The following is a 57,671-nucleotide window of genomic DNA, read 5'->3' on the forward strand; positions in this document are numbered from 1 at the left end:
CCGCGAAACAGCGGATGGTGGTCCTGGCCGGCGAACTCCGCGCGGCCGGCGTCGGCGTGGATCTGGCCTACGGCGACCGCGGGGTCAAGGGGGCCATGAAGGCCGCCGACCGGTCGGGTGCCCGGTACACCCTCATCCTCGGTGACCGCGACCTGGCGGAACAGACGATCGGGCTGAAGGATATGCGCACCGGCGACCAGCGGCAGATCCCCCTGGCCGAGATCGTCGCGACGCTGTCCGACCGGCCGTAGTACTCTCCGGGGCGACCCTGCCCCGGAGCCGAAAGCGCCGCCGTGACCGATTCACCCCCGCCCGACGCCGAACAGCCGATCGGGCTGGACCTGGTCGCGCCGGAGGCCCTCGAGCCCCTGATGCGGCGGGCCGCCGTGATCGCGAGCGCCGTCGCGGTCGGAGTCGGAGCGCTGGTCGGACTCTTCCTCGGACCGGTCTTCGGGATCGTGGTCGCACTCGCTGTTGCCGTACCTGCCGTAGGCGTATTCCTGGCAGCGCGGCGCCGGCGTCTGTGGCTGGCAGGGAACACGCTGCACGCCCGCACGCCGTGGCGGACACGGCGGCTGGAGGTGCCCGCGGTGACCGGGGTCGAACTGCTGATCTACCCCGGCCGGATCAGCCGCGTGGTACTGCGGCTCACCGCCGGACCGGATCGCCAGCTCGTCCCGCTGGCCATGTACACCGATGCGGGCAGTGGGCGGGAACTGCACCTCCTGGGCCTGCGCCGGCTGGCCGACGTCCTGTACCGCAGCGAACTGGCGGCCGGAGTCGCGGTTGCCGACCTCCTGGTCCACCAGCTGCGCGCCGAGGCCCGCGACGCGGGTCTCCCGGAAAGGCCGTTGTACCGGGCTGTCACGTCGGCGAGAGCCAAGGACTACGTTGCGCCGATTGTCCTCACCGACCAGGAGATCGCCGCCCTGTACTGACGGTGACCAGCAGCCGTGCTCACCCGGCGCAATTGATCTGTCTGTCGCCAGGCCCTGCCCGCATGCGGTCCCGCCCCGTTTCTCCGCATGCGGTCAGTAGAACCTTGGTGGTTCGGGGCCCGTCTCGATTCTGGAGCGACAGAGCGGGGGAGCGAAGCGGAGGAGCGGCGGAGTGAAGAATCGAGACCAAGGGGGCCCCGAACCCCGCGCCGCCGGAGGCGGCGCCGAAAACACAGCGTCTTTGCGGACCGATTCGCTTATCACCCTTGCGAACCAGTCCCCCTCGGCTCCGACCGCGGACCTATGATCCGGCTTACACCGTCCAGGTTTCCGAGCCGGTGAGCAGGCGCTGCAGGGAATCGGGGGTTGCGGGGTTCTTTTCCTGGGCCGCGGTGGTCTGGGCGCGGACGCCGTCGTCGTAGGTCGGACGGTCCACCGCCCGGAAGATACCGGTCACCACGTGGTCCAGGTCCTGGTCGGACAGCCGGGAGAGGGCGTAGGCGTACTCGGGGTCGTCGCGATGGGCGTCGTGCACGACGATATCCGCCTCGGCGACCTCCGCCGACGGCGCGACGGCCAGCCCGAAACCCCGCTGGACCACGGCGTATTCGCCGTCGGCGCCGAAACGCAGGGGCTGTCCGTGCCGCAGGTGGATCAGCCGGGATTCGCTGTCGCCGCGGCGCAGGACATCGAAGGAGCCGTCGTTGAAGATCGGGCAGTCCTGCAGGATCTCCACGAACGAGGTACCACGATGTTCGGCGGCCGCGCGTAACACCTCGGTGAGGCCCGCCCGGTCGGAGTCGAGGGCCCGGGCGGCGAATGTCGCTTCGGCGCCGAGCGCCACCGACAGGGTGTTGAACGGGTGGTCCACCGAACCCATCGGCGTCGATTTGGTGACCTTGCCGGATTCGGAGGTGGGGGAGTACTGGCCCTTGGTGAGCCCGTAGATCCGGTTGTTGAACAGCAGGATCGTCATGTTCACATTGCGGCGCAGGGCGTGGATCAGGTGGTTGCCGCCGATGGAGAGCGCGTCACCGTCACCGGTGACCACCCAGACCGACAGGTCCGGACGGGTCACCGCCAGCCCGGTGGCGATGGCGGGGGCGCGGCCGTGGATCGAGTGGATACCGTAGGCGTCGAGGTAGTAGGGGAACCGGCTCGAGCAGCCGATCCCGGAGACGAACATCAGGTTCTCCCGGCGCAGGCCGAGTTCGGCCAGGAACCCGCGCACGGTGGCGAGGATGACGTAGTCGCCGCAGCCCGGGCACCAGCGGACTTCCTGGTCGGAGGTGTAGTCCTTCGCCTTCTGCGGCTCGGTGGTGGTCGGTACACCGGACAGCCCGGAGATCGGCGTGATGCCGAGTTCGGTTCCGGCAAGCGAGGTTTCGATGATGGTCATGGTGCGCCCCCGTTCCTGCGATAGGTCGCCTGTGCTCTGGCGGTGAAGCCCTTGGCCTGTTCCAGTTCGGCCAGCGTTCCGTCCAGCGCCGCGTCGATGACGCCGACCAGCTCCTGGGCGGAGAACGCCGTTCCCGCCACCTTCGTCCATGGTTGCACGTCCACCAGGTACTTCGCCCGGAGCAGCCAGGCCAGCTGCCCGCCGTTCATCTCCGGTGCGACCACGGTGTCGTATCGGCGCAGGACATCGCCGAGATCCGGCGGCAGCGGGTTGAGATGGCGCAGATGGAGCTGGGCCACCCGGGCACCGCGGCGGCGCACCCGCCGACAGGCTTCGCCGATCGGCCCGTAGGAGCTGCCCCAGCCGACCAGCAGCACGTGTGCGTCGCCGTCCGGATCATCGACTTCGGCGGCCGGCACCGAGATACCGTCGATCTTGGCCTGCCGCAACCGGACCATCAATTCGTGGTTGGCCGGATCGTAGGAGATGTCACCGCTGCCGTCGGCCTTCTCCAGACCGCCGATCCGGTGGGCCCGGCCCGCTGTTCCCGGTACCGCGAGAGGGCGGGCGAGAGTTTCCGGATCGCGGGCGTAGGGCCGGAACTCACCGTCACCCGCTGGTTCGAAATCCGGGTCGATCGGGTCGAGTTCGCCGACCGCCGGTATCGCCCACGGCTCGGAACCGTTGGCGATGGCCCCGTCGGACAGCAGCAGGACCGGCGTCCGGTAGGTGAGGGCGATCCGGGCCGCCTCCACCGCGGTGGCGAAACAGTCGGCCGGCGAGCGCGGCGCCAGCACAGCCACCGGAGATTCGCCGTTACGGCCGTAGAGAGCTTGCAGCAGATCGGCCTGTTCCGTTTTCGTCGGCAGCCCGGTGGACGGGCCGCCGCGCTGGACGTCGACGATCACCAGCGGCAATTCGGTCATCACGGCCAGACCGATGGTTTCGCTCTTGAGGGCCAGGCCGGGGCCAGAGGTGCTGGTGACCCCGAGCGCACCACCCAATGCTGCTCCCAGCGCGGCGCCGATCCCGGCGATCTCGTCCTCCGCCTGGAAGGTAGTGACTCCGAAACTCTTGTGTTTGCTCAGTTCGTGCAGGATGTCGGAGGCCGGGGTGATCGGGTAGGTGCCCAGGAACAGCGGGATCCCGGCCAGCGATCCGGCGGTGATCAGGCCGTAGGCCAGCGCGGTGTTCCCGGTGATCTGCCGATAGGTGCCCGCGGGGAGCGTGGCGGGGGCGACGTGATACGTCGTGGCGAAGGCCTCGGTGGTTTCGCCGTAGTTCCAGCCCGCCCGGAACGCGAGGATATTGGCCTCGGCGATCTCCGGTTTCTTCGCGAACTTCTCCCGCAGGAACTTCTCGGTGCCGCCGAGGGGGCGCCCGTACATCCAGGACAGCACCCCCAGCGCGAACATGTTCTTGGCGCGCTGACCGTCCTTTTTGCCCACCCCGGCCGGTTCCGTGGCGGCCAGCGTCAGCGAGGTCATCGGGACCTGGTGCACGACGAAATCGGTCAGACTGTCGTCGGCGAGGGGATCGGCGGTGTAGCCGACCTTGGTGAGATTGCGTTTGGTGAATTCGTCGGTGTTGACGATGAGGGTGCCGCCGCGCGGTAACTCGGCGAGGTTCGCCTTCAGCGCCGCCGGATTCATCGCGACCAGCACGTCCGGCTGATCGCCGGCGGTGAGGATATCGTGGTCGGCGATCTGGATCTGGAACGACGACACACCCGGCAGGGTGCCCTGCGGGGCCCGGATCTCGGCCGGGAAATTGGGCTGGGTGGCCAGATCGTTGCCGAACGCCGCCGCCTCATGGGTGAACCGGTCGCCGGTGAGCTGCATACCGTCGCCGGAATCGCCGGCGAAGCGGATGACGACCCGGTCCAATACTGCTGCGCCGGAATTGTTCTCGACCTGCTCGGAACGGCCGATGCTGTCGTGCTGCGCAACCATACGCGTGCTTCACTTCCTCGTCGAAATGAGCTGCCAGTCGCCAACCTACCCCTGTGGGGGTCCACCGCGCCGGGAAAGCGCGCCTCCGGTGCGCCGCCTGGCTCCTCGGATATAGCTACGACACCGCCGCAAGCGAGATGAAACCGCAGGTAGTGGGCCTGCTTGCTGATTTTTGCCGCGCGTCGCGCCGGTGAGACTATTGGCTGGACTGGTGTCCGGAGGGCTCGCGGGCGGAGGAGATGCTCTCATCATTCGGCCGCGCCGCCATCGGCGCTTTTTTCTCGGGTCGGATCGGTCCGGTGCGGAAGTGGTTCCGCACGGAAACCGGCAGTCAGGCGAAGAGTTCCAGCTGGGGCGCCTCGTCCGGCGCCGGCGTCGGCGGTGTGGGCGGGACACTCGGCTCTTCCGGGCGCAGGCCGTGCTCGCGCAGCAGCGGATCGACCCGCTCGCGCAACCAGGTCGCGTATTCGGGCGCGACCACCGCTCCGCGCCGATACAGCGGACGGTATCGGCGTAGCAGTGCGGGATGGTTCTCGGCCAGCCAGCCCAGGAACCAGCCGCGGGTACTGCCCCGGAGATGCAAGGGCAGGACCACCGCTGATTCCGCCCCGGCCGCGGCGAGCTCGCCGAAGAGTTCGTCGAGCTGAGCGCGGCCGTCGGTGAGATAGGGAATGACCGGCGCCACCATGACATTCACCGCGAAACCGGCGTCACTGCACGCTCGCACCAGGTCGAGCCGCGCTCGGGGTGCCGGGGTACCGGGTTCCAGCCCGCGATGCAGCTCGGGATCGAGGAGAGCCAGCGAGATACCGATGTGCACGGGAACTTCGCGGGCGGCCAAGGTCAGGAGGGGGAGATCCCGGTGCAGCAGAGTGCCTTTGGTGAGGAGCGAAAACGGGGTGCCGGAATCGGTGAGCGCCCTGATGATGCCGGGCATCAGCCGGTACCTGCCCTCGGCGCGCTGGTACGGGTCGGTATTGGTGCCCAGCGCCACCCGCTCCCGATGCCAGGAGCGGCGGGTGAGTTCGCGGCGCAGTACGGCCGCGATATTGGTCTTCACCACGATCTGGGTGTCGAAATCGGTTCCGGCGTCGAGCTCGAGATACTCGTGGGATCCGCGCGCGAAACAGTAGCGGCAGGCGTGTGAGCAGCCGCGCATCGGATTGATCGTCCACCGGAACGGAAGATTCGATTCGTCGGGGACCTTGTTCAGCGCACTCTTACAGAGCACCTCGTGGAAGGTGATCCCGTCGAACTCGGGAGTCTGTACGGTGCGGCCGAACCCGGCCCGGCCGAGGCCGGGCAGTGCGCCGTCGTCGGCGTCCAGCGTCTGGTTCTGCCACCGCACGCGTCCAGTCGAACACGCGTTCTAAACGCTGTCAAGCCGCCGGCGTGAAATCGGGCAGCGGGGCGTGTGGATCGGCGAAGAAGGCGACCAGGTCCCGGACGGTGTCGTCGATCGGGCGGGGCTGATATCCCAGTTCCCGGGAGGCCTTGCCGTGGTCGACGAGCGGCGCCGAGATCAGCGCGCCGAGTGCGGCCTTGGAGACGATATCGGTGCCCAGGCGTTTCCCGATCGGCTCCATGACGGGAATGAGACCCGATACGAGCTTCGGAGAGATGGAGAACCGGGGCCCTTTCTTCCCGCTGTGCCGCGCGGCCATCCGGCAGAGGTCCAGCATCGAGATCATCTCGCCGCCGAGCAGGTAGTTCTCCCCGGTCCGGCCGTGTTCGCCGGCCAGGAGGAGGCCGCGTGCCACATCGCGGACGTCGACCAGGTCGAAACCGCCGTCGATCATGGCCGGGATACGGCCGCGTGCGGCGTCGCGCAGGGACCGGTTGATCCGGGACAGCGGGGTCCCGTGATCGGCGGGGCCGAATACGCCGGTGGGGTTGCAGATCACCGCGTCCAGGCCGGATTCGACCACCGTGCGGAGTTCGATCTCGCCGTTCCATTTGGAGCGGTCGTAGACGGGGAGGCCGGCGTCGGTGGACCGCTGCGTCGTCTCGTCGATATTGCCCCCGCAGCTGTACTGATCGAAGGCGTGAATCGAGCTTGCGTGCACGAACCGGCGCGCCCCGACGGCATGGGCGGCCTCGGCGACCACCCGGACGCCCTGGGTGTTCACCCGCCAGGCGAGGTCGTTCTTGTCCGCGAGAGTGATCACGGCAACCAGGTGGTAGACGATTTCCGCGCCGTCGAGGGCGGCTCGCATGGAGGCGGGGTCCAGGACATCGGCGCTCACCCAGGTGACGTTCGCCGCGGCGGGTTGCCGGGGGGCTACCCGATCGATGGCGGTGATCTCGTCGCCACGCTCGGCGAGCAGCGGGAGCAGATTCGTACCCAGGTAGCCGGCTGCGCCGGTCACTGCGACCTTCATGGAGAAGACAATATAGAACTCGTTCTAATTTGCAACCTGTTCTAGTTTTCGCGACCGGGACGGTCTCGTGCGTGGGCGCCGGGGTGGGCTATATTCGGGCGGCAACCATTTGGTGCCGCAGGGGTGTGTGTCGTTGCGGCATACGAGAAGTTCACGCGGTGGCCACGATGATGTTCACGAAGAATCAGGGGGGAGCCCGATGAGTATTACCTCGGTGGAGACCGAAGCGCTGCGGGCGTTCGGTACGACGAATGCCGGGATCGGCACCGAGATCGCGGGCGTCGCCAATATCGACGCCCTGAAGAATATCGCCGCGCTGACACCGGTTTTCGGTTTGATCGGCGCCGACTATCTGGCCATGTTCGCGGCCGCCCAGGTGCTGCAGGCCCGCGATATCAACGATCTGTCGGCCAAGTACCAGCATCTTTCCCAGGCGGCGTTCTCCTCGGCGCTCAACTACGACCTCACCGACGACGGGACCGCCGGCGCGCTCGGTGCGGCGGGAGGCGCGCTGTGAAACCGCTCGACAACGGCGCCGGAACCACGGGTCTGATCGCCCCCGAGCTACAGCAGGCGGTCACCTCCGCGCCCGCTACCGTGCCTGCGGCCGCCGCACCGGCGGCGGTGGCGCCGGACCCCGGCGCGGCGATCCAGAACGTGCCGCTCGGCCAGGTCCCGGAGGGGGAAGCGCCGGTCGAATCACCGGAATTCATCCTGTCGCAAAGGGTTTCCGACGACGGGCCCGCGACGGCCGGTATGCCGGCCGGGGTCCCCGGGCTGTCGGGACTCACCGGGGACACTCCGCAGGACATCCTGGCCGGTGCTGCCGAAGATGTTTCCGACCAGGCCGGTTACCTGCTGGGTGCGGTCAACCAGGCCGCGGCTCCGGCTGTCGAGGCCGCGCAGGGGGTCCTCGGCCAGGCGCTGGGGGCGACCGGAGCCGGTGCGCCCGCTGCCACGGCCGGTGTTCCCGCCGCCGCGGCCCCGGCCCTTCCCGCCGACCCGGTGGGCGCGCTGCTCGGTGGCGCGGCGCTGCCCGCGCTGCCCGGTATCGATGTGCTGTTCGCGCCGATCCGCGATTTGCTGAGCAGCTTCGGCACTGGCGTGATCGGTGCCCTGGATCCGACCGCCATCATGAGTCAGGCCTCCCAGGTCATCGAGGTGGCGATGGGGGTGGGCAAGAGCAGCCTGTCCGCGATGGGGCAGTCGTGGGAGAGCAACGCCGCCCAGACCGCGCAGACGGCCGGGCAGGAAGCCAACAACTCCGGGCTGCAGACCAGTCAGCGGGGGTTCGATATCTCGGCGATGACCCAGGCCGCCGCCGCGGTGGTGCAGCAGGGCAACGCGCAGCTCACCACCATCGCCGCATCCTTCCTCGGCCAGGCGACGGCCCTCGCGCCGGTGGTGATGACCCCGCCGGCGCAGGCCGCGCTCATCGCGTCGGCGACCGAGCATCTGGGTCAGGCGGTGACCGTCGCCAACATCACCCGCGGTGATCTCGCGGGCAAGACCGCGGAACTGGGCGGTGTGGTGCAGCAACTGCTCGGTGTCAACCCCCAGCAGGTCGCACAGACCGCGCAGGAGGTGGCACAGAGCGTCGGTGAGCCGATGCTGCAGCAGGCGCAGAGCCTCGCCTCGGATCCGTCGGGCCTGGAGTCCGTGCTGGGTTCCACCACCGGTGATCCGGCATCGACGACGACCGCCGGGGTGACCACCACCGGCAGTCCTGGTATGCCGACCGGCAGCCCGGGATTGTCGACGGGATCACCGAGCGGCACTCCGGGGACCCCCGGGTCGCCGTCGGTGCCCGGGGTTCCCGGGTCCACCCAGCCGCCGCTGACGAACGTGCTCCGGCCGGGCGCCTTTCCGATGGGGACGGCTCCCGCGGCCACCTCGCCCGCGTCGAGCGGGTTCATGGGGGCGCCGGGCGGGGCGGCGGCCGGGCAGCGCAACAGCGACGAGGAGCACGGCCGCACGGTCGAGTCCTATCGCAGCGTGACCGGTAACGACGATCTCACCGGGCCGCTGGGCGAATCGGCGCCGGAAGTCATCGGCGCGGTGGATGCTGATGAGGATGCGGGTTACGACAGCCAGTTCTGACCGGCCGCGGCGTCAACGCAGGTCGGCCGGGTTGCTCAGATCGGTCGCCGAAAAGGTGTCACAGGACCGGACCTCGCCGGTGCGATAGCCGGCGAGGAACCATCCCTGTCGTTGCTCGGACGCGCCGTGCGTCCACACCTCCGGATTCACCCGGCCCTGCACCGACTCCTGGATCCGGTCGTCGCCGACCGCCGAGGCGGCCGAGAGGGCGTCGCCGATATCGACGTCGTCCAGCGGCTGCAGGAACGGTGTATCCGAACCCGGGGCGGGTGTGCGGTCCGCGTAGTGCGCCCACATACCGGCGTAACAGTCGGCCTGTAGTTCGGTGCGCACCGCACCGGACTCCGGTCCCTGCGGATCCTGCCGGGCCCGGCCGATATCGCCGAGCAGGGTCTGGATGTGGTGGCCGAACTCGTGCGCGACCACGTACTCCTGGGCCAGCGGGCCACCGGTGGCGCCGAAACGATCCACGAGTTCCTGGAAGAAACCCACATCGAAATACGCCGTCCGATCGGCAGGGCAGTAGAACGGGCCGACCTCGCTGGTGGCGTACCCGCAGCCGGTGGACACCGAGCCGGTGAACAGGCGCAGCCCGGGTGGTTCATAGGTGACGCCGGTCTGGTCCGGCAGTTCCTGTCCCCAGACGGCGTCCAGACTCTGCGCGGTGAGCACGACCCGGCAGTCCACGTAGGTGTTGGCGTCGGCTCCGGTACGGCAGTGCTCGGGGGTGTCGGCTGTAGGGCTGGTCTGCACATCCTGTGCGCCGGTGAACTGACCGAGTGTCGAGCCCGGGTCCCCGCCCATCAGCAAGGCGAGTACCAGGACGATCAGCCCGCCGGCTCCGCCGCCCAGGGCGAGCTTGCCGTTGCGGCCGGGACCGCCACCCGAGGAGGCCCGGCCCGGGTCGATCGGCAGATTTTCGTTGAAGGTCATGGCATGCGTCCCGTCGGCGAACGTGTTTGCTACGACTTTGCTCGATGCTGGCAATATATCCGGTACAGCCTGCTCGCCGGGGCACACTACGATGGCAACCGCATCCGGTGGCCGTCCCCGGTGTGTCCCGAACGTCGAAAGGAATCCCGTGCTGCGCACCCACTTGGCCGGTTCGTTGCGAAGTGAACAGGCCGGTCAGACCGTGACCCTTTCCGGTTGGGTGGCGCGGCGGCGTGACCACGGTGGCGTGATCTTCATCGATCTGCGGGATGCCTCCGGCGTCGCGCAGGCGGTGTTCCGGGAGGGCCCGGCGGCCGAACAGTCGCATCGGCTGCGCGCCGAGTACTGCGTGCGGATCGTCGGTGTGGTCGAGCTGCGGCCGGAGGGTAACGAGAACCCCGAACTGCCGACCGGTGCCATCGAGGTGGACGTCAAAGAGCTCGAGGTGCTCAACGAGAGCGCCCCGCTGCCGTTCCAGCTCGACGAACAGCCCGGTGAGGAGGCCCGGCTCCGCTACCGCTACCTGGACCTGCGCCGGGAAGGCCCGGCCCATGCCATCCGCCTGCGGTCGAAGGTGAATGCCGCGGCCCGCACGGTGCTCGCGCGGCACGACTTCGTCGAGGTCGAAACCCCGACGCTCACCCGTTCGACACCCGAGGGCGCCCGTGATTTCCTGGTGCCGGCGCGACTGCAGCCCGGTAACTTCTACGCGCTGCCGCAGAGCCCACAGCTGTTCAAACAGCTGCTCATGGTGGGCGGTATCGAACGGTACTTCCAGATCGCCCGCTGCTACCGCGACGAGGACTTCCGCGCCGATCGCCAGCCCGAGTTCACCCAGCTCGATCTCGAGATGAGCTTCGTGCGCCAGGAGGATGTGATCCTGCTGGCCGAAGACATCCTGGTGGCGCTGTGGGAGCTCATCGGCTATCGGATCCCGACCCCCATCCCGCATATGACCTACGCCGAGGCGATGCGTCGTTTCGGCAGCGATAAACCGGACCTGCGCTTCGGGGTGGAGATCACCGAATGCACGGAATACTTCGCCGATACGCCGTTCCGGGTGTTCCAGGCGCCGTATGTGGGCGCGGTCGTGATGCCCGGCGGCGCGAACCAGCCGCGGCGCCAGCTCGACGCCTGGCAGGACTGGGCCAAACAGCGCGGCGCCAAGGGCCTCGCCTACGTGCTGGTCGGCGAGGACGGTACGCTCGGCGGCCCGGTGGCCAAGAACCTCAGCGAGGCCGAACGCGCGGGACTGGCCGCCCATGTCGGCGCCGAACCGGGCGACTGTGTGTTCTTCGCGGCCGGCCCGGCCAAAGCGCAGCGGGCCCTGCTCGGCGCGGCCCGGTCGGAGATCGCGCAGCGGGTCGGACTGATCGACGAGAACGCGTGGTCGTTCGTCTGGATCGTGGACGCCCCGCTGTTCGAACCGGCCGCCGAAGCGACCGCCAGCGGCGATGTGGCGCTGGGGTATTCGGCATGGACGGCGGTCCACCACGCCTTCACCTCGCCGAAGCCGGAATCGATCGACACCTTCGACACCGACCCGGGGTCGGCGCTCGCCTACGCCTACGACATCGTCTGCAACGGCAACGAGATCGGCGGCGGCAGTATCCGTATCCACCGGAAAGACGTGCAGGAACGCGTATTCCAGGTGATGGGGATCGACGAGGCCGAGGCGCAGGAGAAATTCGGCTTCCTGCTGGACGCGTTCGCCTTCGGCGCGCCGCCGCACGGCGGTATCGCCTTCGGCTGGGACCGGATCGTCGCCCTGCTCGCCGGGCTCGACTCGATCCGTGAGGTCATCGCCTTCCCCAAGACCGGTGGCGGTGTGGACCCGCTCACCGACGCCCCGGCGCCGATCACCGCGCAGCAGCGCAAAGAGGCCGGGCTGGATGCCCGGCCGCAGAGCAAGGGCGACGATAAATCGGGCGATTCGGCCAAGGCCCCCGCAACCGCGGTGAGCGCCGGATAGGCGTACCGGCCATCAGGTTTTTCGGATCGCGACTGTGATGCCCCGCGACTATCGGAGGCTGTGGAACGAGCGGTTGATCGTGGGCACCCGGTATCCGGGCCTGCCCGAGCGTCATCACATCGTCTCTGCGGAAAGAGCGGTCGTCGGGTAGCGGAGGCCGGCCGCGCGCTCGGAGGATTCCCAGAGCGGTTGTCGCAGTGCGAGTTTTCCGGAACGCCGGCTCGACGGTGCTGCGGCACGGTGGCGGACCGATGACCGGCCGGTCCACGGCCGACCGGCTCCTCGCCCGGGGGTGAACCACCGGTGCCGTCAGGCCGGCGATACCGGACCGCCGGTGAGCGTGCGATAGGCGTAGGTGACCGCCATCGCCGCCACCGGACCGGCTACCAGCAGACCGAGCCCGCAGGCCAGCAGGCCCAGGCAGGTCACCACGACGACGGTCAGCACCAGCAACAGGACCCGCCACGGATCCCGCAGTGTCAGCAGGACGCTGGATTTGATCGCCTCGACCGGTGTCTGCCCCTGCTCGATCGCGAAATGCAGTGAGAACATACAGCCGATACCCACCAGCATCCCGGGAATCAGGCAGAGCGCCGAGGCCAGGGTGGTCGCGAGGAAGGCCAGCAGCGCGGTGAGGAACGCATTCCCCAGACTGCCGAGGTAGAAATAGGAGCCGAAACCCGGACGGTAGCCGTCGGTTTCGTACAGCGCACCGCGCACCAGCGCGGCCTGGAGCACCCACAGCCCGGCCATGACCGCCGCGAACAGGAACAGCAGGGGAAACGCCGACCGCGGTTCGGTGATCCGCACCACCAGATAGAACAGCAGATAGATGATGAAGCCGAGCGAGGTCACCGCCACCCACGGCCCGGGATTGCGGCGGAACTTCTCCAGGCCGTAGCTGAGGGCATGCCCGATATCGAGCCGGCCGGGGATCCCGGTACCGACTGCCTCGTACCCGTAGACCTGTGAATCCGGCGCCGGTCCGGTGCCCGCGGGGCCGTAGACCGGCTGCCCGGCAACCGGGTCAGGACCCACGCCACCCGGCGGCGGCGCTTCCGGCCGGCCCGCGGGGCCGGGCAGGACGGGTTTGTCGGTGATCGTGCGCGCGGCAGGCCCCGTGGCGGGTATCTCGTCTGCGGCGACGGGTGTGCCGTGGCCCGGTGTTCGTACCGCTCCACCTGGGAAATCGGCGGTCCGGGGAGTGTCTGCGGCGGGTTCGGCGCCGGCGCCGGGCCGGGGTTCGGCGGGTGCGGGTTGTCTGCCTGCCGTGTCCGGATCACCGGGGGAATCGGGGGCGGAACGCGGTGTGTCGGTCACGCTGGCATACCTTTCGGCTCAACGGGTTTCCGGTGTGGCGCACAGCAGTTCAGATCGAGAAAACCCGACCCGCGCAGCGCTGTCAAGCAGGCCGTAGCCGGGCCGGAGAACACGCCTGACACGCCGGGCGACACGGAAAGGTTGTGGAACCGCTCGCTAGAAGTGACCGAATGCGAGTAACTTGAGATGCGATGACTGCACTACTGGCCGAACGAGCCACCGAAGTCGTATCCGCAGCGCAACAGTTGCTCACAAAGCGAATGGGTGCTCCGGTGAAGCTGAGCGACCCCACCGAACTCAGCGGTAGTGGACGGACGACTGTCCTGCGGGTCCGGGTCGCCGAGAATGCTTTTTCCCTACCTCGCACCTTGATCGTCAAACAGGTGCGCGGCGCTGTCGCCGACCCCAAGAACGTCACGATCATGCCGGGCGTCGCGAGCGTCGATTCGGCCTTCCTCCGGGAGGCGGTCTCGTATCAGTTCACCACCGCGCTGAGCCGTGACGAACGTCCCGGCGCGTATCTGATCGCGCACAGCCTGCCCGAGCGGTTGCTCATCCTCAGTGATCTGGGGGAGAACACCAAACTCACCGATGTGCTCGCATCGGGTGCCGAACCGGCCACCCGGAACGCCATGATGGCGTTCGCGCAGGCGCTCGGCCGGATGCACGCCGCCACCGTCGGGCGCGAACCCGATTTCGTGGCCCTGCTGCGCCGCGTCGACGGTCTGCACCGGGTGGACGGAATCGCTCAGCAGGCCGAGGCCGCGGTCGCGGAGGTCCCCGGGTTGCTGCGGCGCGAACTCGGTATCGAGGTACCCGACGAGGTGACCGAGCAGATCACGCACGGTGCACGCCTGTTCGAGGGCGGCCGGTTCCGGGCGTTCAGCCCCTCGGACCTGTGCCCGGACAATGTGATCCTCAACGAGGAAGGCGCCCGCATCCTCGACTACGAATGGGGCGGGTTCCGCGACGCCACGCTCGATATCGCGTACGCGCTGGTGTCCTTCCCGGGCTGCCTGTGCGATATCGAACTGTCCCGGGAACGGGCCCTGCAGATGGTGGAGGCCTGGCGGGCCGAGGTGGTCGGTGTCTGGCCGGCGCTCGCCGACGATGCCCTGCTGGCCGAGAAGATTCTCGAAGCACGATTGATCTGGGTCTGGCTGAGCACGTACTGGTTCCTGCCCGCCGATCACGCGCGCATCGCCGCGGTCCGCGAACACGGGCTGTCGGTACCGCGGTCGGACGCCCTGCTCAACCGCTGGGCCGGTCTCGCCGAGGACGCGCGCTGCCTCGGTAACGACGCGGTCGGCGATTTCGCCGAGGCGGTTTGCGCGGAACTCGACGAACACCTGAGCTGAGCTGTATCCATGGCGCTGCCTGCGGCGGCGCGGGGGTCTGGTCCGGAGGGTGGGTCGGTGGCGGGCGGTACGGTCGCAGGCATGAGTGACGGTCTGTTCGATATGCCCGGTGGGGGAGCTGTGGCGCCCGATGTCGCCTCGCCGGATCAGGCCGCGCGCGAGGCCGGGGCACGGGCGCCGCTGGCGGTCCGGATGCGGCCCGCGGGACTCGACGAGGTCGTCGGGCAACAGCATCTCCTCGGTCCGGGTTCGCCGCTGCGTCGCCTGGTCGAGGGGTCGGGGGCGGCGTCGGTGCTGCTGTACGGTCCGCCGGGGACCGGTAAGACCACACTGGCGTCGCTGATATCGCATGCCACCGGGCGCCGGTTCGAGGCGTTGTCCGCGCTGTCGGCGGGGGTCAAGGAGGTGCGGGCGGTGATCGATGTCGCCCGCCGCCGGCTGGTCGCGGGCGAGCAGACGGTGCTGTTCATCGACGAGGTGCACCGCTTCTCCAAGACCCAGCAGGACGCATTGCTGGCCGCGGTCGAGAACCGGATCGTGCTGCTGGTGGGCGCCACCACGGAGAACCCCTCGTTCTCGGTGGTGTCGCCGCTGCTCTCCCGGTCGCTGGTGCTACAGCTGCATTCGCTGGGCGACGACGATATCCGGGCCGTCCTGAACCGCGCCCTCGCCGACCCCCGCGGGCTCGACGGGCAGTACACCGTCACCGAGGAGGCCGTCGGCCATATCATCCGGATCGCCGGTGGTGACGCCCGCCGGGCGCTCACCGCGCTCGAGGCCTCCGCGGAATCGTCCCTGGACGGCCGGATCGACCTCGACCTGGTCGCCGCCAGTATCGACAAGGCCGCCGTCCGCTACGACCGGGCCGGTGACCAGCACTACGACGTGATCAGCGCGTTCATCAAATCCATCCGGGGCTCCGATGTCGATGCCGCCCTGCACTATCTCGCCCGGATGCTGACCGCCGGCGAGGATCCGCGCTTCATCGCCCGCCGCCTGATGATCCACGCCAGCGAGGACGTCGGGATGGCCGACCCGACCGCCCTGCAGACCGCCACCGCCGCCGCGCAGGTCGTGCAGTTGGTCGGACTGCCGGAGGCGCGGCTGGCGCTGGCCCAGGCGACCATCCATCTGGCCACCGCGCCGAAATCGGGGGCAGTGGTGGCGGCCATCGGCGCGGCCATGGCCGATGTGGCGGCGGGGAAGGCCGGGGCGGTCCCGCCGCATCTGCGGGACGGCCACTATTCCGGCGCCGCGCGGCTCGGCAACGCCCAGGGCTACCGCTACCCGCACGACGACCCGGGCGGGGTGCTCGCGCAGCAGTACCCGCCGGACGAACTGGTCGGCGTGGACTATTACCACCCCACCGACCACGGCAACGAACGCACCGTCGGCCCCCGGGTGAGCACCCTGCGCAGGATCGTCCGGGGCCTGCGACCCGCAAACCCGGCTCGGTGATAAATCGGGTGCGCCGCCCCGGTAGGCTGGATATCTGTGCAGACCCACGAGATCAGACGGCGATTCCTGGACCATTTCGTTCGTGCCGGGCATAACGAGGTGCCCAGTGCATCGCTGATCCTCGACGACCCGAATCTGCTGTTCGTGAACGCGGGCATGGTGCAGTTCAAACCGTATTTCCTCGGGCAGCAGACGCCGCCGTATCCGCGTGCGACCAGTGTGCAGAAATGCGTGCGCACCGGTGATATCGAGGAGGTCGGTGTCACCACCCGGCACAACACCTTCTTCCAGATGGCCGGCAATTTCTCGTTCGGCGATTACTTCAAGGAAGGCGCCATCCGTTTCGCCTGGGAACTGATCACCAAGCCCCAGGAGGACGGCGGCTACGGTTTCGACCCGGAGCGGATCTGGGTCACCGCGTACGAGGCCGACCCCGAGGCCGCCGAACTCTGGCGGAAGGTGGCGGGGATCCCCGAGGAGCGGATCCAGTTCCGCGACGGCAAGGACAACTACTGGGATATGGGCGTGCCCGGTCCCGGTGGTCCCTGCTCGGAGATCTACTACGACCGCGGCCCCGAATACGGCCGCGACGGCGGACCGGTCGCGGACGAGGATCGCTACCTGGAGATCTGGAATCTGGTCTTCATGCAGGACATCCGTGGTGAGGACAGCCCCAAACTGGGCCACCCGCCGGTGGGTGTGCTGCCGAAGAAGAATATCGACACCGGGATGGGGATCGAGCGTATCGCGCTGATCCTGCAGGGCGTCGACAATGTGTACGAAACCGATCTGCTGCGCCCGATCATCGACAAGGCCGAGGAGCTGACCGGCCGGTCCTACGGCGTCGAACACGCCGACGATGTGCGGTTCCGGGTCATCGCCGACCATGCGCGCACCTCCGCGATGCTGATCGCCGACGGCGTCAACCCCGGCAACGACGGCCGTGGCTATGTGCTGCGGCGGTTGCTGCGCCGGATTGTGCGCTCGGCCCGGCTGCTCGGCGCCGAACAGCCCGTGATGAGCCAGTTCATGAAGGTCGTGAGCGAGCTCATGGCGCCGTCCTATCCCGAACTGGCCACCGATTTCGCGCGGATCGAAACCGTCGCGGTCGGTGAGGAGACGGCGTTCCGCAAAACGCTGGCCACCGGCACCCGGCTCTTCGATGAGACCGTCGAAGAGGTCAAGGCGGCGACGCCGGCCGGTACCGCGGGCAGGATTTCCGGCACCGACGCCTTCACCCTGCACGACACCTACGGCTTCCCGATCGACCTGACGCTGGAGATGGCCTCGGAAGCCGGGCTCTCGGTGGACGAGGCGGGTTTCCGGTCCCTGATGGCCGAGCAGCGGCAGCGCGCCAAGGAGGACGCGCACGCCCGCAAGCACGCCCACGCCGATCTGTCCGTCTACAAGGAATTGGTCGACCGGGGCGATACCGAGTTCACCGGATTCGACGAGCTGACCTCCGAGGCGCGGGTACTGGCGCTGATCGGGGACGGGGTCCGGGTGCCGACCGCGCTCGCGGGCAGCGATATCGAGGTGATCCTGGACCGTAGCCCGCTCTACGCCGAATCCGGCGGTCAGATCGCCGATCGCGGCACCCTCACCGCGCCCGGTACCAAGCTCGCGGTCAACGATGTGCAGAAGATCGCGAAGAAACTGTGGGTGCACCGGTGCACGGTGGAGCAGGGCCAGATCACCGAGGGTGATGTGGTGCTGGCGCAGGTGGATCCGGCCTGGCGACGCGGTGCCACCCAGGGGCATTCCGGTACCCATATGGTGCACGCCGCGCTGCGGCAGGTCCTCGGACCGAACGCGGTGCAGGCGGGTTCGATGAACAAGCCCGGGTATCTGCGATTCGACTTCAACTGGCAGGGCCAGCTCTCCGAACAGCAGAAGGCCGATATCGAAGGCGTGTCCAACGACGGTGTCGGCGCGGACTATCCGGTGAACACCTTCGTCACGGATCTGCCGAAGGCCCGGGAAATGGGTGCCCTGGCCCTGTTCGGCGAGAACTACGGTGACCGGGTGCGCGTGGTGGAGATGGGCGGGCCGTTCTCCATGGAACTCTGCGGTGGCACCCATGTCGGCCACTCCTCGCAGATCGGCCCGATCACCCTGCTCGGGGAGTCGTCGGTCGGGTCGGGCGTGCGGCGCGTGGAGGCGTTCGTCGGCCTCGATTCCTACCGGCATCTGGCGAAGGAGCGGGCGCTGCTCGCCGGTGTCGCCTCCATGCTGAAGGTGCCGTCCGACGAGGTTCCGGGCCGGGTCGAGCAGTTGGTGGACCGGCTCAAGGTCGCCGAGAAAGAACTGGAGCGCACCAAGGTCGCCGCGGTACTGTCCTCGGCCGGTTCTTATGCCGAGGCAGCGCAACGGATCGGCGAGGTGCGCCTGGTGGCCGCGGCGGCGCCGGAGGGGGTGGCGGCCGGCGATCTGCGCACCCTGGCGACCGATATCCGCGGGCGGCTGGGGTCGGCGCCGGCCATCGTGGTGTTGCTCGGAAATAACGAGGGCAAGGTGCCGTTCGTCGTGACCGTCAACAAGGCGGCCCAAGAGCTCGGGTTCGCCGCCGGCGCGCTGGTGGGTGTCTTCGGTCCGAGTATCTCCGGCCGGGGTGGCGGCAAGCCCGAGATGGCCCAGGGCGCGGGTTCGGATCCGTCGGGAATCGACGCGGGTCTGGCGGCGGTCCGGGACCATATCGGCGAACACGCCGGCTGATGGCGGCTGCTTCCGGCCCGGACACCCCGGTAGACCGGCCCCACCCCGACTCCGATCCGGGCCGGGGCCGACGGTTGGGAATCGACGTGGGAAGTGTCCGGATCGGCGTGGCTGCGAGCGATCCCGACGGTGTTCTCGCCACCCCGGTGGAGACCGTGCCGCGGGCCGGGGCGCCCGGCCGCGGCCGCAGGTCCGGAGGAAGCCCGGGTAAAGCTGCCGCCGGCGGTGCCACGCCGGCCGGAACGGATATCGCGCGGATCGTCGCGATCGCCGCGGAGTACGAGGCGGTGGAGATCATTGTCGGGCTGCCCCGGACCCTGCGCGGCGAAAGCGGGACCGCGGCACGGCTGGCGGTCGAGTTCGCCGGAAAGTTGCGCGACTCGCTGCCCGAAGTGCCGATCCGCCTTTCCGACGAACGTTTGACTACGGTGTCTGCTGCACGCGCTCTGCGGGACAGCGGTGTCCGAGCACGTGGGCAGCGGCAGGTGATCGACCAGGCGGCTGCGGTATCGATCCTGCAGAGCTGGTTGGACGAACGGAGTTCGATGATGAGGTCGGCCGAGGACGCGGCACGTACCGCGTTGTTCGGGGACGATGTATGACGGATCGGTGGGCGCAGGCGGAGGCGCGATTCCGGCAGCGTGAGGCCGAGCGGAAATACCGCCGCGACGACCGGGCCTGGGAGCGATCCCGCCGGACGGCGCCCACGCCCGTCGCCGATGATCCGGAGTGGGACGGGGACCCGGACCCGGGCTGGGATCCCTACGAGGACGACGACACCGCGGTCATTCCCCGCTACGTCGACGACGACGAGTACATCGACGAGGACGAGTACGAGTACGACGACGAGCCCGAGCCCGCCCCCGAACCGAGATCGCGCGCCCGCACCCGGGCCGGCACTCGCCCCGCGCCCCGCCGCGGTGGCCGGGCGGCTGCTCGCCGTGCGCGGGAACAAGAGCAGGGGGGCCGCCGGAAGTGGTTGTGGGCGGCTGCCGCGGTGGTGCTGGTGCTGGTCATCGGCGCCGGTGTGTACAAACTCGTCAACCGCTACACCCCGCCCGAGGATTTCGCCGGACCCGGTGGCGCGCCGGTGGTGGTCCAGGTCGCGGCCGGTGATACGGCGGCCGAGATCGCCGGCTCCATGGCCGAAGCCGGAGTCGTCGCCAGTTCGGATGCCTTCTACGAGGCGGCGGTGCAGAACGAAGGAATGAGTTCCGTACAGCCCGGCTACTACGCCATTCCGGAGCGGAGCCCGGCCCGGGATGCCGTCGCGGCGTTGATCGCTCCCGAATCGCGGGTGGGCAATCTGGTGATCTCCGAGGGCCGGCAGCTGCACGATCAGCACGATGTGAACACCGGCGCCCGCAAAGAAGGTATCTACACCAAGATCGCCACCGCGAGCTGTGTCGGTGCCGACGCCCAGCGCCGGTGCGTGACCTACGAGCAACTCGAAGAAGCCGGGGCGGGCACCGATCTGGCGGCCCTCGGGGTGCCGGAATGGGCGATGGACGCGGTCCGGCAGGTGCCCGACCGGCGTCGTCAGCTCGAGGGCCTGATCGCCGCCGGTAGCTGGGATTTCGACCCGAACAGTTCCGCGCAGGAGATTCTGCGGAAACTGGTCAGCGAGAGTGCGGCGAGTTACGAATCCACCGGGCTGCTGCAATCCGGGAGCGCCAACGGGTTGAGCCCCTACCAGACGCTGATCGGCGCCTCCCTCGTGGAACGCGAAGCGCTGCCCCAGGATATGAGCAAGGTCGCCCGGGTGATCCTGAACCGGCTCGAGGTCGATCAGCCGCTGCAGTTCGATTCCACGGTCAACTACGCGCTCGACAAGACGGAGCTCGCGACCACCGACGCCGACCGCGCCCAGACCACGCCGTGGAACACCTACGCCATGGCCGGGCTGCCCGCCACCCCGATCGCCGCACCGTCGATCGGCGCGCTCCAGGCGATGGAGAAACCGGAACCCGGTGATTGGCTGTACTTCGTCACCGTCGACCAGCAGGGCACCACGCTGTTCACCCAGAGCTACAACGAGCATCTGCAGAACATCGAGCTGGCTCTGGAAAGCGGGATTCTCGACAGTGGGCGCTGACAATTCGGTCGCCGAGGCCGAGACGGCGGCGGCAACCCGCCCGCGGCGGGCCGCGGTGCTCGGCAGTCCGATCACTCATTCCCGGTCCCCCCAGCTGCATCTGGCGGCGTATCACGCGCTGGGGCTGGACTGGTCCTATGACCGGATCGAGTGCAACGCGGAGCAATTGCCCCGGCTGGTGGACGGATTGGGTCCGGAATGGGTCGGGCTGTCGGTGACCATGCCGGGCAAGGAAGCGGCACTGGCGTACGCGAATGCGCGGACCGAACGGGCGGTGCTGGTCGGATCGGCCAACACCCTGGTCCGGACCGAGTCCGGCTGGCGTGCGGACTGCACGGATGTGGACGGTGTGCTGGGCGCGCTGCGCGGCGGCGGGGTGACCGCGCTGACCGAAGCGGTCGTGCTGGGCGCGGGCGGCACCGCGCGCCCGGCGTTGCTGGCACTGACCGAACTCGGTGCCCGGCGGATCACCATCGTCGCGCGGGATGCCCGCCGGGCGGCGAGCGCCCGCGAACTCGCCGCGCAACTCGGCGCGACAGCCGAGGTGATCGGCTTCGACGCACCGGAGCTAGCCGGGCGCTGCGCGGAGGCGGGGGCGGTGATCAGCACGGTGCCGTATCAGGCGGCCGGGGCGGTCGCCGCCGCTGTGGCACGGGCCCCGGTGGTGCTCGACGCCCTGTACAACCCGTGGCCCACTCCGCTCGCCGAAGCGGTGGCGGCCGCGGGGCATATCGTGATCGGCGGGCTGCAGATGCTGCTCGAACAGGCGTACGGGCAGGTCGAGCAATTCACCGGGCAACCGGCGCCGCGGTCGGCGATGGCGGCGGCCGTCGCGGACCTGGGCTGATCAGTCCGGCATCGCATAGTTTGCTCTCGATTTTCTGTAACGGGTTCTAGCTTTGCGCGCCGGGCGTTATGGTGATCGGCATGACTGCGTGGTTGTTGCGGGCACTGGCGCTCGGTGGACTGGCCGTCGTGCTCCGGGTACTTCTCGGATTCGCGATGGGGTTCGTCCCGACCTACGGGCTGTGGTTGCGGCTGCTGTGCCTGGTGGTACTGATCGGCGCCGCGGTGGCGTGGGGGCTGCGGGACGGTCGTTCGGACCGGCGGGCCCACCCGAATCCCGAACACGGCACCGATCTGACGATGCTGTGGCTGCAGGCTGCGGTGGTCGGCGGAATCGGTTGCGGCCTGGTTTCCTGGGTGCTGGATTTCGTTCCGCGGATCGATCTCGGCGATGCCGGACTGCTGTTCGAATCCACCGCCGCCTCCGCGTTCATCGTGCTGCTGATCTTCGTGCCGGGACTCGTCGGCGTGGCGGTGGGCCGTATGCTGGTACGCCGCGAACACGACCGCCCCGCAGCTGCCGACACGCTGACACCGGCCGGTTCGCCCGCCTGAGTCCGGAGCCGCGACCCCGTGGGTTCCGCAACCCACGGAGTACTGCACGCACAGCCGTCTACCCGAGGTCCGCAACCGGTGACACGTGCCTCGTCCGGGTCGCCGACGTGACCTCGTAGTCGGGCAGTGCCGTTGGGTGGAACTCCGGCTGTCCGGCGTTGCCGAGCCCGAGCTCAGCGCGTGCGGCAACGGCCGGGCATTCTCATTGCTGCCGGGGCTGGACGGCCGGAGATTTCCCCGGCCGTCCTCAGTGGTGGCTCACAGCAGGATCGCGGTGCCGCCGGTCGTCCCGGATCCGGCGACCGCCGAGTACGCGGCCGCGAGCAATGCGGGATCGGGACCCTCCAACCGTCCGGGTTTGGCCAGCCCGTCGAGGACGACGAAGCGCAGCACACCGGAGCGGGTTTTCTTATCGGTCTGCATCCCCTCCAGCAGCTGTGGCAGGGCATCGGGATCGTAGGTGGTGGGGAGGCCGACGCTTTCCAGGATGCTGCGGTGCCGGTCGGCGGTGGCATCGTCGAGTCGGCCGGCCAACCGGCCCAGCTCGGCGGCGAAGACCAGGCCGACCGAGACCGCCGCGCCGTGCCGCCACCGGTAGCGCTCCCGGCGTTCGATGGCATGTCCCAAGGTGTGGCCGTAGTTGAGGATCTCGCGCAGCGCGGACTCCTTGAGATCGGCCGCGACCACCTCCGCTTTGACCGCGACCGCGCGCCGGATCAGCTCCGGCAGCACATCACCGGTCGGGTCCAGCGCGGCCTGCGGATCACGTTCGATCAGCTCGAGGATCATCGGGTCGGCAATGAAACCGGCCTTGATGATCTCGGCCATACCGGCGACGATCTCGTTGCGCGGCACGGTTTCCAGGGTCACCAGATCGACCAGCACCGCCGACGGCTCGTGGAAACAGCCCACCAGATTCTTACCGGCCTCGGTGTTGATACCGGTTTTACCGCCCACTGCCGCATCCACCATCGCCAGCAACGTGGTCGGCACATGCACGATCTTCACGCCGCGCATCCAGGTGGCGGCAACGAAACCGGCGAGGTCGGTGGCCGCTCCGCCGCCGAGGCTGACGACGACATCGCTGCGGGTCAGGCCGATACGGCCCAGTACCTCCCAGCAGAAACCCGCGACCGCGAGTTCTTTACCCGCCTCCGCGTCCGGGATCTCCACCCGGTGGGCGTCGAGCCCGGCCTCGGCCAGCGCCGTGCGGACCACCTCGGCGGTTTCGACCAGTGACGGCTGGTGGAAGAGGGCGACGGTGCGCACACCACCGGAACCGGTCACGACCTCGACGAGATCACCGAGCAAACCGCGGCCGATGATCACCGGATAGGGCTGTGCGGTGCGGACCTCGATACGTGTCGGCTCTGTCACCTGGGCTGCTCCGTTCCTGTCTGTGTCTGCTCTGCCTGGTCGCGTTGTTGCCTCCGGGCCCGCGCTCGCCTGGCCCGGGCCCGCCGGGAGCGGCCGGGAGTGCGCAGACCGTTGTCGGCGGATTCGGATCGGTCGGATCCGGCGCCGGTCGCGCCGGCAGCCGTCGTTTCCGATCGCCCGGCACGGTTCTTCGGCGCTGTGTCGTCCGCGCCGGCGCGCTCGGCAGCCGGCACGGCAGGCTGCTGCTGAGTGGTGGCCGCGCGCCGGGCTCGCGCGCGGGCTCGCCGGCGGGCGCGGGACCTACTGGTGCGCTGCGGATTCGTACCCGTGGCAGCTTCAGTGTCCCCGGTCTCGGCCAGGACGGACTCGAGGGAAAGTTTGACCATGATCGCGCGAACCACCCGGCCGGGGCTGCGGCCGTCGGTGCGCACCCGGACCGATGCGACTTCCCGATACAGGGGCCGCCGGATCCGCATGATTTCCCGGTACTTGGCGCCCGGATCGGTGCCGCCGAGCAGCGGCCGGGTATTCGTGGCACCGGTCCGGCGCAGCCCCTCCGCGAGGCTGATCTCCAGATACACCACTGTCCGTTCCCGGAGCAGAGCGCGCGTGGCGGCGGACAGGATCGCGCCGCCGCCGAGTGAGACCACGCCCCGCTGGGTGCGCAGGGCCCGGGCCACCACCTGTTCCTCGATGCGGCGGAATTCGGGTTCACCGTCGGCGGTGAAGATTTCGGGGATGGTCCGGCCGGTGGTCTCCTCGATCCCGGCGTCGGTGTCGTAGAGTTCGACCCCCAGTTCGCGGGCGAGTTTCCGGCCGATGGTCGTCTTTCCCGCGCCCGGCGGGCCGACCAGCACCACCCGCGGGCTGTGCGGATCGGACTGCACGATCATTACGCCGGGTCGGCGGCGATATGGTCGCCCGGGTTCAGATGCGGGCGCCCGCTGATCCGCTTCACGTAGCCGTCGAGGTTGCTCACCGTCTCGGCGACCGAATCGCCGCCGAACTTCTCCAGCGCTGCCTGCGCCACCACCAGTGCCACCATGGACTCGGCGACGACCCCGGCGGCCGGTACCGCGCAGACATCGGAGCGCTGGTGGATCGCTGCGGCTTCCGCGCCGGTGGACATATCGATCGTGGCCAGCGCCCGGGGGACGGTGGAGATGGGCTTCATCGCTGCCCGCACCCGCAGCGCCTCGCCGTTGGTCATCCCGCCTTCCAGACCGCCCGCGCGGTTCGTGGAACGCAGGACGCCGTCGGGTCCGGGACGCATTTCGTCGTGTGCGAGGCTGCCGCGCCGCCGGGCCGTTTCGAAGCCGTCGCCGACCTCGACACCCTTGATGGCCTGGATCCCCATCAGCGCCGCCGCGAGCCGCGAGTCCAGCCGGTTCTCGCCGCTGGTGAAGGAACCCAGCCCGATCGGGAGCCCGTTGACCACGACCTCGACAACACCGCCCAATGTGTCGCCGTCCTTCTTCGCCGCCTCGATCTCGGCGATCATGGCGGCCTCGGCCGCGGAATCGAAGGCCCGGACCGGGCTTTCGTCGATGGCGGCCAGATCCGCCGCCGTGGGCACGACGCCGGTGGTGTTCGCCGCGGTCCCGATGGAGACCACATGGGAGACGACTTCCACGCCGAGCGCCTGGCGCAGGAAGGCCCGCGCCACGGTACCGGCCGCGACCCGCGCCGCGGTTTCCCGGGCGCTGGCCCGTTCCAGTACCGGGCGGGCGTCGTCGAAGCCGTACTTCAGCATTCCGGAGTAGTCGGCGTGGCCGGGCCGTGGCCGGGTCAGCGGGGCGTTGCGGGCCAGTTCGGCGAGTTCGGCCTCGTCCACCGGATCGGCGGACATCACCGTGGTCCATTTGGGCCATTCCGAATTCGCGACCTCGATGGCGACCGGGCCGCCCATGGTGCGCCCGTGCCGGACCCCGCCGATCACGGAGACCTTGTCCGCCTCGAACTTCATCCGGGCGCCGCGACCGTAGCCGAGTCGGCGGCGGGCCAGGTGCGCGGCGATATCCTCCGAGGTCACCTCGACACCGGCGACCATCCCTTCCAGAATGGCGACGAGAGCGGGTCCATGGGATTCTCCAGCAGTTATCCAGCGCAGCACGCCGACTATCTTCCCATGTGGATGCCGCGCCCGGGGCAGGCGGTCGGCGGTGCTCATCGGGCCCCGCGCCGGTTCCGGTACGGGACTGCCAGGTGATCACCACAGGGCCAGTCCCAGAAGTGTCGCGGCACACATCGAGGGACCGTGCGCGACAGTCGTGGTTGCGCTGCCGGGGGAGCGTGCCCGCACCGGGCCGGCCGGCCGGATGGTCCGGAACAGCCGGGGTGCGGTGTGCCGACCGACAACCAGGCCGATCCCGGCCGCGGCGGTGAACAGCGGCGCGGCGAGGGCGGACCACATCCAGGATTGCGCGCCGCCCAGCGCGGCGGCCGCACCCAGACTCACGGCGAGCTTCACATCGCCCGCCCCGAGCGCCGCCGGCCACAGCAGGTGCATCACCAGATAGGGGATCGCCAGGAGCCCGGCGCCTCGTAGCGCGGTCCAGAAGTGCCCGGTGAGACCCGCGTAGATCAGGACCGCCGCCGCTCCCGTCACCGTGAGCGGGTTCGGCAGGCGACGGCTTCGGATATCGCAGCAGCTGAGCGCCGCGCACCATCCGGTCAATATCAGGAAACCGAGTGTCGTCACACCGTTCACGATTCCGGCGATACCGGGCCGGTGGCGGCCCCGGCCGTGAATTGTGGATAACGGGGAAGCCGCGCGAATCCTGTGAATACCGATCGTTCCGGATCCCGCGCGCCGGGCCGGGCCTGTGTACTGCGCGCGTCGCGGCGGTACTTTTGTTTCCATGTCTGCTGATTCCGGCCGTGATCCACAGGTGCGGCCCGATTACGCCGCGCGGCGGGGGCTGCTGCGCAACCTGCTGGTCGAGAACGAGATCGACGGTCTGCTGGTCACCGATCTGGTGAACATCCGCTACCTGACCGGATTCACCGGGTCCAATGCCGCGCTGCTGGTGCACTCCTGGGATACGGCCACCGCCGAGGATCACACGGTGATCGCGACGGACGGCCGCTACGACACCCAGGTCGCCGAGCAGGTTCCCGATCTGCGGGCCGAGATCGCCCGCGCGGTGGCCCGCCGGGTGGTGGAACTGGCGGGGGAATGGCAGTTCGGGCGCCTCGGCTACGAAAGCCATATCGTCACCGTCGACCAGCACCGCGGCCTCGCCGAGCTCGGTACCGGGCTGGATTTCGTCGCGACACCGGGTCTCGTCGAACAGCTGCGGATGGTCAAGGACGACTACGAAGTCGATCTGCTGCGCGCGGCCTGCACTGTCGGTGACGAGGCGCTGGCCGCGCTGCTGGAGAATGGGAAGCTCCGTCCGGGCCGTACCGAACGCCAGGTCGCCCGGGATCTGGAATGGGCCATGTTCGAGCGTGGCGCCGCCGGTATCGCCTTCGAGACCATTGTGGCCGCCGGGCCGAACTCCGCGATTCCGCACCACCGGCCCACCGATGCGGTGCTGGCCACCGGCGATTTCGTGAAGATCGACTTCGGGTCGATCGTGGGCGGCTACCACTCCGATATGACCCGGACCTTCGTCCTCGGCCCGCCCGCGGGCTGGCAGCGCGAGGTCTACGATCTGGTGTACGCGGCGCAGCGCGCGGGCCGGGAGGCGCTGCGCCCCGGTATTCCGTGCTCGGATGTGGACGCCGCCGCCCGCGAGGTCATCGCCGCGGCCGGCCACGGTTCACTGTTCGTGCACGGCCTGGGTCACGGGGTGGGTCTGCGCATCCACGAAGCACCCGGCATCGCAAAAACGGGCACGGGTACACTGCTGTCTGGCGTTGCGGTGACCGTCGAACCAGGTGTGTACTTTCCCGGCCGCGGCGGGGTCCGGATCGAGGACACGCTCGTGGTGCGCGAAGGGGGCCCGGAGCTGCTCACCAACACCAGCAAAGACCTGATCGTCGTCGGATGACGACGGTCGCCCGAGAACCGAGGAGACCCGAACACAGTGGCGGACACCAGCGACTTCAAGAACGGCCTCGTGCTGAAGATCGACGGGAATCTCCAGCAGATCGTCGAATTCCAGCATGTCAAGCCGGGTAAAGGTCCTGCCTTCGTGCGGACCAAGCTGAAGAACGTGCTGTCCGGCAAGATCGTCGACAAGACCTTCAACGCCGGTGTGAAGGTGGAGACCGCCACTGTCGACCGCCGGGATATGACCTACCTGTACCACGACGGTTCGGACTACGTCTTCATGGACGGCGAGACCTTCGACCAGATCTCCATCGCCGAGGCCACCATCGGTGAACAGGCCCGGTTCCTGCTGGAGAACATGACCGTGCAGGTCGCCATGCACGAGGGCGCACCGCTGTATGTGGAACTCCCCGTGGCGGTGGAACTCGAGGTCACCCACACCGATATCGGCCTGCAGGGCGACCGCTCCACCGGCGGCACCAAGCCGGCCACCCTGGAGACCAGCGCCGAGGTCCAGGTCCCGCTGTTCATCAACACCGGTGACAAACTCCGTATCGACACCCGCGACGGCAGCTATCTGGGCCGAGTCAACTCCTGATCGTGGCCGACCAGTCGGCGGACAAGAAATCCGCGTACAAGAAACTCGGCGCCCGCCACAAGGCCCGGCGCCGGGCGGTCGATCTGTTGTTCGAGGCCGAGGCCCGGGATGTCGACCCCGCCGATCTGGCCGATGAGCGGATCGAGCTCGCCGCCCACGACCAGGCGGTCGCGCCGGTTCACGCCTACACCCGGACCCTGGTGGACGGTATTGCCGAGGAGCTCGACCGGGTCGACGGCACGATCGAGTCGTACCTCCAGGATTGGACCCTCGGGCGGCTGCCGGCCGTGGACCGGGCCATCCTGCGGGTCGCGGTATGGGAACTGCTGTACGCCACCGATGTTCCGCCGATCGTCGCCGTGGACGAGGCGGTGGAATTGGCCAAGGAGCTGTCCACCGACGATTCCCCGGGCTTCGTCAACGGGGTACTGGGTCAGGTGGTGCAGGTGGCGCCGCAGATCCGGGCGGCCGCGTCGGCGACCCGGGCCGAACCGGAAACGGAAAGCTGACGTGCGCAAGTATCTGGTACTTGCGCTGCGCGCCCCCGCCTACGATCCGGCCGTCGGTGAACCGCACCGGCAGTTCCTGGATGGCCTGCGCGCGCAGGGCATGCTGCAGGAGGCCGGCCCATTCACGGACGGAACCGGTGGCGCCTACATCGTGCTCGCCGATTCCCGCGCGGCGGCCGAGGCGGTGGTGTTCACCGATCCGCTGCACACCTCCGGATCGTCCGAACTCACGGTCTACGAGTGGGAGATCACCGGCTGATCTCGGTGCCCCGGATCGACCGGCGCCCGATGATGCCCGAGTGGTATCCGCCGCGGCGTCGCCCGGGATGAGAGAGCGATAGGCTGTTCGTCGCAACGTCCCACCACAGTTCGAGGAGCGCGGGAATGACCGAGAACACCGAGATTGTGCTGCCCGACGGCGGCTGCACCACCGCGCAGGCGTGGGAGATCTTCGACAGTCTCCCCGCCGCCCGGGTGGATGAGGTGACCACCGGCCGCTGGCGCGGCGAAGAACTGCCGACCGGCCATCCGATGGATGGCATGCTGACCGAATCCGGTTGGTACGGAAAACAGTTCGATGCACCCGAAGAGGTCCATCCGTTGCTGTTCACCGATGAGCGCGGCACCGTTTTCGCGGTGGATCCCCGCCGGGTTCCGCTCGCGCTGGCGGACAAGATCAAACCGGAGTGGTTGCGCCCGATGCGCAACAACCTGCGCACCCTCGCCCCGGCACTCCGTACCCGCAAACCGACCGCGCGATTGCGCGATATCGAGTACCGCGGCGTGGTGAGCGCTGCCATGGTCTACGACCACAAGCCGATTATCGACCACTTCCGCCGGCTCGGCCCCGATGCACTGCTCGGTGTCATGGATATGCGGGGGATGGCCGAACCGTACTTCTTCGTACTGCGCCGCTGACCGTTGCCTGCTCGGCGATGAGGCCTGTCGCCGGTTGGTGTGCGGTCATGGACGGGCCGCAGAATCACCGGGCGCCGCTGCCGTCGCATTGTCGGCGGCGCGGCGGGTTCCGGAACTATGCGGTGGCGGACAGTCGCAGCATCACGGCCGCGGTCGCGTACACAGGATGGTGGCGCGGTCGGCCGGAGGATTACGCGGACGCAGACGGTCGCAGGATCACCTTGCCCAGCGGAATCCGCGACTCCACCAATTCGTGTGCCCGAGCGGCCTCGTCGAGGGGCAGTACGGTCTCGACCGCGGACGCCAGTGCGGGTACCCGCGCGAGGGTATCGGCTCTGGCCCGGTGCACCCGCCCGTGCCAGGCTGCGCCCGCGCAGGCGGTGAGGGTGAGACCGCCCGGAATGAGGTCGGCGGCCGATACCTGCGCCGGTGCCCCGGTTAGCCAGCCGTAGCTGAGCATCCGGCCCGAACCGGGGGTCATCGCCGCCAAGAGCGCTGTCGCCGAGGCACCACCGAGGGAATCGAACACGACATCGACGGTGGCCGGTGCGCTCTCGCCGATCCGGTCGGTCCACCGTTCCTCGCGGTGGTCGATGACCAGATCGGCGCCCAGGGCCCGGGCATGCTCGATTTTGGTGGCGCCACCCGCCGTGGCGATCACGTGCGCCGCGCCGAACTCCCGGGCCAGCTGGATCAGATAGCTGCCCACGCCGGTGGCTCCCGCTTCTATCAGCACGGTCTCGGATCCGGTCAGGTTCGCCGTCTCCAGCAGCGCCAGTGCGACCGAACCGCTCATCATCGCCGCGGCCGCCTCCTCGACCGGCACACCGGCGGGTATGGGGGTCGTGCTCTCGGCGCTTGCGCAGACGAATTCGGCATAGGAACCGACACCGGCGGTGTCGGCGACCACGAGCCGGCCCGCGAGATCGGATGCGACACCGGCGCCCACATCGACAACTTCCCCGGCGACCTGGAAACCGAAGACCATGGGCGGAGGTGTGGTCGTCGGGAACGCTCCCGAGCGCAGTTGGGTTTCGGGATAGAGGACGGGGATCGCCGCCGCCCGGATCAGCACTTCACCGGCGGCCGGGCGCGGTCGCGGGACCTCGCGGGGGACCAGCACCTCGGGTCCACCGGTAGCCGTCATTACGATTGCCTGCACAGGAAACTCCTTAAGTTGACTGTCGGTCCAGTTACCGAATTACGATATGGACCGACGGTCAACTTGTCAACGAAGGTGGTGTGATGGCTCCCGCGAAGGAACGTGCGGATGCTGCCCGCAACCGGCGCGCGATCCTCGACGCGACTGCCGCGCTGCTGGCGGAACACGGCGCCGAAGCCGTCACCATGGATCGCGTCGCGGCCGCCGCGGGAGTCGGAAAAGGTACGATCTTCCACCGGTTCGGCAACCGCGCCGGCCTGCTGCACGAGTTGGTCGCGGAGAGCGCGCTCACGCTGCGGGCGGCCGTCACCGAGGGGCCGCCGCCGCTGGGGCCGGGTGCGCCGGCCGGTGACCGGCTGGTCGCGTTCCTCGAGGCCCTGGCGTGCCTGTCGATCGACAATATGGACCTGATGGCCATCTACCGGACCGTGGCGCCGCATCCGCGCACCGAGGAATTCCACCTGTTCTGGCGCCGGCACATCACCGCATTGCTGGGCGAGGCGCGCCCGGAGCTGGACGCCGAGGTCGTCGGCCGGTTGCTGATGGACAGCCTGGCCGGTGCGACCGTGCCGGATCTCGTCCGCTCGGGTGCGCGTGATCGGCTGCTCGCGGCGGTGGCCGAACTGGTGCGCTCGGTGCTGCGCACCCCGTAGCCGCCGGCGGAAAATCCGTTGTCCGCCCCGCGTATTCGTGGTCTCCTTGTCCGGCTACGCGAGGCGGGATTCGGAGGTGACATGGCCACGCGGACGAGTCGGCCGCGCCGTGTCGCGGCCACCGATGAACTGCTGAAACTGCACCGGCGCGTCATGCTGCTCGACGGGCGTGTCTACACGGTGATCAGTTTGCGGCCGGATACCGATTTCCGGTTCTCCACCAATCGTTTCCACGACACCTGGCATGTGCTCTCGGACTGGCGTGGTGCCCGGGTACTGGCCCGGCTGTTGTGGGGGCTGTCGTATCAGCGGCGTCCCGGGACCCTGGTGGTCATCGATGCACGGCATCTCGACCCGAATCCGTTCGACAGCGCGCCCGCCGATCCGATCGTGCTCGTGCCCTCGGACCGTACGGTGTTCACGCGGAAGACGGCCGCGGCGCTGAGCCGCCGGTTACCCCTGCGTGGTCGGCCGGACGGCACTGTCCGGTGGCAGACATTCGGGCTTCCGGCCGCGGTGGCGGCGCTGGAGGAATGGCGGGAGCAGATGTTCGCGGGCTCCGCGGGCTATCTCCGGCCACCTGCCGGGCAGTGCCGGATCGATCGCTTCGGCCGGTTGCTCGTGCTCGCGGGTTCCGCCGAATGGCTGCGTGACTGGGCGGTCGGTGTCGCCCGGCTCGGCGACGCCGAGTCGTCGGACATGGACTACGCGTACCTGGATGAGACGGGTGACGGTGAGGTGCAGGTCTTCCGGCAGTACCGGCGGATGGTCGGGGCCGCGCGCCGCGCCCGGGCGGAGTTGTGCGCCGCGGGAGTGGTGCCCACCGAGTGGGTCCAGCGGCGTATCTGGTCCGAGGCCGCGGCCATCCGCCGTCGCGCGCTACCGGCCCCGCCGGCCCGGAACTGATCGTTCAGCGCACATCGCGCGGCCGGAACTGGATGCTGATCCGTGGCCCGGTCGCGCGCCGGGATTTCGGTACGGCGTGTTCCCAGGTGCGCTGGCACGACCCGCCCATGACGAACAGGTCGCCGTGGCCGGGCCGGAATCGGAGGCTCGGGCCGCCGGATCGGGGCCGCAGGAGCAGCGGCCGGGGTGCGCCCAGCGTGAGGATGGCGACCATGGTGTCCTGCACGGCGCCGCGTCCGAGGGTGTCCCCGTGCCAGGCCACACTGTCGCGGCCGTCGCGGTAATAGCACAGTCCGGCGGTGCGGAACGGTTCGCCGAGCTCGTTGCGGTAGTGGTCGGACAGCGCGCTGCGTGCGTCCGTGAGTACGGGATCGGGCAGCGGCTCGGACTCTCCGTAGAAACACAGCAGTCGCGGTACCTCGACCACCCGGTCGTACATCGGGCGTCGCTCGCCGTACCACGGAACGGTGGTGGCCAGCCGGTCGAAGAGTTCGTCGGCGCCGCGCAGCCATCCTGGCCGCAGATCCACCCAGGCTCCCTCGGTGAGGTGGGTGCGGCGGGTGCCCGCGAGCGGTTCGAGTTCGATCGCGCCGAAGCCGTCGAGGAGTGATCCTTGCAGCGGTGTCGACATAGTCGAAGCATAGCGGATAGTCGAACGCATGTTCGATCGTCGTGTGTTTCGTCCGGAAGTGGTAGAAGAGCGCGACTTCGGTGACGCCGGAGCGTTCCGTGGGGTTGACTGGCCGGGCGACAAGCAGGTTTTCCCGGAGGGAGCGTCGATGTCCGAACCAGCTGTACCGATCCCGACCGCCGGTGTGGCGATGACCGCGCTCGGTGTCGCGCTCGTCCGGGTCCGGGAGACCGCGCGACCCGACAGGTTGTACGCGGACCCGCTCGCCGAGGCGTTCGTCGCCGCCGCGCGCCCGGGATTCGGCGACGATCGCTGGTCGCGTCTGGAAACGCTGGCCGGCCAGTTCTACGAAGGCCGCACCCTTGCGGTCCGAGCCGTCGACGATTCCGTCCAGGAGGCCACCGGTGCGGGCTGTCCGCAGATCGTCCTGCTCGGTGCCGGTCTGGACATGGGACGATCTCGTCGCGCCCTACGGGCGGCCCGGCGCGGTCGGTGCCGACCCCGCCGTCGGTCATGTCCTGGCGGTCCGTGAGTGATCGCGGCACGCGCCGGGTAGCGGGCCTCACACCGGCGGCGGCCCGGGTGTGCGGGTGGCCGCGCTCACACCTGCTTCGGCCGCCTCACCTGGTGAAAAGTGCCGTGGCGGGGCTGATAGGCTGCTCGGCGTAAGACATCCTTTAACGGACCGTCCGGTGAGGCGGGGAAGGAGGTCGGTATGGCTGTGCCCGAAGAACGGGCCGCCACGTCCGGCGCTGCCGAGGCCACGCCCGCAGAGCGGCATACACCGGAATGGGTGGCGGCGGGACGGGAATTGTTGTCCCCCTCCGATGTCGGCCGGACCGTCGCGCGGATCGCGCATCAGATCATCGAACGCACCGCGCTGGATTCCGGCGACCCGGGCACACCCCGTGTGGTGCTGATCGGCATCCCGACCCGGGGCACCACCCTCGCGGCGCGGCTCACCGACAAGATCGAGGAATTCTCCGGGGTGCGACCCGCACTGGGTTCGCTGGATATCACGCTCTACCGCGACGACCTGCGCAGCAAACCGCACCGGCCGCTGGAACGCACCTCGGTCCCCGAGGGCGGGGTCGAGGACGCGCTGGTCGTCCTGGTCGACGATGTGCTCTTCTCCGGGCGCACGGTCCGGTCCGCACTCGACGCCCTGCGCGATCTGGGCCGGCCGCGGGCCGTGCAGCTCGCCGTTCTCGTCGACCGCGGCCATCGGGAATTGCCGATCCGGGCCGATTTCGTCGGGAAGAACGTGCCCACCTCGCGCGCCGAGGATGTCTCGGTGCTGCTGACCGAACACGACGGCCGCGACGGCGTCTTTCTGCATCAGGGGGAGGGACAGTGAGGCATCTGCTGACGGTGACCGATCTCGATCGCGAGACCGCCACGGAACTACTGGACGAGGCCGAACGCTTCGAGCAGGCGCTGCTGGGCCGTGAGGTGCGCAAACTGCCCACCCTGCGCGGCCGCACGGTGATGACGGTGTTCTTCGAGAACTCCACCCGGACCCGGGTCTCGTTCGAGGTCGCCGGCAAATGGATGAGCGCCGATGTGATCAATGTGAGCGCGAGCAGTTCCTCGGTCGCGAAAGGGGAGTCGCTGCGCGATACCGCGCTCACCCTGCACGCGGCGGGGGCCGACGCGCTCATCGTGCGCCACCCCGCTTCCGGCGCGGCGCATCAGATCACCCACTGGTTCGAGGAATGGTCGCGGCAATCGGGCAGCGCGGTACCCGCGGTGATCAATGCCGGTGACGGAACGCACCAGCATCCCACCCAAGCTCTGCTCGACGCGCTCACGCTGCGGCAGCGGCTGGGTGATATCGCCGGGCGGCGGGTGGTGATCGTCGGCGATATCCTGCACAGCCGGGTGGCCCGGTCCAATGCCTTCCTGCTGTCCACCCTCGGCGCGGAAGTGGTGCTGGTGGCGCCGCGCACGCTGCTACCGGTGGGTGTCGAGGACTGGCCGGTGCGGGTTTCGGTGGATCTGGATTCCGAGCTGCCCGGCGCCGACGCCGTGCTCATGCTGCGGGTCCAGGCGGAGCGGATGAACGGCGGGTTCTTCCCGTCGGCCCGCGAATACGCCGTCCGCTATGGCCTGAGTGAACGGCGCGTGGGTCTGCTCGACGAACACGCGGTGGTGCTGCACCCCGGCCCGATGCTGCGCGGGATGGAGATCGCGTCGTCGGTGGCGGATTCCCCGCGCGCGGCCGTATTGCAACAGGTGACGAATGGAGTCCATATGCGCATGGCGGTGCTTTTCCGCCTGCTGGTCGGTGTGCAGGAGGCCGCGGCGTGAACACGGTGCTGATCACCGGAGTGCGTCTCTACGGTGAGGGCGAACCGGTCGATGTGCTGATCTCCGGCGGGGTGATCCGGGAGATCGGGACCGGGCTGACGGCCGGCGATGCCGAGATAGTCGCGGCCGAGGGACAGGTACTGCTGCCCGGGTTCGTGGACCTGCATACACATCTGCGGGAACCGGGCCGGGAGGACACCGAGACCATCGAATCCGGGTCCGCCGCCGCGGCGCTCGGCGGGTATACGGCTGTGTTCGCCATGGCCAATACCGCGCCGGTCGCCGATACGCAGGTGATCACCGATCACGTGTGGCGGCGCGGCCGGGAAGTCGGGCTCGTCGATGTGTATCCGGTCGGTGCCGTCACCGTCGGGCTCGCCGGCGAACAGCTCGCCGAAATGGGGACGATGGCCGCCGGCGTCGCCGGGGTGCGCATGTTCTCCGACGATGGGCATTGCGTCCACGATCCGCTGATCATGCGGCGGGCGCTGGAGTACGCGCGGTCCCTCGATGTACTGATCGCCCAGCATGCCGAGGAGCCCCGGCTCACCCGCGGCGCGGTCGCGCACGAGGGCCCGACCGCGGCCCGGCTGGGACTGGCGGGCTGGCCGCGGGCCGCCGAGGAATCCATCGTGGCGCGGGACGCGCTGCTCGCCCGCGACGCCGGTGCGCGGGTCCATATCTGCCATGCGTCGACCGCGGGCACGGTCGAGCTGGTGAAATGGGCCAAGGACCAGGGGATCGCGATCACGGCCGAGGTCACCCCGCATCATCTGCTGCTGACCGACGCCCGGCTGGAGACCTACGACGCGGTCAACAAGGTGAATCCGCCGCTGCGCGAGGGATCCGATACCGAGGCGTTGCGGCAGGCGCTGGCCGCCGGGATCGTCGACTGTGTCGCCACCGATCATGCACCCCATGCCGAACAGGACAAATGCTGCGAATTCGCGGCGGCCCGGCCCGGGATGCTCGGCTTGCAGACGGCGCTGTCGATCGTGGTGGAGACCATGGTCCGGCCCGGTCTGCTGGATTGGCGCGGGGTGGCGCGGGTGATGAGTGAACGTCCGGCCGACATCGTCGGGCTCGACGATCACGGCCGGCCGATCGAGGTCGGCGAACCCGCCAACCTGGTCCTGGTCGACCCGGAGGCGAGCTGGACGGTGGAGGGCGAGCACCTCGCCAGTATCGCGAGCAATACGCCCTTCCAGTCGATGACGCTGCCCGGCCGGGTCACCACCACACTGCTGCGCGGCCGGATCACCGCCCGCGACGGTGTGGCCGCCGCCCCCGCACCGGTGGGAGGCCACTGATGGAACGGACACTCTGGGTCATCCTCTGCGTGCTGCTGTGGGTGCTGGCGGTGTATCTGATGTACCGGGGCTGGCGCAATCGCGCGGCCCGGCAGGAGGACCGGATCGGTGACCTGCCCCCGGTCCCGGACGACACCGGCGCGCAAGTGCTGGAACCGGCCACCGGTCTCTATCTCGGCAGCACCATGGCGCCGAGTTGGCAGGACCGGATAGCCGTCGGTGACCTGGGATTCCGCGCGACCGCGGAGCTGACCCGGTTCGAGAAAGGGATCCTGCTGGCCCGCCAGGGCGCCTCGGCGATCTGGATACCGGCGGAATCCATCACCGCCATCCGGACCGAACGCGGGCACGCGGGCAAGGTCATGACCGAAGGTGGCGTCCTGGTGATCCGCTGGACGCTGCCGACCGGAACCGAAATCGACACCGGGTTCCGGGGCGACGACAAAACGGTGTATCCGGCTTGGGCGCGGGCAACGACGGGAGACGACGAACAATGACGAGTACGACAACAGCCGCGGCCCTGGTCCTCGAGGACGGGCGGGTGTTCCGCGGGAACGCCTACGGTGCGATCGGGCAGACCCTCGGCGAAGCGGTGTTCTGCACCGCCATGACCGGCTACCAGGAAACGCTCACCGATCCGAGTTATCACCGGCAGATCGTGGTGGCGACGGCCCCGCAGATCGGTAATACGGGCTGGAACGACGAGGACGACGAATCGCAGCGCATCTGGGTCGCGGGCTATGCGGTGCGCGATCCCGCCCGCCGCGCCTCGAACTGGCGGGCCACCGGCACCCTGCCGGGGCAGCTGGAAGAGCAGAACATCGTCGGGATCGCCCGGATCGACACCCGCGCGGTGGTGCGGCATCTGCGCAGCCGCGGGTCGATGAAGGCCGGTATCTTCTCCGGGCCCGCGCTCGCCGAGCCCGCGGAGCTGCTCGCCCGGGTGACCGGGCAGCCGTCGATGCTCGGCGCGGACCTGGCCGGTGAGGTCAGTACCGACGAGATCTATACCGTCGAACCCGAGGGTGAGCCCCGGTTCACGGTGGTCGCGGTGGACCTCGGCATCAAATCCAATACCCCGCGGATGTTCGCCGAGCGCGGGATGCGGGTGCATGTGGTCCCGTCGTCGGCGAGCCTGGACAAGATCCTGGAACTGAAACCCGACGGCGCGTTCCTGTCCAACGGCCCCGGCGATCCGGCCACCGCCGATACCGCGGTCGCCCTCACCCAGGGCCTGCTCGACCAGGGCCTGCCGCTGTTCGGTATCTGCTTCGGGAACCAGATCCTGGGCCGCGCGCTCGGCCGGGGGACCTACAAGATGAAGTTCGGTCACCGGGGCATCAACATCCCGGTCGTCGAGCACGACACCGGCCGCATCTCGATCACCGCGCAGAACCACGGGTTCGCGCTGGAAGGCGAGCGCGGTGAACAGTTCGACACCCCGTTCGGCAAGGCCGAGGTCAGCCATGTCTGCGCCAACGACGGCACGGTGGAAGGGGTCCGTCTGGTGGACGGTCGCGCCTTCTCCGTGCAATACCACCCGGAAGCGGCCGCCGGACCTCATGATGCCGCGTACTTGTTCGACCGGTTCGCCGGTCAGATGAAGGGAGCCTGATGCCTCGCCGTACCGATCTCGAACATATTCTGGTCATCGGATCGGGCCCGATCGTCATCGGTCAAGCGTGCGAGTTCGATTACTCGGGCACCCAGGCATGCCGGGTGCTGCGCGCGGAGGGCCTGCGGGTTTCGCTGGTCAACTCCAACCCGGCGACCATTATGACCGACCCGGAATTCGCCGATTCCACCTATGTGGAACCGATCACCCCGGAATTCGTCGAAAAGGTCATCGAGAAGGAACGCCCGGACGCCTTGCTGGCCACCCTGGGCGGGCAGACCGCGCTGAACACGGCGGTCGCCCTGCACGAGCGCGGTGTGCTGGAGAAATACGGGGTCGAGCTGATCGGCGCGGATTTCGAGGCCATCCAGCGCGGTGAGGACCGGCAGAAGTTCAAGGACATCGTGGCGAGCGTCGGCGGGGAGAGCGCCCGCTCGCGGGTCTGCTACACCATGGACGAGGTCCGCGATACCGTCGCCGAACTGGGCTTCCCGGTTGTCGTACGACCCTCGTTCACCATGGGCGGGCTCGGTTCCGGGATGGCCTACAACGACGAGGATCTGGACCGGATCGCCGGTGGCGGTCTGGCCGCCTCGCCCACCGCGAACGTCCTCATCGAGGAATCCATCCTGGGCTGGAAGGAATACGAGCTCGAGCTGATGCGCGACGGCCGCGACAATGTCGTGATCGTCTGCTCGATCGAGAACGTGGACCCGATGGGTGTGCACACCGGCGATTCGATGACCGTCGCACCCGCGCTGACGCTCACCGACCGCGAGTACCAGAAGATGCGCGACCTCGGTATCGCGATCCTGCGCGAGGTCGGCGTGGATACCGGCGGCTGCAATATCCAGTTCGCGGTGGACCCCAGCGACGGCCGGCTCATCGTGATCGAGATGAACCCGCGCGTGTCGCGGTCCTCGGCGCTGGCGTCCAAAGCTACGGGTTTCCCCATCGCCAAGATCGCGGCCAAGCTGGCCATCGGCTACACGCTGGACGAAATCGTCAACGACATCACCAAGGAAACCCCGGCCTGCTTCGAACCCACCCTCGACTATGTGGTGGTGAAGGCGCCGCGGTTCGCCTTCGAGAAGTTCCCCGGCGCCGACCCCACCCTCACTACCACGATGAAATCGGTGGGCGAGGCCATGTCGCTCGGCCGCAATTTCGCCGAGGCCCTGGGCAAGGTGCTGCGGTCGCTGGAAACCAAGTCCACCGGTTTCTGGACCACCGAGGACGCCGCCTGGGCGCCGGCGTCGCCGGACCAGGGTGATGTGGATACCGCGATCGCGGCGATCCTGACGGATCTGCGCACCCCGGTCGAGGGCCGGATCTACCAGGTGGAACGGGCTCTGCGGTTCGGCGCGAGTATCGAGGACGTCGCCGAGGCGTCCGGGATCGACCCGTGGTTCGTCGCCGAGATCGCCGGGCTGGTCGAGCTGCGCCGGGAACTGCTCGACACCGCGGTCCTGGACGAACCGCTGCTGCGCCGGGCGAAGTACCACGGCCTGTCCGACCGGCAGATCGCCGCGCTGCGGCCGGAGCTGGCCGGGGAGGGCGGCGTACGTTCGTTGCGGCACCGGCTCGGGGTGCGCCCCGTGTTCAAGACGGTGGATACCTGCGCCGCCGAATTCGAGGCGAAGACCCCGTACCACTATTCGGCCTACGAGCTCGACCCCGAGGCCGAATCCGAGGTCGCCCCGCAGCCCGACCGTGCGAAGGTGATCATCCTCGGCTCCGGGCCGAACCGCATCGGGCAGGGCATCGAATTCGACTACTCCTGTGTGCACGCCGCGCAGACGCTGTCGGCCGCCGGTTACGAGACGGTCATGGTCAACTGCAACCCCGAGACCGTCTCCACCGACTACGACACCGCCGACCGGCTCTACTTCGAACCGCTCACCTTCGAGGATGTGCTCGAGGTCTATCACGCGGAAACCGAATCCGGCACGGTCGCGGGTGTGATCGTCCAGCTCGGCGGGCAGACCCCGCTGGGTCTGGCGCAGAAGCTCACCGATGCCGGGGTTCCGGTGGTCGGTACCAGTGCCGCCGCCATCGACCTGGCCGAGGACCGCGGGGAATTCGGTGACGTCCTGGTCGCCGCCGGCCTGCCCGCCCCCAAGTACGGCACCGCCACCACCTTCGAGCAGGCCCGTAAGATCGCCGCCGATATCGGCTACCCGGTCCTGGTCCGGCCGTCCTATGTGCTCGGCGGCCGCGGGATGGAGATCGTCTACGACGAGAAGTCCCTCGAGGGCTACATCTCCCGCGCCACCGAACTCAGCCCCGAGCACCCGGTGCTGGTGGACCGCTTCCTCGAAGACGCCATCGAGATCGACGTCGACGCGCTCTGCGACGGCGACGAGGTGTTCCTCGGCGGGGTCATGGAACATATCGAGGAAGCCGGGATCCACTCCGGTGATTCGGCCTGCGCGCTGCCGCCGATCACGCTGGGGCGCAGCGATATCGAAGCGGTACGGCGCTCCACCATCGCGCTGGCCAAGGGTATCGGCGTCCGCGGGCTGCTGAACGTGCAGTACGCGCTCAAGGACGATGTGCTCTACGTCCTGGAGGCGAACCCGCGCGCCAGCCGCACGGTCCCGTTCGTCTCCAAGGCGACCGCGGTACCGCTGGCCAAGGCGGCCGCCCGGATCATGCTCGGCGCCACCATCGCCGACCTCCGCGCCGAGGGCATGCTGCCCGACGGTGACGGCGGGCACGTCCCGCTGGACGCCCCGGTCGCGGTCAAAGAAGCGGTCCTGCCCTTCCACCGCTTCCGCCGCGCCGACGGCAGCCAGGTGGATTCGCTGCTCTCCCCGGAGATGAAATCCACGGGTGAGGTCATGGGTATCGACGCCGATTTCGGTACCGCCTTCGCCAAGAGCCAGTCCGCGGCCTACGGGTCGCTGCCCACCGAAGGCACCGTCTTCGTCTCGATCGCCAACCGGGACAAGCGGGCCATGGTCTTCCCGGTCAAACGGCTGCACGATCTGGGTTTCCGGATCCTGGCCACCGCGGGCACCGCGGAAATGCTGCGGCGCAACGGGATCCCCTGCGAAGAGGTACGCAAGCACTCCGACCCGGTGCCGGCGAACGGCGGCGAACCGCCCGCCGCGTCCATCGTGGAACAGATCCGCGACGGCGAGGTCGACATGGTGTTCAACACCCCGTACGGCAACTCCGGGCCCCGGGTGGACGGTTACGAGATCCGCAGTGCCGCGGTGAGCGTGAACATCCCCTGCATCACCACCGTGCAGGGTGCCGCCGCGGCCGTCCAGGGGATCGAGGCCAGTATCGCCGGCGGGCTGGGCGTGCGCTCCCTGCAGGAACTGCATTCGGCGCTGCGCGGCTGAGGGCGCGGCGATGACGACCTTCGGAAAGCGGCTGGCGGCGGCCAAGCGCACGCACGGACCGATCTGCGTCGGGATCGACCCGCACCCGGCGCTGCTGGAGGCCTGGGATCTCCCCGGCGACGCCAACGGCCTGGAAACCTTCGCCGAGATCTGTGTGGAGGCTTTCGACGGGGTGGCGGCGGTGGTCAAACCGCAGGTCGCCTTCTTCGAGGCCTACGGGTCGGCGGGGATCGGGGTCCTCGAACGCACGATCGAAGTATTGCGTGCGTCCGGGACTCTGGTGCTGGCCGATGCCAAACGCGGCGATATCGGCTCCACGATGGACGCCTACGCCCGGGCTTGGCTCGCGGACGGGCCGCTGGGTGCCGACGCGGTCACGGTCTCGCCGTACCTCGGATTCGGCGCCCTGCAGCCCGCCCTGGACCTGGCCGCGGCCAACGGGCGCGGCGTGTTCGTGCTGGCCGCCACCTCCAACCCGGAAGCCGCCCGGGTGCAGCGGGCGATGGTGGACGGGCGAACGCTCGCACAAACGGTGGTCGATGCCGCGGCGGAGGTGAACCGCGGACTCGAACCGGGGTCGGTGGGCGTGGTCATCGGCGCGACACTCGCCGATATCCCCGACCTGACCGCAATGAACGGACCGATCCTGCTACCGGGAGTCGGGGCGCAGGGCGGCACCGCTGCGGCTGTCCGCGCGCTGCTTCCTGCATCCCTGTGGTCGGCTGCGGTCCCGAACGTCTCCCGTGACGTCCTGCGTGCCGGTCCTTCGGTTACCGCGCTACGGGACCGCCTGGGGGCCTTTCAAGAGGAGTTCGCGTTCCTCGCCTGACCGACGTCTGTGCCGGCGGGAGCGCGGCTCTCACGGGAGCTGTCGGACCGCGGCGTACGTCGCCGAGGCGGACGATACGAACCTGTTTTCCCTACTGTTCGTGGCGCATCGAGACGGTGGAACACACCCCGTGACCCCGTCGCCGGCCGCGGGAAGTGTGCTCCGCCGAAAAAATCCCAGAAAATTCCTGGTAGGGCGGTTGGGAGGTAGCGGGGCGGTCCTGCGGGCCCGTGGTTATCGCACCGCAAATGCCGCGCTGCGCTCAAAACCCGCTGCTGAGCAGGTGTTTCGTGTCCGGTCCGCAGGTCGTGCGGGCGCGGGCAAGCCGCGATGCGCACCTTGCGGCAAGGGGGCGTTACGGGGTCCGATTCATGCCCTGACCTGGGGGGTGGGTTCGCAATCCGGGGGCGTCGTGGGTACGGTCGCTGAGACTGTCGGGTTATCGGCAGGGAGTTGATGCAAGAAATGATGAGACGGAGGAACCGTGGCCCTTCCCCAGCTGACTGATGAGCAGCGCGCCGCTGCTCTGGAGAAGGCGGCTGCCGCTCGCCGTGCTCGGGCGGAGCTCAAAGATCGCCTGAAGCGCGGCGGCACCGACTTGAAAGAGGTCCTCGGCCAAGCCGAGACCGATGAGATCATCGGAAAGATGAAGGTGCGCGCACTGCTGGAAGCCCTGCCCAAGGTCGGCAAGGTCAAGGCCGAGGAGATCATGACTGAGCTCGAGATCGCGCCGACGCGTCGGCTACGTGGTCTCGGCGATCGGCAGCGTAAAGCGCTGCTCGCCAAATTCGATCTCGGCGCCTGACACCCTCGGTGATCGAGAACATGACGAAGGGTCGGCTGGTTGTACTGGTCGGCCCCTCGGCCGTGGGCAAGTCCACCGTGGTGCGATGTGTCCGCGAACGGCTGCCGGAACTGGTATTCAGCGTGTCGGCGACAACCCGGGACCCCCGTCCCGGTGAGGTCGACGGCCGTGATTACCGGTTCGTCAGCCGGGCCGAGTTCGACGCGATGATCGAGTCCGGCGATCTGCTCGAATGGGCGGATATCCACGGCGGGCTGCAGCGGTCGGGTACTCCGGCCGCGCCGGTGCGAGCCGCTCTGTCGGAGGGGCTGCCGGTGCTGATCGAGGTCGACCTCGAAGGAGCACGGTCGATCCGGCAGGTGATGCCGGAGGCCGTGCTCGTTTTCCTCGCGCCGCCCAGCTGGGAGGAGCTGGTGGACCGGCTGCGCAGCCGGGGCACCGAATCGCCGGAGGTCATCGAACGCCGGCTGGAGACCGCGCGGGTGGAATTGGCCGCGCGTGACGAGTTCGACACCGTGATCGTGAACGACACCGTGACCAGCGCCTGTGCGCAGTTGGTATCGTTGTTCGTCAGCACGAATTCCAATTCGTAGCCCGATACGCGGCTGTACGTCGCCGCGTGTCCGAGCCCCGACCCCGCAGGAGCCTCCTCAGTGAGCAGTACCGATATCGCCGCGCCCGCCTACGACACCCCGATCGGCCTCACCAACCCGCCGATCGACGAGCTGCTCGACCGCACCTCGTCCAAGTACGCACTGGTGATCTATGCGGCCAAGCGTGCCCGCCAGATCAACGACTACTACAACCAGCTGGGCGACGGCATCCTCGAGTACGTCGGCCCTCTGGTCGAGCCGCTGCCGCAGGAGAAGCCGCTGTCGGTGGCAATGCGCGAGATCCACAGCGATCTGCTCGAGCACACCGAAGGCGAATGACCCGATAGCCGGGTGAACGGCCGATAGGGCAGGAGGCGCGCGATGGCGCGGGTAGTTGTCGGGGTGGGCGGCGGTATCGCCGCGTACAAGGCGTGCGCACTGGTGCGGCGGTTCACCGAGACCGGTCACACCGTCCGGGTGGTCCCCACCGAGGCGGCACTGCAGTTCGTGGGCAAGGCGACGTTCGAGGCGCTGTCCGGCCACCCGGTGCACACCGGGGTGTTCGCCGACGTGCCCGAGGTCCCGCATGTGCGGTTGGGGCAGGAGGCCGAACTGGTCGTCATCGCCCCCGCCACGGCCGACCTGATGGCGCGGGCCGCGCACGGCCGCGCCGACGATCTGCTGACCGCGACTCTGCTCACGGCCCGATGTCCGGTGCTGTTCGCACCCGCCATGCACACCGAGATGTGGGAGCACGCGGCGACCGTCGCGAATGTGGCCACTCTCCGCGCGCACGGCGCCACGGTGATGGAACCCGCGTCGGGCCGGCTCACCGGTACCGATACCGGTCCGGGCCGGTTGCCCGAGCCCGAGGAGATCTTCGGTCTGGCCACGCTGCTGCTCGAACGTGCGGACGCCGTACCTCGCGATCTGGCCGGTAAGCGGGTCGTGATCACGGCGGGTGGTACCCGCGAGCCGCTGGACCCGGTGCGTTTCCTGGGGAACCGCAGCTCCGGGAAACAGGGCTACGCGCTGGCCAGGGTGGCCGCGCAGCGCGGCGCGCAGGTCACGCTCATCGCCGGGAACACCATCGAGATGGCACCCCCCGCCGCGGTGGACCTGGTGCACATCACCACGGCGGAGCAGCTCAAAACCGCCGTCGACAAACACTCGGTGGGTGCGGACGCGGTCATCATGGCGGCCGCGGTCGCCGATTTCCGGCCCACGTCGGTGGCCGCCGCCAAGATCAAAAAGGGTAAGGCCGAGCCCGACAGCATCGCCCTGTCCAGGACCGAGGATATTCTCGCGGGCCTGGTCCAGGCGCGGCGCGAGGGACAGCTGCCCGGAACCGCCATTGTCGGGTTCGCCGCCGAGACCGGTGACGAGGACGGCGATGTGATCACCCACGCCCGGGCAAAACTGGCCCGGAAGGGCTGCGATCTGCTGGTGGTCAATGCGGTGGGCGACGGCAAGGCGTTCGAGGTGGACACCAACGACGGCTGGCTGCTCGGCGCCGACGGCAGTGAACAGGCGCTCGATCACGGTTCCAAGGCGCTGCTGGCCAGCCGTGTCCTCGACGCGCTGGGTCCGCTCCTCCGTGAGCGGGCCGGAGGCGGCGCAGCGTAACCACGCAGGGCCCGGCTGATGCAGAATCAGGCACTGCCGAGAATCGAATCGCGCCGATTCGAACTCTTGCCGCATGCGTCGTTCACCCGTACTGGTGTGTGCGGGCCGACGCGACCACCCGGATGATCCCGGCGGGACGCTGCGCTCGGAAACCTGCCCGTCGCGGTGTCCGGAGCCACAAACCGGCCGCGCGTTCTAATAGTCTGGGAGTCCAGGGTCGCGACCGGAGCTGTGCGCTACGGTCCATCCGGGACACGAGTAACCGTTGAGAAGAGGGAAACTGTGCGCACGTCCGGTAGCCGGCTATTCACCAGTGAGTCCGTGACCGAGGGTCATCCGGACAAGATCTGTGACGCCATCAGCGATTCCATCCTCGACGCAATGCTGGCCCAGGATCCGCGCAGCCGGGTCGCCGTGGAAACCCTTGTGACCACCGGTCAGGTGCATGTCGCGGGCGAGGTCACCACGGAGGCCTACGCGGATATCCCGCATATCGTCCGGGAGAAGATCCTGGAAATCGGATACGACTCCTCGGCAAAGGGTTTCGACGGCAACTCCTGCGGCGTCAATGTCGCGATCGGCGCACAGTCCCCCGATATCGCGCAGGGTGTCGATACCTCGCACGAGGCGCGCACAGCCGGCTCCGACGACGAAATCGAGCAGCAGGGCGCCGGCGACCAGGGGCTGATGTTCGGCTACGCCAATACCGACACCCCGGAACTCATGCCGCTGCCCATCGCGCTGGCGCACCGGCTGTCCCGCAAACTCACCGAAGTCCGGAAGACCGGCGTGCTGCCGTACCTGCGGCCGGACGGCAAAACCCAGGTCACCATCGAATACGAGGGTGACCGCGCGGTGCGGCTGGACACTGTGGTCGTCTCCACCCAGCACGCCGCCGATATCGACCTGGACAATCTGCTGGCCCCCGACATCCGGGAAAAGGTCGTCGACGCGGTGCTGGCCGATATCGCCGTCCCCGACCTGGACACGTCCGATATCCGGCTGCTGGTCAACCCGACCGGGAAGTTCGTGCTCGGCGGCCCCATGGGCGATGCCGGCCTGACCGGGCGCAAGATCATCGTCGACACCTACGGCGGGATGGCCCGCCACGGTGGCGGGGCGTTCTCCGGCAAGGATCCCTCCAAGGTCGACCGTTCGGCCGCGTATGCGATGCGCTGGGTCGCCAAGAACGTGGTCGCCGCCGGCCTGGCCGAAAAGGTCGAGGTCCAGGTGGCGTACGCGATCGGCAAGGCGGCCCCGGTCGGCCTGTTCGTCGAGACCTTCGGCACCGAGAAAGCCGATCCGGCCAAGATCTCGGCCGCCATCACCGAGGTGTTCGATCTGCGGCCCGGCGCCATCATCCGCGATCTGGATCTGCTGCGTCCGATCTACGCGCCGACCGCCGCCTACGGGCATTTCGGCCGCACCGATATCGACCTGCCCTGGGAGCGCACCGACCGCGCGGACAAACTGCGCGCCGCCGCCGGGCTGTAGGTCCGCGTTCCGCGTGCCGCGACCCGCTGCCGACACCCCCGGGGACCTCGAGTCGCCGGGGGTGTCGGCCGAGTCGGGGGTACGTCGCGGGAAGAAGGCCGGGCCGGCCGAGGCGGAGCCTTTGTCACATCCGGTCGCCCGGGTTCTGCCCCTGCTCACTCCGGCCCATCTCGACCGCGATTTCGACTATCTGGTGCCGCCGGAACTGGATGAGATCGCCCGGCCCGGTGTGCGGGTCCGGGTTCGATTCGCCGGTCGCCTGGTGGACGGCTATCTGCTGTCGCGGCACACCGGTTCCGAGCATCCGGGCAAACTGGTGCGGCTGGAACGGGTGGTGTCGGCGGAACAGGTGCTCACACCGGAGATCCTCCGGCTCGCCACGACGGTGGCGGCGCGTTGTGCCGGAACCCGCGCCGATGTGCTGCGGCTGGCGATCCCGCCCCGGCACGCGCGGGTGGAGAACGGCGGCGGGAAGAGCGGAGCACGAGCGGGCGCACGGAGCGACGCGGATGAACCGATTGCCGTCCCGCCGCAAGCCGGCGAGCCGGACAGTGACCGATTACCTGGAGAAGAAGGCGGGCGCGGTGGTGTCCGGCAGGAACCGCCGAACAGTTCTGCCGCGCTCGAATCGGCGGATACGGCACGCGGGGGCCCGGGCGTCGATGAGCCGCCGCCCCGGGCCGGCTCTTCTCATCCGGAGGCGGATATCGAGTCTCCCGCCGGCTCACCGGCGGCAGGTGATCCGGTGCGGGTGTCCGGTGATGCCGATCGGGCGTTCGGATCGCGCGGGCAGATGTCAGGCGGTGGGGAGCGGACGGCCGGAGGGAACGCGGCGGCGGCACCTACCGGTCCTTCACCCGGGACAGGTGCGGGTGCGGATGACGCCGAGGGGGAGGAGCGCATTCTCGAAGACGGCGCGCGGGTTGCGGACGAAACTCGCGTCCAGGGTCGGTCATGGGTGGTTCCGGCCGCGGTAGATACCGGGGCCTGGCGGCGGTATCGGCACGGCGAATCATTCCTGACCGCGCTGGCCGGGCGGCGGGGTGCCCGCGCGGCGTGGCAGGCGCTGCCCGGCGAGAACTGGGCACGCCGGCTGGCCGAACTGGCTGCCGTCGTGGTGGCCGGCGGGCAGAGCGCGATCCTGATGGTCCCCGACCAGCGAGATCTCGATCGGGTCCTGCGGGAATGCGCGGTGCTGGTGGGCGATTTGGCGGTCGGGCTCTCGGCCGGATTGGGGCCGGCGGCCCGGTACCGGCGCTGGCTCGCGGTGCTGCGCGGCACGGCGCGAGTGGTGGTCGGCACCCGCAGCGCGGTGTTCGCACCCGCCGTGGACCTGGGCCTCCTCGCGATCTGGGACGACGGTGACGACACCTACGCCGAACCTCGCGCGCCCTACCCGCACGCCCGCGAGGTGGCCATGCTCCGGGCACACGACACCGGTGCGGCCTTTGTGGCCGCGGGTTTCGCGCGGACCGCGGAGGCACAGGCGGTGGTCGAGTCGGGGTGGGCGCACGATCTTCTCGCCGATCGGGCGACGGTCCGCGCGGCCTCACCCCGGATCGGCGCACCGGGGGATTCCGATGCCGCGCTGGACCGGGATCCCATCGCGCGCGCGGTCCGGATCCCCGGCGCCGCTTTCGCGGCCGCCCGGCAGGCGCTGGCCGCCGGGGAGGGCGTGCTGGTCCAGGTGCCGCGGCGCGGGTATGTCCCGGCCCTGGCGTGTACGAAATGCCGGACGCCCGCCCGCTGCCGGCAATGCGTGGGACCACTGTCGTTGCCGGAGATGGAGGGGCCGGCCGGATCGGCCGGGCAGGTGGCGCACAGTCCGGTGTGCCGGTGGTGCGGCCGGACGGAGGCAGCGTTCCGGTGTCCTGGCTGCGGCGGGCGAGTGTTGCGTGCGGTGGTCATCGGTGCCGCCCGGACGGCGGAGGAACTGGGGCGGGCGTTTCCCGGAGTACCGATCCGTGGGTCGAGCGGCGGGGGAGTACTGGATACGGTCGAGCCGGGACCGCAGGTGGTGGTGGCCACTGTCGGTGCCGAACCGCTCCTGCCCGGCGGGTACGGGGTCGGTTTGCTCCTGGACGGATGGGCGCTGCTCGGCCGCGCCGATCTGCGTGCCGCCGAGGACACGCTGCGCCGCTGGCTGGGGGCCGCCGCCCTGGTGAAATCGGAAGGCCGGGTGCTGGTGATGGCGGACCCGGCGGTACCCACGGTGCAGGCATTGCTGCGCTGGGATCCCGCCGGACATGCGGCCGCGGAACTTGCGCAGCGTGCCGAGGTCGGTTTCCCACCGGCGGTACGGATGGCAGCGGTCGACGGCGCCCCCGACGCGATCAACGACCTCCTCGCCGTCACCGACCTACCAGCCGCGGTCGAAGTGCTGGGTCCGGTTCCGTTACCCGCCGCGGCACGTAGACCTGCGGGTTCCCGTAACGAGGATCCGACCGGCGCGGTGGAACGTGTGCTGTTGCGTGCTCCCCGCGCGCAGGGCACCGCGTTGGCCCGGGCCTTGACCGCCGCGCAGGCCGTGCGGAGCAGTCAGCGTGCCGAGACACCGGCACGGGTGCAGATAGACCCACTCGACATCGGCTGAGCCGTATCTTCTGCGATCGGTGAACTCGGCTGCACATTTGTGGCCAGGCGCCCTGGTGGCAGGGCCGGGACCGTCGTTCTTCCCAGAGCGCACTCAGTCGAGTCCGGACGTCGGCCGCCTCGGGATGAGGAGTGCGCGAGTGTCAGCTGTGACTCGGGCCGTACGAGGCCGGGCGGGGGCGCGATTGTCTTCCGGAATTTTCGGAAGCGGGTTGCGTTGGATAGATTGTCGATATATCGTCGATGCTATGCAAACCGATCGAGAAGCCCTGGAGGCTGAAATGGAAAACATGGAGAACGCAGAATTTCGCAAAGGACGGGGCCGCCGGGGCCACCGGAACCGCTTCGACCCCGAGTTCGGCCCCGGCCGCGCCGGGTTCCGGCACGGCGGCCCGCCCGGTTTCGGTCCCGGTTTCGGCCCTGGATTCGGCGGGCCGGGCTTCGGTCCCGGATTCGGGCCGGGGTTCGGTCGCGGCCGGGGGCGTGGTGGTCGCGGACGGCGCGGTGACGTGCGGTCGGCGATCCTGCTGCTGCTCACCGAGCGTCCGATGCACGGTTACGAACTGATTCAGCAGATCCGGGAACGCAGTGAGGACCTGTGGCGGCCCAGCCCCGGATCCATCTACCCGGCACTGTCCCAGTTGGAAGACGAGGGCCTGATCACCATCGAGAAGGTCGCCGGACGCAAAACCGCGCAGCTGACCGAGACAGGTACCGCCTACGTCGCCGAACACCGGGACGAACTCGGTGATCCGTGGGCCGAGGTCAAGGAGGGTGTCGGTGCGCATACCAGCGATCTCCGTGCCCTGATTCCCCCGCTCATGGGCGCGGTCGCGCAGGTCGCCTCCGTCGGTACGCCGGAGCAGGCCACGAAGGCGGCCGAGGTACTCACCGAAGCACGGAAAGCCTTGTACCGCATCCTCGCCGGAGACGAGGAGTCCGGCAGGTAACGGGGTGATCAAGACCTCGTCCTGCGGTTTTCCACCGCGCCGGCAGGGTGGAAGATTAGGTGGTGAAACGATTTCTCCGGTCGGCCGGGCGGGGCCGCGCGCAGCGCGGCAGGGTCGGCCGACGTGTGGTGACCCTGGCCGTCGCACTGGCTGGGTCGGTGCTGCTCGGAACCACCGGCAGCGCGGCCCAGCCCCCCGGATATCTGCCGCCCGCGGTGCCCACCGAATGGGCACCGGCCCAACCCGACCACCTCGCCGCGGTGCTGTACACGAAGAACCACCCCGGTGCGGTACCGCGGGGAGCGAACGATTTCGGTTGTGTCCCGGACGCTGCCCATCCGCGACCGGTGATCCTCGCGCACGGCACCGACGCGAGCGCCTACACCGACTGGTCGGCTATCGGCCCCCGGCTGGTGGACCAGGGATACTGCGTCTTCGCGCTCAACTACGGCGGTAAACCCGGCGCGACCACATTCGGTACCGAAGACATCGTGCTCAGCGCCCACCAGATCGCCGGATTCGTCACCGAGGTTCGCGCGGCGACCGGGGCCGATCAGGTCGATATGGTCGGTTTCTCCCAAGGCGCCACCGCGACCCGGTACTACATCAACAAACTCGGCGGCGCCCCGTCCGTCGGCACCTGGGTCGGCCTCGCCTCACCCACCTACGGGGGTGTCATGTACGGGCTGGTGCCGGTGGCCCAGCAGATACCCGGTGCCATGGGCTTGGCCGAACAGGTCATTTCGGTGGCCGCCGTCCAGCAGGCGGAGGGCTCGCCGTTCATGCAGGAACTCAATGCCGGTGGCGACACTGTCCCGGGGGTCCGGTACGTGACGATCGGCAGCCGGGTCGACGAGATGATCCAGCCGTTCGGCAATATCGCGTTGCGCGGACCGGGCGCGGAGAACATCGTCCTCCAGGATCGCTGCCCCGCGGACCTCACCGGGCATTTCCATATGGTGTACGACCCGTTCGTCGCGGAATTGCTGCTGGAGGCGCTCGATCCGGATCACGCTCCGGATCCGGTGTGCGTGCCGGTCGCGCTCGGCACGGGTATCCCGCAGGTCATCATCGGCGGCAACATCTGAATTTTCGGCGCGCCCTCGCCGAACTCGGGATCGGGAGTCTGGCGCTGCGCGTGTCGGGCGGCGGACTTCCGCACCCTAGAATGGGGACTTTCCTGCCTGTCTCATGCCCCCGGGAGCTACCGTGACCGTCCAGTCCGTCCGCCTGTTCGGCGATCCGATCCTGCGAGCCCGCGCGACCGAGGTCACCGAATTCGGCCCCGAACTGCGGCAGTTGGTGACCGATCTGACCGACACCATGTACGACGACGGCGGTGTCGGGATGGCCGCTCCGCAGATCGGTGTCGGCCTGCGGGTGTTCGTGTACGACACCGGCGACGCCCGCGGGCACCTGATCAACCCGGTCTGGACCGTCCTCGACGACGAGGAACAGATCGGACCGGAAGGCTGCCTGTCCATACCGGGGGTCAATCACGACACGCGACGGGCGATGCGGGTACGCGCGACCGGGGTGGATATGACCGGTGCTCCGGTCGAGTTCGACGCCGAGGGCCTGCTGGCGCGCTGCGTTCAGCACGAAACCGATCATCTGGACGGGACCCTGTTCATCGACCGGCTCGATCCGCCGGACCGGAAACTGGCCATGCGCACCATCCGGGAATCCGACTGGTTCACCGCGGGTATCACCATCCGGCCGAGTCGCGCGCTGGCCGAGCGGGACCGCTGATGCGGATCGTTTTCGCCGGCACCCCGGATCCGGCGGTCCCCGCGCTGCGCCGGTTGATCGACTCCCGGCACGAGGTGGTCGCGGTGGTGACCCGGCCGGACGCCGTGGCCGGGCGTGGCCGGAAATTGCAGCGTTCACCGGTCGGGCAGCTCGCCGGCGAGCACGGTATCCCGGTCTTCACACCCCGCAAACCCGCCGACCCCGAATTCGTCGAATCCCTCCGGGATCTGGCGCCGGATTGCTGCCCGGTGGTGGCTTACGGCGCACTGTTGCCCGCCGAGGTCCTGGATATTCCGCGGTACGGCTGGATCAATCTGCATTTCTCGCTGCTGCCCGCCTGGCGGGGTGCGGCTCCGGTGCAGGCCGCTATCGCGGCGGGCGACGAGATCACCGGGGCGTCGACCTTCCGGATCGAAACAGGTTTGGACACGGGGCCGGTCTACGGCGTGGTGACCGAGCGGATCGCCGTCACCGATACCGCCGGCGACCTGCTCGCCCGGCTGGCCGACAGTGGGGCCGCGCTGCTGGAGCAAACCCTGCACGGCGTGGAAGACGGTAGCCTGCAGGCGATTCCGCAATCCACCGACGGCGTGTCCTATGCGCCGAAGATCACTGTGGACGCGGCGCAGGTGCGCTGGGATCAGCCGGCGCTCGCGGTGGGCCGCGCGATCCGATCGGTGACACCGCATCCAGGTGCCTGGACGACTGTGGCCGGCAACCGGCTGAAACTCGGTCCGGTGGAACTGGTCGAGGATGTGCTGCCGGAACGGCAGATCGACGTCCGTAAGACCGGCGTCTATATCGGCACCGCGACCACCGCGGTCCGGCTGGACCGGGTGCAGCCGCAGGGCAAGCGCATGATGGCGGCTCTGGATTGGGCGCGCGGCGCCCGCCTCGAGCCCGGCACGGTGGTCGAATGACCGGCCCCGCGGACGAGCAGCCGCGCGGGTTCCGCCGCCGCCCGAAGCCGGACTCCGCCGGGGCGGAGCCGGGCGGGGAAGCGGGCTCTTCCGGTCCCACCGGCCGTGAGGGTGGCGGGCCGGTGCGCCGGCGCGGTGACGCGGACGATTCCCGCCCGCGGACCGGCCCCCGCGATTCCGGCCGTGAGCGATCCGGAGCCGCTGACTCGCCACGGGAAGGGCGTGCCGGCCGGTCCGGGAAAGGCGGGCGTCCGGCCGAATCGGCGGAAGGCCGGGCGGATTCCGGACGATCCGGGCGCCGGGCCGATGCGCGGCAGAACGAGCGCGCGGGCGGTCGAGACCAGGAACGGCGCCGGGCCGAGCCGCGATCGGGTGAACGACCGGACCGCCGACCGGGTGAGGAAGTGACACGGGGAGCACGGTCTCGGCCGGATAGCCGGCCTGCCGGTGAACAGGGGCGCGACGCCGGCGAGAACGGTCGTCATCGTGGGAAGCGCGCGGACGGCGGTCGTGGGTTCGACGCGGCGGCGGACCGGCCGCGGCGAGGAGCTCCGGGCGACGGCCGGGCCCGTGGTGAGCGCGGGGGTCCGGGTGACCGGACCGGAGGAAAACCGCCGCGTAGCGGTTCCGGCCGTCCCGCTGGCGGCGGAGACCGGCGCGGCGGACACGGGTCCGGCAGGCGCAGCGACGGTCCGCCTCGGAGCTCCCCGGAAACGAAGGCACGCGGCGGTGGCCGCCGCCCCGGAGCGAACAGTCCACGGCCCGGCCGAAGTGGTTCGCCCGCGCAACCGGGCGGCAAGCGCGACGCTGTCGCGGATCCGGCGCGCACCGTAGCGCTGGAGACATTGCGCGCGGTCCGGGACCGCGACGCCTACGCCAATCTGGTGCTCCCCGCGTTGCTGCGCGAATACTCCGTTCAGGGCCGGGATGCCGCCTTGGCCACCGAACTCGGTTACGGGTCGTGCCGGACACTAGGCGTCCTCGACGCGGTGATCGCCGACTGCGCCGGTCGCGATATCGCGGAGATCGACGGTCCGCTCCTGGATATCCTGCGGCTGGGCGCCTACCAGTTGCTGCGGACCCGGGTCGAACCCCATGCGGCCGTGCACACTTCGGTGGAGCTGGCCCGTACCGAAGCCGGTGCGGGGCGGGCCGGGTTCGTCAACGCCGTGCTGCGCCGCGTCACCGAGCGGACGCCGGACGAGTGGGTGGCGCGGCTCGCGCCGCACGATCCGATCGGGCGCCTCGCCTTCGAATACGCGCATCCGGTATGGATCGCGCAGGCGTTCACCGACGCGCTCGGCGCCGACGCCGGCGAACTGGGTGAGCTGCTCGCCGCCGATGACGCCCGCCCGGTGGTGCATCTGGTGGCGCGCCCGGGCGATATCACCGCGGAGGAACTGGCCCTGGTCACCGGCGGCGAGGAGGGCCGCTGGTCCCCGTACGCGGTGTATCTCGAGGGCGGCGGTGACCCAGGGGCGCTGGAACCGGTCCGTGAGGGGATGGCCGCGGTCCAGGACGAGGGCAGTCAGCTCGTCGCGCTCGCGCTCACCCGCGCGCCGTTGCTCGGCGCCGACGGCGGGCGCTGGCTGGACCTGTGCGCGGGGCCCGGCGGAAAGACCGCGTTGCTGGGCGCACTGGCCGATATCGACGGCTATCGGGTGGACGCGGTGGAACCGGCCGCGCACCGGGCGGACCTCGTCCGTTCCGCCACCCGCGGGCTACCGGTCGACGTGCATATCGCCGACGGCCGTGACAGCGGTCTGACAGCCGGGTACGACCGGGTTCTGGTCGATGCCCCGTGCACCGGTCTGGGCGCGCTGCGGCGCCGCCCCGAGGCGCGCTGGCGGCGCACTCCCGGCGATATCGCGGATCTGGTCGTCCTGCAGCGTGAACTGGTGGCCGCGGCCTGGGATCTCGTCCGGCCCGGCGGGGTAGTGGTCTATTCGACGTGCTCCCCGCATCTGCCGGAAACCGTGGCCGTGGTAGCGGATCTGGTGCGCCGCACCGGCGCCGAACAGCTCGACGCGCGTGCGCTACTGCCCGGTGTCACCGGGCTCGGCGACGGCCCCACGGTGCAGTTGTGGCCGCACCGGCACGGCACCGACGCGATGTTCGTGGCCGCGCTGCGCAAGCCTCGCTAGCCGCGCGAGGATCGATACGAACCGGCCCGGAGATCGTGTCGGCGACGGATTTCCGAGACCGTCGCCGACCGTCGGGGCAGACTGTCGCCATGAGCCTCACCTGGGAGAACGTGGTGCATATGGCGACCGAACTGCCGGAGGTCGCCGAATCGACCTCCTACCGGGCCCCCGCGCTGAAAGCGGCGGGGAAGAGTTTCGCCCGGCTGCGCACGGAGGCCGAGGGCGGTCTGGCCCTGCGCTGCGAAATGGCGGAGAAACAGGCGTTGCTGGCCACCGGTGACCCGGCCTTCTACACCACCCCGCACTACGACGGATACCCCTACATTCTCGTCGATCTGGACCGCGTCGCCGCCGAGCACCTGCGTGAGCTGCTGGACGCCGCGTGGTGGCTGGTGGCCCCGGCGCGACTGCGCCGGGAGCGGGAGCTGCGCGGCCCGGACTGATCGGCCGGGCACCGAATCAACCGATCGGGGCGGCCTGTTCGACCGGCTCCACCCTGACCCAGGTGCTGTTCACCGCGGCGTTTCCGGAAATCCGGTCGACCTGTTCGGGATCGTGCAGCAGATTCACGTTCGCGCCCGGATGCGCGGCCGCGACCGTCCAGCCGACGCCCGGTTCCTGATGCCCCCAGCCGTGCGGAACCGCGACCGTCCCGGGCCGGATATCGGCGCTGATCTCCACCGGTACCGCGATGGAGCCGGTCGGCGAACTCACGGTGACCCGGTCGCCCTCGGCCACACCGCGCGCGGTCGCGTCCTGCGGGTGCATCAATGCGGTGCAGCGGTCGCGGCCTTTCACCATCGAGGGCACATTGTGCAACCACGAATTGTTGCTGCGCAGGTGGCGGCGGCCGATCAGCCGCAGATCGAAACCGTCGTCCCGGGCGGCGCCGGCCTCGTCGAGCAGTCGGCGTGCCTCGGTGACGAACGACCGCGGTGCCAGCTGCACCCGACGGTCGCGGGTGGCGATGAGGGAACGCAGCCGTGGCCGCAGCGGTCCCAGATCGATACCGCCGCGCGCCGCACGCACCTTCGTCAGTGTGACACCGTCGCGGCCGCGCCGCAGCACGCCGTGCGGGCCGACCGCCATCCCGAGTGCCGCCGCACGCAGGGGGCTGAACCGGGCGAATACGGCGTTGAGGGCACGGCCGGTGACCGCGCGCAGCGGCAGCGGCAGGATTTCGGTGGTGAGCCGCGCCATGATCTCCCAGTCCTCCAGGCCGCCCGCCGGCGGTGCGACTGCGCGCGCATTGAAGCGGACGTTGTTGTGCACGCTGAACATCGTCAGCAGGATGTCGAGATCCTCGCGCTCCAAGGGCGATACCGGCGGCAGGATGATATCCGCGTGGCGGGTGGTCTCGGTGATGTACATATCCACGGCCACATAGAAATCCAGCGAACTCAGGGCCTTGTCGAGTTGGCCGCGCTGCGGTGTGGACAGTACCGGGTTTCCCGCGTAGGTGATCATGGCGCGGATCTGTTCCGGGCCCTCGTCGAGTATCTCGGTGGCCAGTGCCGCGACCGGGAGTTCGGTGCGGAACGATTTGTACTTTCCGGAGCGGTCGGTCCACGCACCGTGCATCGGTGACATCCGGCGGGCGAGCGGCAGCAGATCCACCGCGGGCGTGGCATACATCTGACCACCGGCGCGGTCGAGGTTGCCGGTGACCGCGTTGATGGTGTTGACCAGCCAGTGGGTGATCGTCCCGGTGAGGGTCTGGCAGACCCCGATCCGCGCGTACATCACCGCGGTTTTCGCCGCCGCGTGTTCCCGCGCGAGCCGCCGGATCGTCTCGGCATCGACCCCGGCGTAGGGCGCCGCGTCCTCCGGCGAGAAGCCGGATACCAACTCCCGCAACGTTTCCGCGCCGGCGCACCGCTCCCGCAGGGCGGTCCGGTCGCACAGGTCCTCGGTGAGCAGCACATGCAGCACCGCCAGCAGCAGGTACGGATCGCCGCCCGGCAGTACCGCCAGGTGTTCATCGGCCAGGCGCGCGGTTTCGGTGCGCCGCGGATCGATCACCACGACCTTGCCGCCGCGGGCCCGCACCTCCTTGATTCGGTTCTTGGCGCCCGGCATGGTGGTGACCGAACCGTTGGACACCGCCGGGTTCGCGCCGATGATCACCAGCCGGTCGGTGCGATCGATATCGGCGATCGGCATCAGGAAATTCGAGCCGTACATCTGCCAGGCCACGAATTCCTGGGGGAACTGGTCGATCGAGGACGCGGTGTAGAAATTGCGGGTCATCAGGCCGGCGCGGAGCGCCATGGCGTACATGATGGCCGAGTTGTGTGCCGCCGGATTGCCGAGGTACATACCCACCGAATGCGGGCCGTGGGCCTGCCGCACCTGCCGCAACCGGGCACCCACCTCGCGAAACGCCTCGTCCCAGCCGATCGCTTCGAACCGGTCACCCACCCGCCTGACCGGCGTGCGCAACCGGTCCGGATCATCGTGCAGCCCCGCCATGGCGGTCGCTTTGGGGCAGATGTATCCCTTGGACAGTACATCCTCGGGATTACCCTCGATCCTGGTGACCGCCGAATCCTCGACGGTCACCAGGATTCCGCAGTGGGCTTCGCACAGGGTGCATTGCCGG

General features: G+C 69.2%; 50 protein-coding genes and 2 pseudogenes (2 of these 52 running past the window's edge). 39 read left to right on the forward strand and 13 right to left on the reverse strand.

The window, feature by feature from the left end; all coding sequences use genetic code 11:
- On the forward strand, positions 1-251 hold the 3' end of the coding sequence (hisS, locus tag ACIA75_RS14430) for a histidine--tRNA ligase (RefSeq protein WP_397103825.1). It extends 1,015 nt beyond the left edge of the window; 251 of the gene's 1,266 nt are visible here — the last part of the coding sequence; the start codon falls outside the window, past its left edge; it ends in the stop codon at positions 249-251.
- A 42-nt stretch (positions 252-293) separates the two neighbouring features.
- Positions 294-938, forward strand: a complete 645-nt coding sequence (locus ACIA75_RS14435; RefSeq protein WP_397103827.1) for a hypothetical protein — start codon at positions 294-296, stop codon at positions 936-938.
- A gap of 313 nt (positions 939-1,251) precedes the next feature.
- Here ACIA75_RS14435 and ACIA75_RS14440 read toward each other — a convergent pair whose 3' ends face one another.
- The 4 genes from ACIA75_RS14440 to ACIA75_RS14455 all read right to left on the reverse strand — a co-directional run bounded on the left by ACIA75_RS14440 (position 1,252) and on the right by ACIA75_RS14455 (position 6,670).
- Positions 1,252-2,337, reverse strand: a complete 1,086-nt coding sequence (locus ACIA75_RS14440) for a 2-oxoacid:ferredoxin oxidoreductase subunit beta (protein WP_397103829.1) — start codon at positions 2,335-2,337, stop codon at positions 1,252-1,254.
- On the reverse strand, positions 2,334-4,289 hold the full coding sequence (locus tag ACIA75_RS14445) for a 2-oxoacid:acceptor oxidoreductase subunit alpha (protein ID WP_397103831.1): 1,956 nt from the start codon (positions 4,287-4,289) through the stop codon (positions 2,334-2,336). Before ACIA75_RS14445 ends, ACIA75_RS14440 begins: the two co-directional genes overlap by 4 nt.
- 331 nt (positions 4,290-4,620) lie before the next feature.
- On the reverse strand, positions 4,621-5,637 hold the full coding sequence (locus tag ACIA75_RS14450; RefSeq protein WP_397103833.1) for an Rv2578c family radical SAM protein: 1,017 nt from the start codon (positions 5,635-5,637) through the stop codon (positions 4,621-4,623).
- 31 nt (positions 5,638-5,668) lie between these two features.
- Entirely contained in the window at positions 5,669-6,670 is a 1,002-nt protein-coding gene (locus ACIA75_RS14455; RefSeq protein WP_397103835.1) for an NAD-dependent epimerase/dehydratase family protein, read from the reverse strand.
- A gap of 199 nt (positions 6,671-6,869) precedes the next feature.
- Between ACIA75_RS14455 and ACIA75_RS14460 the strand changes: the two genes are divergently transcribed.
- Positions 6,870-7,187: a type VII secretion target gene (locus ACIA75_RS14460; protein WP_397103837.1), complete on the forward strand. Its 318-nt coding sequence runs from the start codon at positions 6,870-6,872 to the stop codon at positions 7,185-7,187.
- Positions 7,184-8,770 carry a hypothetical protein gene (locus ACIA75_RS14465; protein ID WP_397103839.1) on the forward strand — a complete coding sequence of 529 codons (1,587 nt, stop codon included), beginning with the start codon at positions 7,184-7,186 and terminating at the stop codon, positions 8,768-8,770. Before ACIA75_RS14460 ends, ACIA75_RS14465 begins: the two co-directional genes overlap by 4 nt.
- A gap of 12 nt (positions 8,771-8,782) precedes the next feature.
- On the opposite strand, the gene ACIA75_RS14470 is transcribed toward ACIA75_RS14465, so the two are convergent.
- A complete protein-coding gene (locus tag ACIA75_RS14470; protein ID WP_397103841.1) occupies positions 8,783-9,703 on the reverse strand; it encodes a neutral zinc metallopeptidase in 921 nt (306 codons plus the stop codon).
- Between the two features lie 148 nt (positions 9,704-9,851).
- Between ACIA75_RS14470 and aspS the strand changes: the two genes are divergently transcribed.
- A complete protein-coding gene (aspS, locus tag ACIA75_RS14475) occupies positions 9,852-11,675 on the forward strand; it encodes an aspartate--tRNA ligase (RefSeq protein ID WP_397103843.1) in 1,824 nt (607 codons plus the stop codon).
- Positions 11,676-11,984: 309 nt separating this feature from the next.
- On the opposite strand, the gene ACIA75_RS14480 is transcribed toward aspS, so the two are convergent.
- Positions 11,985-12,995 carry a hypothetical protein gene (locus tag ACIA75_RS14480; RefSeq protein ID WP_397103845.1) on the reverse strand — a complete coding sequence of 337 codons (1,011 nt, stop codon included), beginning with the start codon at positions 12,993-12,995 and terminating at the stop codon, positions 11,985-11,987.
- Positions 12,996-13,186: 191 nt separating this feature from the next.
- Between ACIA75_RS14480 and ACIA75_RS14485 the strand changes: the two genes are divergently transcribed.
- From ACIA75_RS14485 to ACIA75_RS14515, 7 genes are all read left to right on the forward strand, one after another.
- Positions 13,187-14,353, forward strand: a complete 1,167-nt coding sequence (locus ACIA75_RS14485; protein ID WP_397103847.1) for a phosphotransferase family protein — start codon at positions 13,187-13,189, stop codon at positions 14,351-14,353.
- Positions 14,354-14,434: 81 nt separating this feature from the next.
- On the forward strand, positions 14,435-15,811 hold the full coding sequence (locus tag ACIA75_RS14490; RefSeq protein WP_397103848.1) for a replication-associated recombination protein A: 1,377 nt from the start codon (positions 14,435-14,437) through the stop codon (positions 15,809-15,811).
- Between the two features lie 36 nt (positions 15,812-15,847).
- On the forward strand, positions 15,848-18,526 hold the full coding sequence (gene alaS / locus ACIA75_RS14495; RefSeq protein ID WP_397103850.1) for an alanine--tRNA ligase: 2,679 nt from the start codon (positions 15,848-15,850) through the stop codon (positions 18,524-18,526).
- A complete protein-coding gene (ruvX, locus tag ACIA75_RS14500; protein ID WP_397105305.1) occupies positions 18,523-19,128 on the forward strand; it encodes a Holliday junction resolvase RuvX in 606 nt (201 codons plus the stop codon). Before alaS ends, ruvX begins: the two co-directional genes overlap by 4 nt.
- Complete coding sequence (gene mltG / locus ACIA75_RS14505) at positions 19,125-20,621, forward strand: endolytic transglycosylase MltG (protein WP_397103852.1); 1,497 nt, start codon at positions 19,125-19,127, stop codon at positions 20,619-20,621. The genes ruvX and mltG overlap by 4 nt, the downstream gene beginning before the upstream one ends.
- Complete coding sequence (locus tag ACIA75_RS14510) at positions 20,611-21,468, forward strand: shikimate dehydrogenase (RefSeq protein WP_397103854.1); 858 nt, start codon at positions 20,611-20,613, stop codon at positions 21,466-21,468. The genes mltG and ACIA75_RS14510 overlap by 11 nt, the downstream gene beginning before the upstream one ends.
- Before the next feature lie 80 nt (positions 21,469-21,548).
- Positions 21,549-22,022, forward strand: a complete 474-nt coding sequence (locus ACIA75_RS14515) for a B-4DMT family transporter (RefSeq protein WP_397103856.1) — start codon at positions 21,549-21,551, stop codon at positions 22,020-22,022.
- A 258-nt stretch (positions 22,023-22,280) separates the two neighbouring features.
- On the opposite strand, the gene aroB is transcribed toward ACIA75_RS14515, so the two are convergent.
- From aroB to ACIA75_RS14535, 4 genes and pseudogenes are all read right to left on the reverse strand, one after another.
- The gene (gene aroB, locus ACIA75_RS14520) at positions 22,281-23,399 is read right to left on the reverse strand and encodes a 3-dehydroquinate synthase (protein ID WP_397103858.1); all 1,119 of its coding nucleotides are present in this window, start codon (positions 23,397-23,399) and stop codon (positions 22,281-22,283) included.
- Positions 23,400-23,773: 374 nt separating this feature from the next.
- Positions 23,774-24,292: pseudogene (locus tag ACIA75_RS14525) on the reverse strand (shikimate kinase); the annotation flags it as partial.
- On the reverse strand, positions 24,292-25,512 hold the full coding sequence (gene aroC / locus ACIA75_RS14530) for a chorismate synthase (protein ID WP_397105307.1): 1,221 nt from the start codon (positions 25,510-25,512) through the stop codon (positions 24,292-24,294). The pseudogene ACIA75_RS14525 and the gene aroC, both read right to left, overlap by 1 nt.
- Before the next feature lie 96 nt (positions 25,513-25,608).
- Positions 25,609-26,100 (reverse strand): prepilin peptidase, encoded by a 492-nt coding sequence (locus ACIA75_RS14535; protein ID WP_397103860.1) that lies wholly within the window; start codon positions 26,098-26,100, stop codon positions 25,609-25,611.
- Between the two features lie 190 nt (positions 26,101-26,290).
- Here ACIA75_RS14535 and ACIA75_RS14540 point away from each other — a divergent pair, with 190 nt between their 5' ends.
- The 5 genes from ACIA75_RS14540 to ACIA75_RS14560 all read left to right on the forward strand — a co-directional run bounded on the left by ACIA75_RS14540 (position 26,291) and on the right by ACIA75_RS14560 (position 29,424).
- Positions 26,291-27,397: a M24 family metallopeptidase gene (locus ACIA75_RS14540; RefSeq protein WP_397105309.1), complete on the forward strand. Its 1,107-nt coding sequence runs from the start codon at positions 26,291-26,293 to the stop codon at positions 27,395-27,397.
- 36 nt (positions 27,398-27,433) lie between these two features.
- Complete coding sequence (gene efp, locus ACIA75_RS14545) at positions 27,434-27,997, forward strand: elongation factor P (RefSeq protein ID WP_397103862.1); 564 nt, start codon at positions 27,434-27,436, stop codon at positions 27,995-27,997.
- Positions 27,998-27,999: 2 nt separating this feature from the next.
- Positions 28,000-28,506, forward strand: a complete 507-nt coding sequence (gene nusB / locus ACIA75_RS14550; protein ID WP_397103864.1) for a transcription antitermination factor NusB — start codon at positions 28,000-28,002, stop codon at positions 28,504-28,506.
- Position 28,507: 1 nt separating this feature from the next.
- Positions 28,508-28,765, forward strand: a complete 258-nt coding sequence (locus ACIA75_RS14555; RefSeq protein WP_397103865.1) for a YciI family protein — start codon at positions 28,508-28,510, stop codon at positions 28,763-28,765.
- Between the two features lie 125 nt (positions 28,766-28,890).
- On the forward strand, positions 28,891-29,424 hold the full coding sequence (locus tag ACIA75_RS14560; protein ID WP_397103867.1) for a DUF4334 domain-containing protein: 534 nt from the start codon (positions 28,891-28,893) through the stop codon (positions 29,422-29,424).
- A gap of 190 nt (positions 29,425-29,614) precedes the next feature.
- Here ACIA75_RS14560 and ACIA75_RS14565 read toward each other — a convergent pair whose 3' ends face one another.
- Positions 29,615-30,586 (reverse strand): zinc-binding alcohol dehydrogenase family protein, encoded by a 972-nt coding sequence (locus ACIA75_RS14565; RefSeq protein ID WP_397103868.1) that lies wholly within the window; start codon positions 30,584-30,586, stop codon positions 29,615-29,617.
- Positions 30,587-30,669: 83 nt separating this feature from the next.
- Here ACIA75_RS14565 and ACIA75_RS14570 point away from each other — a divergent pair, with 83 nt between their 5' ends.
- Both ACIA75_RS14570 and ACIA75_RS14575 read left to right on the forward strand, forming a co-directional pair.
- Positions 30,670-31,239 (forward strand): helix-turn-helix domain-containing protein, encoded by a 570-nt coding sequence (locus tag ACIA75_RS14570; RefSeq protein WP_397103870.1) that lies wholly within the window; start codon positions 30,670-30,672, stop codon positions 31,237-31,239.
- A gap of 81 nt (positions 31,240-31,320) precedes the next feature.
- Positions 31,321-32,145 (forward strand): hypothetical protein, encoded by an 825-nt coding sequence (locus tag ACIA75_RS14575; RefSeq protein ID WP_397103872.1) that lies wholly within the window; start codon positions 31,321-31,323, stop codon positions 32,143-32,145.
- Positions 32,146-32,149: 4 nt separating this feature from the next.
- Here the strand turns inward: ACIA75_RS14575 and ACIA75_RS14580 are convergent, their stop codons facing one another.
- The gene (locus ACIA75_RS14580; RefSeq protein WP_397103874.1) at positions 32,150-32,776 is read right to left on the reverse strand and encodes an alpha-ketoglutarate-dependent dioxygenase AlkB; all 627 of its coding nucleotides are present in this window, start codon (positions 32,774-32,776) and stop codon (positions 32,150-32,152) included.
- A gap of 148 nt (positions 32,777-32,924) precedes the next feature.
- Between ACIA75_RS14580 and ACIA75_RS14585 the strand changes: the two genes are divergently transcribed.
- From ACIA75_RS14585 to ACIA75_RS14680, 20 genes and pseudogenes are all read left to right on the forward strand, one after another.
- Complete coding sequence (locus tag ACIA75_RS14585) at positions 32,925-33,308, forward strand: class I SAM-dependent methyltransferase (protein WP_397103876.1); 384 nt, start codon at positions 32,925-32,927, stop codon at positions 33,306-33,308.
- A gap of 183 nt (positions 33,309-33,491) precedes the next feature.
- On the forward strand, positions 33,492-34,133 hold the full coding sequence (pyrR, locus tag ACIA75_RS14590) for a bifunctional pyr operon transcriptional regulator/uracil phosphoribosyltransferase PyrR (RefSeq protein WP_397103878.1): 642 nt from the start codon (positions 33,492-33,494) through the stop codon (positions 34,131-34,133).
- The gene (locus tag ACIA75_RS14595) at positions 34,130-35,086 is read left to right on the forward strand and encodes an aspartate carbamoyltransferase catalytic subunit (RefSeq protein ID WP_397103880.1); all 957 of its coding nucleotides are present in this window, start codon (positions 34,130-34,132) and stop codon (positions 35,084-35,086) included. The genes pyrR and ACIA75_RS14595 overlap by 4 nt, the downstream gene beginning before the upstream one ends.
- Positions 35,083-36,396, forward strand: a complete 1,314-nt coding sequence (locus ACIA75_RS14600) for a dihydroorotase (RefSeq protein ID WP_397103882.1) — start codon at positions 35,083-35,085, stop codon at positions 36,394-36,396. Before ACIA75_RS14595 ends, ACIA75_RS14600 begins: the two co-directional genes overlap by 4 nt.
- Complete coding sequence (locus ACIA75_RS14605) at positions 36,396-36,893, forward strand: transporter (protein ID WP_397103884.1); 498 nt, start codon at positions 36,396-36,398, stop codon at positions 36,891-36,893. The genes ACIA75_RS14600 and ACIA75_RS14605 overlap by 1 nt, the downstream gene beginning before the upstream one ends.
- Complete coding sequence (carA, locus tag ACIA75_RS14610) at positions 36,890-38,011, forward strand: glutamine-hydrolyzing carbamoyl-phosphate synthase small subunit (protein ID WP_397103886.1); 1,122 nt, start codon at positions 36,890-36,892, stop codon at positions 38,009-38,011. The genes ACIA75_RS14605 and carA overlap by 4 nt, the downstream gene beginning before the upstream one ends.
- Complete coding sequence (gene carB, locus ACIA75_RS14615) at positions 38,011-41,364, forward strand: carbamoyl-phosphate synthase large subunit (protein WP_397103888.1); 3,354 nt, start codon at positions 38,011-38,013, stop codon at positions 41,362-41,364. Before carA ends, carB begins: the two co-directional genes overlap by 1 nt.
- A gap of 10 nt (positions 41,365-41,374) precedes the next feature.
- Positions 41,375-42,193: an orotidine-5'-phosphate decarboxylase gene (gene pyrF, locus ACIA75_RS14620; RefSeq protein ID WP_397103890.1), complete on the forward strand. Its 819-nt coding sequence runs from the start codon at positions 41,375-41,377 to the stop codon at positions 42,191-42,193.
- A gap of 484 nt (positions 42,194-42,677) precedes the next feature.
- Entirely contained in the window at positions 42,678-42,998 is a 321-nt protein-coding gene (mihF, locus tag ACIA75_RS14625) for an integration host factor, actinobacterial type (RefSeq protein ID WP_357231015.1), read from the forward strand.
- A 20-nt stretch (positions 42,999-43,018) separates the two neighbouring features.
- Positions 43,019-43,591, forward strand: a complete 573-nt coding sequence (gene gmk, locus ACIA75_RS14630; RefSeq protein WP_397103893.1) for a guanylate kinase — start codon at positions 43,019-43,021, stop codon at positions 43,589-43,591.
- Positions 43,592-43,651: 60 nt separating this feature from the next.
- Positions 43,652-43,930, forward strand: a complete 279-nt coding sequence (rpoZ, locus tag ACIA75_RS14635; protein ID WP_068037227.1) for a DNA-directed RNA polymerase subunit omega — start codon at positions 43,652-43,654, stop codon at positions 43,928-43,930.
- Positions 43,931-43,972: 42 nt separating this feature from the next.
- Positions 43,973-45,217, forward strand: a complete 1,245-nt coding sequence (gene coaBC, locus ACIA75_RS14640) for a bifunctional phosphopantothenoylcysteine decarboxylase/phosphopantothenate--cysteine ligase CoaBC (RefSeq protein ID WP_397103896.1) — start codon at positions 43,973-43,975, stop codon at positions 45,215-45,217.
- 282 nt (positions 45,218-45,499) lie between these two features.
- Positions 45,500-46,711, forward strand: coding sequence for a methionine adenosyltransferase (gene metK, locus ACIA75_RS14645; RefSeq protein ID WP_397103898.1), 1,212 nt, complete (start codon positions 45,500-45,502; stop codon positions 46,709-46,711).
- 121 nt (positions 46,712-46,832) lie between these two features.
- The gene (locus ACIA75_RS14650) at positions 46,833-49,304 is read left to right on the forward strand and encodes a primosomal protein N' (protein ID WP_397103900.1); all 2,472 of its coding nucleotides are present in this window, start codon (positions 46,833-46,835) and stop codon (positions 49,302-49,304) included.
- 289 nt (positions 49,305-49,593) lie between these two features.
- Entirely contained in the window at positions 49,594-50,253 is a 660-nt protein-coding gene (locus tag ACIA75_RS14655) for a PadR family transcriptional regulator (protein WP_397105311.1), read from the forward strand.
- 158 nt (positions 50,254-50,411) lie between these two features.
- Positions 50,412-51,341, forward strand: a complete 930-nt coding sequence (locus tag ACIA75_RS14660; RefSeq protein WP_397105313.1) for an esterase/lipase family protein — start codon at positions 50,412-50,414, stop codon at positions 51,339-51,341.
- Positions 51,342-51,462: 121 nt separating this feature from the next.
- A complete protein-coding gene (gene def, locus ACIA75_RS14665) occupies positions 51,463-52,005 on the forward strand; it encodes a peptide deformylase (protein WP_397103902.1) in 543 nt (180 codons plus the stop codon).
- Complete coding sequence (gene fmt, locus ACIA75_RS14670) at positions 52,005-52,925, forward strand: methionyl-tRNA formyltransferase (protein ID WP_397103904.1); 921 nt, start codon at positions 52,005-52,007, stop codon at positions 52,923-52,925. Before def ends, fmt begins: the two co-directional genes overlap by 1 nt.
- A gap of 830 nt (positions 52,926-53,755) precedes the next feature.
- Positions 53,756-55,069 (forward strand): annotated as a pseudogene (locus ACIA75_RS14675) (RsmB/NOP family class I SAM-dependent RNA methyltransferase); the annotation flags it as partial.
- An 89-nt stretch (positions 55,070-55,158) separates the two neighbouring features.
- Positions 55,159-55,512: an MmcQ/YjbR family DNA-binding protein gene (locus ACIA75_RS14680; protein ID WP_397103906.1), complete on the forward strand. Its 354-nt coding sequence runs from the start codon at positions 55,159-55,161 to the stop codon at positions 55,510-55,512.
- Positions 55,513-55,528: 16 nt separating this feature from the next.
- Here the strand turns inward: ACIA75_RS14680 and ACIA75_RS14685 are convergent, their stop codons facing one another.
- Positions 55,529-57,671, reverse strand: the 3' portion of a protein-coding gene (locus ACIA75_RS14685) for a molybdopterin oxidoreductase family protein (RefSeq protein ID WP_397103908.1). 20 nt of this gene lie beyond the right edge of the window; the window shows 2,143 of its 2,163 coding nt (coding positions 21-2,163); its start codon lies beyond the right edge, outside the window; its stop codon occupies positions 55,529-55,531.

Source organism: Nocardia sp. NPDC051750, assembly GCF_044453135.1.
Lineage (GTDB): Bacteria > Actinomycetota > Actinomycetes > Mycobacteriales > Mycobacteriaceae > Nocardia.

Coding starts and splice junctions, on each gene's coding strand:
- ACIA75_RS14490 (WP_397103848.1), top strand. CDS start 14,435: ATGAGTGACGGTCTGTTCGATATGCCCGGTGGGGGAGCTGTGGCGCCC.
- fmt (WP_397103904.1), top strand. CDS start 52,005: ATGCGGATCGTTTTCGCCGGCACCCCGGATCCGGCGGTCCCCGCGCTG.
- carA (WP_397103886.1), top strand. CDS start 36,890: ATGACGAGTACGACAACAGCCGCGGCCCTGGTCCTCGAGGACGGGCGG.
- mltG (WP_397103852.1), top strand. CDS start 19,125: ATGACGGATCGGTGGGCGCAGGCGGAGGCGCGATTCCGGCAGCGTGAG.
- coaBC (WP_397103896.1), top strand. CDS start 43,973: ATGGCGCGGGTAGTTGTCGGGGTGGGCGGCGGTATCGCCGCGTACAAG.
- ACIA75_RS14655 (WP_397105311.1), top strand. CDS start 49,594: ATGGAGAACGCAGAATTTCGCAAAGGACGGGGCCGCCGGGGCCACCGG.
- ACIA75_RS14460 (WP_397103837.1), top strand. CDS start 6,870: ATGAGTATTACCTCGGTGGAGACCGAAGCGCTGCGGGCGTTCGGTACG.
- pyrR (WP_397103878.1), top strand. CDS start 33,492: ATGGCTGTGCCCGAAGAACGGGCCGCCACGTCCGGCGCTGCCGAGGCC.
- ACIA75_RS14440 (WP_397103829.1), bottom strand. CDS start 2,337: ATGACCATCATCGAAACCTCGCTTGCCGGAACCGAACTCGGCATCACG.
- ACIA75_RS14680 (WP_397103906.1), top strand. CDS start 55,159: ATGAGCCTCACCTGGGAGAACGTGGTGCATATGGCGACCGAACTGCCG.
- ACIA75_RS14470 (WP_397103841.1), bottom strand. CDS start 9,703: ATGACCTTCAACGAAAATCTGCCGATCGACCCGGGCCGGGCCTCCTCG.
- ACIA75_RS14515 (WP_397103856.1), top strand. CDS start 21,549: ATGACTGCGTGGTTGTTGCGGGCACTGGCGCTCGGTGGACTGGCCGTC.
- ACIA75_RS14580 (WP_397103874.1), bottom strand. CDS start 32,776: ATGTCGACACCGCTGCAAGGATCACTCCTCGACGGCTTCGGCGCGATC.
- ACIA75_RS14575 (WP_397103872.1), top strand. CDS start 31,321: ATGGCCACGCGGACGAGTCGGCCGCGCCGTGTCGCGGCCACCGATGAA.
- ACIA75_RS14455 (WP_397103835.1), bottom strand. CDS start 6,670: ATGAAGGTCGCAGTGACCGGCGCAGCCGGCTACCTGGGTACGAATCTG.
- ACIA75_RS14570 (WP_397103870.1), top strand. CDS start 30,670: ATGGCTCCCGCGAAGGAACGTGCGGATGCTGCCCGCAACCGGCGCGCG.
- ACIA75_RS14445 (WP_397103831.1), bottom strand. CDS start 4,289: ATGGTTGCGCAGCACGACAGCATCGGCCGTTCCGAGCAGGTCGAGAAC.
- ACIA75_RS14585 (WP_397103876.1), top strand. CDS start 32,925: ATGTCCGAACCAGCTGTACCGATCCCGACCGCCGGTGTGGCGATGACC.
- ACIA75_RS14605 (WP_397103884.1), top strand. CDS start 36,396: ATGGAACGGACACTCTGGGTCATCCTCTGCGTGCTGCTGTGGGTGCTG.
- gmk (WP_397103893.1), top strand. CDS start 43,019: ATGACGAAGGGTCGGCTGGTTGTACTGGTCGGCCCCTCGGCCGTGGGC.
- pyrF (WP_397103890.1), top strand. CDS start 41,375: ATGACGACCTTCGGAAAGCGGCTGGCGGCGGCCAAGCGCACGCACGGA.
- ACIA75_RS14485 (WP_397103847.1), top strand. CDS start 13,187: ATGACTGCACTACTGGCCGAACGAGCCACCGAAGTCGTATCCGCAGCG.
- ACIA75_RS14560 (WP_397103867.1), top strand. CDS start 28,891: ATGACCGAGAACACCGAGATTGTGCTGCCCGACGGCGGCTGCACCACC.
- carB (WP_397103888.1), top strand. CDS start 38,011: ATGCCTCGCCGTACCGATCTCGAACATATTCTGGTCATCGGATCGGGC.